Origin of the sequence: Burkholderia sp. BCC0398 (genome assembly GCF_902833245.1) — a bacterium.
GTDB lineage: Bacteria > Pseudomonadota > Gammaproteobacteria > Burkholderiales > Burkholderiaceae > Burkholderia > Burkholderia sola.
This window is the reverse complement of the sequence record NZ_CADFEM010000007.1, coordinates 56,506-112,971: the sequence shown is the minus strand read 5'-3', so window position 1 is coordinate 112,971 and position 56,466 is coordinate 56,506. Positions and strand designations below refer to the sequence as shown.

Annotated in this window: 50 protein-coding genes, 1 other RNA gene and 1 riboswitch; of the genes, 25 read left to right on the top strand and 26 right to left on the bottom strand. The window is 69.3% G+C overall.

What is annotated here, in order from left to right; all coding sequences use genetic code 11:
- Position 1: 1 nt before the first annotated feature.
- Positions 2–418: a DNA polymerase III subunit chi gene (locus HWX76_RS17100; protein ID WP_176016075.1), complete on the top strand. Its 417-nt coding sequence runs from the start codon at positions 2–4 to the stop codon at positions 416–418.
- A 25-nt stretch (positions 419–443) separates the two neighbouring features.
- Positions 444–1,199 (top strand): DUF2486 family protein, encoded by a 756-nt coding sequence (locus HWX76_RS17095; RefSeq protein WP_176016074.1) that lies wholly within the window; start codon positions 444–446, stop codon positions 1,197–1,199.
- A gap of 145 nt (positions 1,200–1,344) precedes the next feature.
- Here HWX76_RS17095 and HWX76_RS17090 read toward each other — a convergent pair whose 3' ends face one another.
- Both HWX76_RS17090 and ilvD read right to left on the bottom strand, forming a co-directional pair.
- The gene (locus HWX76_RS17090) at positions 1,345–1,671 is read right to left on the bottom strand and encodes a c-type cytochrome (protein ID WP_050012068.1); all 327 of its coding nucleotides are present in this window, start codon (positions 1,669–1,671) and stop codon (positions 1,345–1,347) included.
- 125 nt (positions 1,672–1,796) lie between these two features.
- The gene (ilvD, locus tag HWX76_RS17085) at positions 1,797–3,470 is read right to left on the bottom strand and encodes a dihydroxy-acid dehydratase (RefSeq protein WP_050012067.1); all 1,674 of its coding nucleotides are present in this window, start codon (positions 3,468–3,470) and stop codon (positions 1,797–1,799) included.
- 136 nt (positions 3,471–3,606) lie between these two features.
- On the opposite strand from ilvD, the gene HWX76_RS17080 reads away from it, so the two are divergent.
- The gene (locus HWX76_RS17080) at positions 3,607–4,521 is read left to right on the top strand and encodes a LysR substrate-binding domain-containing protein (RefSeq protein ID WP_050012066.1); all 915 of its coding nucleotides are present in this window, start codon (positions 3,607–3,609) and stop codon (positions 4,519–4,521) included.
- An 89-nt stretch (positions 4,522–4,610) separates the two neighbouring features.
- Positions 4,611–5,507 (top strand): prolipoprotein diacylglyceryl transferase, encoded by an 897-nt coding sequence (gene lgt, locus HWX76_RS17075; protein WP_050012065.1) that lies wholly within the window; start codon positions 4,611–4,613, stop codon positions 5,505–5,507.
- A gap of 144 nt (positions 5,508–5,651) precedes the next feature.
- On the opposite strand, the gene HWX76_RS17070 is transcribed toward lgt, so the two are convergent.
- The 5 genes from HWX76_RS17070 to HWX76_RS17050 all read right to left on the bottom strand — a co-directional run bounded on the left by HWX76_RS17070 (position 5,652) and on the right by HWX76_RS17050 (position 8,212).
- Positions 5,652–6,392: an SIMPL domain-containing protein gene (locus tag HWX76_RS17070; RefSeq protein WP_050012064.1), complete on the bottom strand. Its 741-nt coding sequence runs from the start codon at positions 6,390–6,392 to the stop codon at positions 5,652–5,654.
- A 181-nt stretch (positions 6,393–6,573) separates the two neighbouring features.
- Positions 6,574–7,035, bottom strand: a complete 462-nt coding sequence (locus HWX76_RS17065; RefSeq protein ID WP_006478090.1) for an EVE domain-containing protein — start codon at positions 7,033–7,035, stop codon at positions 6,574–6,576.
- Between the two features lie 252 nt (positions 7,036–7,287).
- Positions 7,288–7,469, bottom strand: a non-coding RNA gene (gene ssrS / locus HWX76_RS17060) — 6S RNA.
- A gap of 81 nt (positions 7,470–7,550) precedes the next feature.
- Positions 7,551–7,865, bottom strand: coding sequence for a cell division protein ZapA (locus HWX76_RS17055; RefSeq protein ID WP_006478091.1), 315 nt, complete (start codon positions 7,863–7,865; stop codon positions 7,551–7,553).
- On the bottom strand, positions 7,862–8,212 hold the full coding sequence (locus tag HWX76_RS17050; protein WP_006478092.1) for an ATPase: 351 nt from the start codon (positions 8,210–8,212) through the stop codon (positions 7,862–7,864). Before HWX76_RS17050 ends, HWX76_RS17055 begins: the two co-directional genes overlap by 4 nt.
- 154 nt (positions 8,213–8,366) lie before the next feature.
- Positions 8,367–8,616: riboswitch (cobalamin riboswitch) on the top strand.
- Between the two features lie 41 nt (positions 8,617–8,657).
- Here HWX76_RS17050 and HWX76_RS17045 point away from each other — a divergent pair.
- From HWX76_RS17045 to cobC, 5 genes are all read left to right on the top strand, one after another.
- Entirely contained in the window at positions 8,658–9,773 is a 1,116-nt protein-coding gene (locus HWX76_RS17045) for an iron ABC transporter permease (protein WP_050012063.1), read from the top strand.
- The gene (locus HWX76_RS17040; protein ID WP_050012062.1) at positions 9,770–10,588 is read left to right on the top strand and encodes an ABC transporter ATP-binding protein; all 819 of its coding nucleotides are present in this window, start codon (positions 9,770–9,772) and stop codon (positions 10,586–10,588) included. Before HWX76_RS17045 ends, HWX76_RS17040 begins: the two co-directional genes overlap by 4 nt.
- Positions 10,589–10,649: 61 nt before the next feature.
- Positions 10,650–11,705, top strand: a complete 1,056-nt coding sequence (gene cobT, locus HWX76_RS17035; protein WP_050012061.1) for a nicotinate-nucleotide--dimethylbenzimidazole phosphoribosyltransferase — start codon at positions 10,650–10,652, stop codon at positions 11,703–11,705.
- A 13-nt stretch (positions 11,706–11,718) separates the two neighbouring features.
- Positions 11,719–12,471 carry an adenosylcobinamide-GDP ribazoletransferase gene (locus HWX76_RS17030; protein ID WP_050012060.1) on the top strand — a complete coding sequence of 251 codons (753 nt, stop codon included), beginning with the start codon at positions 11,719–11,721 and terminating at the stop codon, positions 12,469–12,471.
- Positions 12,456–13,040, top strand: a complete 585-nt coding sequence (cobC, locus tag HWX76_RS17025) for an alpha-ribazole phosphatase (RefSeq protein ID WP_050012059.1) — start codon at positions 12,456–12,458, stop codon at positions 13,038–13,040. Before HWX76_RS17030 ends, cobC begins: the two co-directional genes overlap by 16 nt.
- A 104-nt stretch (positions 13,041–13,144) precedes the next feature.
- Here the strand turns inward: cobC and HWX76_RS17020 are convergent, their stop codons facing one another.
- Genes HWX76_RS17020 through cobU form a run of 4 tightly spaced genes read right to left on the bottom strand, consistent with a single transcriptional unit; the run spans position 13,145 to position 16,563 of the window.
- Positions 13,145–14,062, bottom strand: a complete 918-nt coding sequence (locus tag HWX76_RS17020) for a cobalamin-binding protein (RefSeq protein ID WP_050012058.1) — start codon at positions 14,060–14,062, stop codon at positions 13,145–13,147.
- A complete protein-coding gene (gene cobD, locus HWX76_RS17015) occupies positions 14,059–15,078 on the bottom strand; it encodes a threonine-phosphate decarboxylase CobD (protein ID WP_089488734.1) in 1,020 nt (339 codons plus the stop codon). Before cobD ends, HWX76_RS17020 begins: the two co-directional genes overlap by 4 nt.
- Positions 15,071–16,015, bottom strand: a complete 945-nt coding sequence (cbiB, locus tag HWX76_RS17010) for an adenosylcobinamide-phosphate synthase CbiB (protein WP_050012056.1) — start codon at positions 16,013–16,015, stop codon at positions 15,071–15,073. Before cbiB ends, cobD begins: the two co-directional genes overlap by 8 nt.
- Positions 16,009–16,563 (bottom strand): bifunctional adenosylcobinamide kinase/adenosylcobinamide-phosphate guanylyltransferase, encoded by a 555-nt coding sequence (cobU, locus tag HWX76_RS17005; protein ID WP_050012055.1) that lies wholly within the window; start codon positions 16,561–16,563, stop codon positions 16,009–16,011. Before cobU ends, cbiB begins: the two co-directional genes overlap by 7 nt.
- A 74-nt stretch (positions 16,564–16,637) precedes the next feature.
- On the opposite strand from cobU, the gene HWX76_RS17000 reads away from it, so the two are divergent.
- From HWX76_RS17000 to HWX76_RS16985, 4 genes are all read left to right on the top strand, one after another.
- A complete protein-coding gene (locus HWX76_RS17000; protein WP_050012105.1) occupies positions 16,638–18,140 on the top strand; it encodes a cobyric acid synthase in 1,503 nt (500 codons plus the stop codon).
- A gap of 82 nt (positions 18,141–18,222) precedes the next feature.
- Positions 18,223–18,360 (top strand): hypothetical protein, encoded by a 138-nt coding sequence (locus tag HWX76_RS16995; protein ID WP_162838115.1) that lies wholly within the window; start codon positions 18,223–18,225, stop codon positions 18,358–18,360.
- 152 nt (positions 18,361–18,512) lie between these two features.
- The gene (locus HWX76_RS16990) at positions 18,513–18,926 is read left to right on the top strand and encodes a DoxX family protein (RefSeq protein ID WP_050012054.1); all 414 of its coding nucleotides are present in this window, start codon (positions 18,513–18,515) and stop codon (positions 18,924–18,926) included.
- A gap of 146 nt (positions 18,927–19,072) precedes the next feature.
- Positions 19,073–19,735, top strand: a complete 663-nt coding sequence (locus tag HWX76_RS16985; RefSeq protein ID WP_050012053.1) for a ParA family protein — start codon at positions 19,073–19,075, stop codon at positions 19,733–19,735.
- A gap of 132 nt (positions 19,736–19,867) precedes the next feature.
- Here HWX76_RS16985 and panD read toward each other — a convergent pair whose 3' ends face one another.
- The 4 genes from panD to HWX76_RS16965 form a co-directional block, all read right to left on the bottom strand.
- The gene (gene panD, locus HWX76_RS16980; RefSeq protein WP_006484038.1) at positions 19,868–20,254 is read right to left on the bottom strand and encodes an aspartate 1-decarboxylase; all 387 of its coding nucleotides are present in this window, start codon (positions 20,252–20,254) and stop codon (positions 19,868–19,870) included.
- Positions 20,255–20,297: 43 nt separating this feature from the next.
- Positions 20,298–21,137, bottom strand: a complete 840-nt coding sequence (gene panC, locus HWX76_RS16975) for a pantoate--beta-alanine ligase (protein ID WP_089488927.1) — start codon at positions 21,135–21,137, stop codon at positions 20,298–20,300.
- A 259-nt stretch (positions 21,138–21,396) separates the two neighbouring features.
- Positions 21,397–22,269 carry a ScpA family protein gene (locus tag HWX76_RS16970; protein WP_021164248.1) on the bottom strand — a complete coding sequence of 291 codons (873 nt, stop codon included), beginning with the start codon at positions 22,267–22,269 and terminating at the stop codon, positions 21,397–21,399.
- Positions 22,270–22,273: 4 nt separating this feature from the next.
- Positions 22,274–22,462, bottom strand: coding sequence for a DUF3460 family protein (locus tag HWX76_RS16965; protein ID WP_006478107.1), 189 nt, complete (start codon positions 22,460–22,462; stop codon positions 22,274–22,276).
- Between the two features lie 249 nt (positions 22,463–22,711).
- On the opposite strand from HWX76_RS16965, the gene HWX76_RS16960 reads away from it, so the two are divergent.
- Positions 22,712–24,526, top strand: coding sequence for an autotransporter assembly complex family protein (locus tag HWX76_RS16960; protein ID WP_050012051.1), 1,815 nt, complete (start codon positions 22,712–22,714; stop codon positions 24,524–24,526).
- 39 nt (positions 24,527–24,565) lie between these two features.
- Positions 24,566–28,606 (top strand): translocation/assembly module TamB domain-containing protein, encoded by a 4,041-nt coding sequence (locus HWX76_RS16955; RefSeq protein ID WP_176016073.1) that lies wholly within the window; start codon positions 24,566–24,568, stop codon positions 28,604–28,606.
- Between the two features lie 90 nt (positions 28,607–28,696).
- Here HWX76_RS16955 and metG read toward each other — a convergent pair whose 3' ends face one another.
- Together metG and HWX76_RS16945 are read right to left on the bottom strand one after the other, a co-directional pair.
- On the bottom strand, positions 28,697–30,853 hold the full coding sequence (gene metG / locus HWX76_RS16950; RefSeq protein WP_050012049.1) for a methionine--tRNA ligase: 2,157 nt from the start codon (positions 30,851–30,853) through the stop codon (positions 28,697–28,699).
- A gap of 379 nt (positions 30,854–31,232) precedes the next feature.
- Positions 31,233–31,880, bottom strand: a complete 648-nt coding sequence (locus HWX76_RS16945) for an OmpA family protein (protein WP_050012048.1) — start codon at positions 31,878–31,880, stop codon at positions 31,233–31,235.
- Between the two features lie 353 nt (positions 31,881–32,233).
- On the opposite strand from HWX76_RS16945, the gene apbC reads away from it, so the two are divergent.
- The 5 genes from apbC (at position 32,234) to HWX76_RS16920 (ending at position 37,856) form a co-directional block, all read left to right on the top strand.
- Positions 32,234–33,325 (top strand): iron-sulfur cluster carrier protein ApbC, encoded by a 1,092-nt coding sequence (apbC, locus tag HWX76_RS16940; protein ID WP_050012047.1) that lies wholly within the window; start codon positions 32,234–32,236, stop codon positions 33,323–33,325.
- A 133-nt stretch (positions 33,326–33,458) separates the two neighbouring features.
- A complete protein-coding gene (sodC, locus tag HWX76_RS16935; protein ID WP_050012046.1) occupies positions 33,459–33,995 on the top strand; it encodes a superoxide dismutase [Cu-Zn] in 537 nt (178 codons plus the stop codon).
- A 112-nt stretch (positions 33,996–34,107) separates the two neighbouring features.
- Positions 34,108–34,677, top strand: a complete 570-nt coding sequence (dcd, locus tag HWX76_RS16930) for a dCTP deaminase (RefSeq protein WP_006398615.1) — start codon at positions 34,108–34,110, stop codon at positions 34,675–34,677.
- 81 nt (positions 34,678–34,758) lie between these two features.
- Positions 34,759–37,038, top strand: a complete 2,280-nt coding sequence (locus HWX76_RS16925) for an arginine/lysine/ornithine decarboxylase (protein ID WP_089488731.1) — start codon at positions 34,759–34,761, stop codon at positions 37,036–37,038.
- On the top strand, positions 37,038–37,856 hold the full coding sequence (locus tag HWX76_RS16920) for a lysozyme inhibitor LprI family protein (RefSeq protein WP_050012044.1): 819 nt from the start codon (positions 37,038–37,040) through the stop codon (positions 37,854–37,856). Before HWX76_RS16925 ends, HWX76_RS16920 begins: the two co-directional genes overlap by 1 nt.
- A gap of 80 nt (positions 37,857–37,936) precedes the next feature.
- Here the strand turns inward: HWX76_RS16920 and HWX76_RS16915 are convergent, their stop codons facing one another.
- From HWX76_RS16915 to HWX76_RS16895, 5 genes are all read right to left on the bottom strand, one after another.
- The gene (locus tag HWX76_RS16915) at positions 37,937–38,620 is read right to left on the bottom strand and encodes an HAD family phosphatase (protein ID WP_176016072.1); all 684 of its coding nucleotides are present in this window, start codon (positions 38,618–38,620) and stop codon (positions 37,937–37,939) included.
- A 103-nt stretch (positions 38,621–38,723) separates the two neighbouring features.
- The gene (gene argH, locus HWX76_RS16910; RefSeq protein WP_050012042.1) at positions 38,724–40,133 is read right to left on the bottom strand and encodes an argininosuccinate lyase; all 1,410 of its coding nucleotides are present in this window, start codon (positions 40,131–40,133) and stop codon (positions 38,724–38,726) included.
- Positions 40,134–40,222: 89 nt separating this feature from the next.
- Entirely contained in the window at positions 40,223–42,610 is a 2,388-nt protein-coding gene (locus HWX76_RS16905; RefSeq protein ID WP_050012041.1) for a fimbria/pilus outer membrane usher protein, read from the bottom strand.
- Between the two features lie 25 nt (positions 42,611–42,635).
- On the bottom strand, positions 42,636–43,346 hold the full coding sequence (locus tag HWX76_RS16900) for a molecular chaperone (protein ID WP_050012040.1): 711 nt from the start codon (positions 43,344–43,346) through the stop codon (positions 42,636–42,638).
- Positions 43,347–43,352: 6 nt separating this feature from the next.
- Positions 43,353–43,889 carry a spore coat U domain-containing protein gene (locus tag HWX76_RS16895; RefSeq protein WP_050012039.1) on the bottom strand — a complete coding sequence of 179 codons (537 nt, stop codon included), beginning with the start codon at positions 43,887–43,889 and terminating at the stop codon, positions 43,353–43,355.
- 297 nt (positions 43,890–44,186) lie between these two features.
- On the opposite strand from HWX76_RS16895, the gene HWX76_RS16890 reads away from it, so the two are divergent.
- A complete protein-coding gene (locus tag HWX76_RS16890) occupies positions 44,187–45,182 on the top strand; it encodes a spore coat protein U domain-containing protein (RefSeq protein ID WP_050012037.1) in 996 nt (331 codons plus the stop codon).
- Positions 45,183–45,189: 7 nt separating this feature from the next.
- Here the strand turns inward: HWX76_RS16890 and HWX76_RS16885 are convergent, their stop codons facing one another.
- A complete protein-coding gene (locus HWX76_RS16885) occupies positions 45,190–45,999 on the bottom strand; it encodes a helix-turn-helix transcriptional regulator (protein ID WP_124554781.1) in 810 nt (269 codons plus the stop codon).
- Between the two features lie 224 nt (positions 46,000–46,223).
- Here HWX76_RS16885 and HWX76_RS16880 point away from each other — a divergent pair, with 224 nt between their 5' ends.
- The gene (locus HWX76_RS16880; protein ID WP_050012035.1) at positions 46,224–46,976 is read left to right on the top strand and encodes a class I SAM-dependent methyltransferase; all 753 of its coding nucleotides are present in this window, start codon (positions 46,224–46,226) and stop codon (positions 46,974–46,976) included.
- 133 nt (positions 46,977–47,109) lie between these two features.
- On the opposite strand, the gene ppc is transcribed toward HWX76_RS16880, so the two are convergent.
- Complete coding sequence (gene ppc / locus HWX76_RS16875; RefSeq protein ID WP_176016071.1) at positions 47,110–50,139, bottom strand: phosphoenolpyruvate carboxylase; 3,030 nt, start codon at positions 50,137–50,139, stop codon at positions 47,110–47,112.
- A gap of 208 nt (positions 50,140–50,347) precedes the next feature.
- On the opposite strand from ppc, the gene hemC reads away from it, so the two are divergent.
- The 3 genes from hemC to HWX76_RS16860 are packed head-to-tail and all read left to right on the top strand — an operon-like array spanning position 50,348 to position 54,512.
- Positions 50,348–51,352, top strand: coding sequence for a hydroxymethylbilane synthase (gene hemC / locus HWX76_RS16870; RefSeq protein WP_050012033.1), 1,005 nt, complete (start codon positions 50,348–50,350; stop codon positions 51,350–51,352).
- Positions 51,352–53,322 (top strand): fused uroporphyrinogen-III synthase HemD/membrane protein HemX, encoded by a 1,971-nt coding sequence (hemDX, locus tag HWX76_RS16865; RefSeq protein WP_050012032.1) that lies wholly within the window; start codon positions 51,352–51,354, stop codon positions 53,320–53,322. Before hemC ends, hemDX begins: the two co-directional genes overlap by 1 nt.
- 2 nt (positions 53,323–53,324) lie before the next feature.
- On the top strand, positions 53,325–54,512 hold the full coding sequence (locus tag HWX76_RS16860; RefSeq protein ID WP_089488729.1) for a heme biosynthesis protein HemY: 1,188 nt from the start codon (positions 53,325–53,327) through the stop codon (positions 54,510–54,512).
- Between the two features lie 97 nt (positions 54,513–54,609).
- Here the strand turns inward: HWX76_RS16860 and HWX76_RS16855 are convergent, their stop codons facing one another.
- Together HWX76_RS16855 and HWX76_RS16850 are read right to left on the bottom strand one after the other, a co-directional pair.
- Positions 54,610–55,836, bottom strand: a complete 1,227-nt coding sequence (locus tag HWX76_RS16855) for an alpha/beta fold hydrolase (RefSeq protein WP_050012030.1) — start codon at positions 55,834–55,836, stop codon at positions 54,610–54,612.
- The gene (locus tag HWX76_RS16850) at positions 55,833–56,246 is read right to left on the bottom strand and encodes a helix-turn-helix domain-containing protein (RefSeq protein WP_050012029.1); all 414 of its coding nucleotides are present in this window, start codon (positions 56,244–56,246) and stop codon (positions 55,833–55,835) included. The genes HWX76_RS16855 and HWX76_RS16850 overlap by 4 nt, the downstream gene beginning before the upstream one ends.
- Positions 56,247–56,466: the final 220 nt, after the last annotated feature.

Sequence of the window (56,466 nt, the reverse complement as noted above, 5' to 3'; positions counted from 1 at the left end):
AATGACGCGGATCGATTTCCACTCGAACGTCGGCGATTCGCTCGCGTACGCGTGCCGGCTGCTGCGCAAGGCCTATCTGGCCGGGCAGCCAGTCGTCGTGCTCGCCGAGCCCGCGCGCCTGCGCGTGCTCGACGAGCGGCTCTGGACGTTCTCGCCGCTCGATTTCATCCCGCATTGCGGCGTCGACAGCGAGCACGCAGCCGGTACGCCGATCGTGCTGGCCGCCGATCTCGACCGCGCGCCGCATCATCACGTGCTGCTGAACCTCGGCGCGACCGTGCCCGCGCAGTTCGCCCGCTTCGAGCGCCTGCTCGAAGTGGTCGGCAACGCGCCGGACGAGCTGGCCGCGGGCCGCGACCGCTACCGGTTCTACCGCGACCGCGGCTACGCGCTGAACAACTACAAGCAGGGCGGCTAGCCGCAACCGTCGACGGAGTGTTCCCGTGACAGAAGACGATTCATCCTCGATCCCGACGCTGACCGACGTGCTGGTGCCCGGCAAGCCGGCGCCGGCGCGCTCGCCCGCGTCTGCCGCACCCGGGCCGCACGGAAGCGCGGCGATTCCGGTGCTCACCGACGTGATCGCACCGGGCGCCGCCGCGGCCGCGCCGGCCGAATCCCGTCAAACCGAAGCCGACCCCGATTCCGTCGTGGTCGAACCCGTGCCGACACCGCACGTGCCGACCGTCGAGTTGCCGGGCGACGTGGCGATGGCCGCCGCTGCGGGCGACACCGATGCGCCGGCCGGACCCGGCGCATCGGAGCACGTGGTTGCCGAAGAGGTGGCGGTGATGACGGCGCCGCTGCGCTCGTCGCTGGTCGATGACGGTCTGCCGCAGCACACGTTCGCCCCGATTGCGCACGAAGCGGCCGGGCACGCGCCGGACGCGGCAATGCCGGAGGCGGTCCTGCCGAGCGCAGCGCTGCAACCGGAAGCATCGGACGCCGCCGCGCTGACGCCGGAAGATGCGCAGCACATCGCCGAACGGCTTCGCAATCGCCTGACGAACTATCTGACCGGGCCGGGGCGCGAGGCCATCGAAGCGCGTTGTCGCGATGCGCTGCACGAGCATTCGGCCTGGCTGGTCGGCCAGGTCACGCGCGAAGTCGCCCTCGCGCTGGAAACCGAGGTGATGGACTGGGTACGCGATGCGGTCGATGAAGAGATCGCCCGCCGCCGCGCCGGTCACTCCGGCTGAACGGCAATCGCTCGCGGCGGTGAAAAGGGGGCGGTCCAGTAAGGGCCTGCGAAGCCGGCGGTGATGTGCCGCCGGTCGGGCGGTACGCGGTTGCCTGCCTGCCACGCCCTGCACACCGCGTCGGTGCGTCGCGCGGATATCCGATTCAGCGAACCGACAGCACCCACTGGGCGAGCGTGCGGGCTTCGGTGCCCGTCAGTTGCGTGTTGGCGGGCATCGGCACGCTGCCCCATACGCCGACGCTGCCTTTCACTATCGATTGCGCAAGATAATCGGCGGCGTCGTTGCGCGTCGCGTACTTGCCGGCGATGTCGTGGAACGACGGACCCATCAGCGGCTTGCCGATCGCATGGCAGGCCATGCAGTTCTTGCGCTGCGCGAGCGCGAGCCCGTCGGCCTGGTCGGCGCGCGCCGCCGCCGCGCCGCCGGTCAGCAGCGTCGCGAGCAGCACGCGCAATATCGTCTGTTTCATGCGGTTCTCCGCCGGCGGGGATGGCCGGCTTCATGGTCCGCGCATTATAGAAGCAAAGGGGAAGCACGTTTTGCGCGTTCCCCCGGTGGCCCGTTTATCGGGGTCGCATGAGATGGTGCCCTGCCTCAACCCGTGACCGCCCCTTGGTTCGCCGGCCGGGCAAGCGCCGCGAATTTCGCGAGCACGCCGCGCGTATAGCGCGGCGCGGGCTGCCGCCACGCGGCGCGGCGGCGTGCGAGTTCCGCATCGTCGACGTTCAGTTGCAGCAGCAGCCGGTGCGCGTCGATCGTGATCGAATCGCCTTCCTGCACGAGTGCGATCGTGCCGCCGACGAACGCCTCCGGCGCGACGTGGCCGACCACCATGCCCCAGGTGCCGCCCGAGAAGCGGCCGTCCGTGATGAAGCCGACCGATTCGCCAAGCCCCTTGCCGATGATCGCGGACGTCGGTGCGAGCATTTCCGGCATGCCGGGGCCGCCCTGCGGGCCGAGGTAGCGCAGCACGAGGATGTCGCCCGCCCGGATCCGGTCGCCGAGGATCGCATCCATCGCGCTCTGCTCGTCGTCGAACACGCGCGCCGGGCCCGTGATCACCGGGTTTTTCAGGCCGGTGATTTTCGCGACCGCGCCGTCTTCCGCGAGATTGCCCTTCAGGATCGCCAGATGGCCTTCCTTGTACAGCGCGCGGTCGATCGGAAAGATCACGTCCTGATCCGCGCGCGGCGCGGCCGGCACGTCCTTCAGCTCGTCGGCGATCGTGCGGCCGGTGATCGTCATGCAGTCGCCGTGCAGCAGCCCCGCATCGAGCAGGATCTTCAGCACCTGCGGAATCCCGCCGGCCCGGTGCAGGTCGGTCGCGACGTACTGTCCCGACGGCTTCAGGTCGCAGATCACCGGTACCCGCTTGCGGATGCGTTCGAAGTCGTCGATCGTCCAGTCGACCTCGGCCGCGTGCGCGATCGCGAGATAGTGCAGCACCGCATTGGTCGAGCCGCCGGTGGCCATGATCACCGACACCGCGTTCTCGATCGATTTCTTCGTGATGATGTCGCGCGGCTTCAGGTCGCGTTTCACGGCCTCGACCAGCACGCGCGCCGATTCGGCGGCCGAATCGACTTTCTCCTGGTCGGGATTCGCCATCGTCGACGAATACAGCAGCGACATCCCGAGCGCCTCGAACGACGAGCTCATCGTGTTCGCGGTGTACATCCCGCCGCACGAACCCGACGTCGGGCACGCGTTCTTCTCGACGCCTTCGAAATCCTCCTGCGACATCCGGCCCGCGGTGAATTCGCCGACAGCCTCGAACGACGACACGATCGTCAGGTCGCGACCTTTCCAGTTGCCCGGGCGGATCGTGCCGCCGTACACGTAGATGCCCGGCACGTTCAGGCGCGCGAGCGCGATCATGCCGCCCGGCATGTTCTTGTCGCAGCCGCCGACGACCACCACGCCGTCCATCCACTGGCCCTGCACGCAGGTTTCGATGCAGTCGGCGATCACTTCGCGCGACACGAGCGAGTACTTCATCCCTTCGGTGCCCATCGACATGCCGTCCGAAATCGTCGGCGTGCCGAAGATCTGCGGGTTCGCGCCGGCCGCCTTCACGGCGTCGACCGCCGCGTCCGACAGCCGCTGCAGGCCGGAATTGCACGGCGTGATCGTCGAATGGCCGTTCGCGATGCCGATCATCGGCTTGTCGAAATCGTCCTTCTGGTAGCCGAGCGCGTAGTACATCGAGCGGTTCGGCGAACGGGCCACGCCTTGCGTGATGTTTTTAGAGCGGCGGTTGTACGACATGGGGAGCTCCATCGTTGTTTTGGCGACGCCGGCGCGAACAGTGCGCCGGGTGGGTCGATCAAGCATGGAGTTTCCGTTCTGGGATGTCCAATATATTATTTGTCACCTATTAAGTCGTTTTACGAATGAGTCGAGCATGGCCGATCCGATCCCCGACCTGCGCCAGTGGCGCTATTTCGCGACCGTCGCCGACGAGCGCCATTTCGGCCGCGCGGCCGAGCGGCTGTCGATGACGCAGCCGCCGTTGTCGCAGGCGATCCGCGCGCTCGAGGACGCGCTCGGCGTCGCGCTGTTCGTGCGCACCAAGCGCTCGGTCGCGCTGACGGCGGTCGGCGCGGCGCTGCTGCCGGAGGTGCGCCGGCTGCTCGCGTCGGCCGATGCGCTGCCGCCGATGGCGCGGCGGCTCGCGCGCGGCGAGGCCGGCTCGCTGTCGCTCGCGTTCGTGTCGACCGCCGATTACGGGCTGCTGCCGTCGTTGCTGCGCGCGTTCGGCGCGCGCTATCCGCAGGTGCGGCTGCAGCTCACGGAAGCGACGAGCGACGTGCAGATCGACGAACTCGTCGCCGGGCGCATCGACGCCGGGCTTATCATTCCGCCCGTGCCGCCGCGCCACGCGGCCGGGCTGTCGTACCTGCCCGTCGTGCGCGAGCCGCTGGTGGTCGCGATGCCGGCCGGGGCGTCCGACGCGCCCGAGGACGAGCCCGTGCAGCTCGCCGACGTCGCCGCGTTTCCGCTCGTGATCTTTCCGCGCCGTTTGGCGCCCGGCTTTTATGACATCATTACGGGCTGCTACGGCGCGGCGGGGGAAACTCCGCGCATCGGCCAGGAGGCGATCCAGATGCAGACGATCGTCAGCCTCGTGTCGGCCGGCATGGGCGTCGCACTGGTGCCGCAATCGCTGCGTAACCTGCGGCGCACCGGCGTGGTCTACCGGCCGCTCGCCGGTCACGCGCCGGTCGTCGAGACGGGCCTCGTGTGGCGCACCGGCGACGTGAGCCCCGTGCTCGCCGGCTTCATCGACGTCGTGCGCGCGCAGGGTCCGGCCGCGTGACGTGAACGATGGCGCGCGGGCGCCGTCCAACGCGCGGTCCTGCACGTGTGCGACGGCCGTACCGTATTCGAAAACTTCTTCGCTAACCCATGATCATTCACCCGAATTTCGACCCCGTTGCGATCCATCTCGGGCCGCTGGCCGTGCGCTGGTACGGCCTCATGTATCTCGTCGGCTTCATCGCGGCGATCGTCGTCGGCCGGATCCGCCTGAAGCTGCCGTATGTCGCCGCGCAGGGCTGGACCGCGAAGGACATCGACGACATGATGTTCTACGGCGTGCTCGGCACCGTGCTCGGCGGCCGGCTCGGCTACGTGCTGTTCTACAAGGCCGATTTCTACTTCTCGCATCCGCTCGACGTGTTCAAGGTGTGGGAAGGCGGCATGTCGTTTCACGGCGGCTTCCTCGGCGTGACGCTCGCGATGATGCTGTTCGCGTGGCAGCGCAAGCGGCACTGGCTGCAGGTCACCGATTTCGTCGCGCCGATGGTGCCGTTGGGGCTGGCAGCGGGGCGGCTCGGCAATTTCATCAACGGCGAGCTGTGGGGCCGCGTGACCGATCCGACGGCGCCGTGGGCGATGCTGTTCCCGGGGGCGATGCGCGACGACGCGGCATGGCTGCCGAAACATCCGGCACTCGTCGAGAAGTGGCATCTCGCCGACGTGTTCATGCAATACCAGATGCTGCCGCGCCATCCTTCGCAGCTCTATGAAATCGCGCTCGAGGGCATCGCGCTGTTCTTCGTGCTGTTCCTGTTCGCGCGCAAGCCGCGGCCGATGGGCGCGATATCCGCGCTGTTCCTGATCGGTTATGGCCTCGCACGTTTCACGGTCGAGTTCGCGCGCGAGCCCGACGACTTCCTCGGCCTGCTCGCGCTCGGCCTGTCGATGGGGCAGTGGCTGTCGCTGCCGATGATCCTCGCGGGTATCGCGATGATGGTCTGGGCGTATCGCCGTCGCGCGGCGAACGCGAATGCGGCTGCTTGAAGTGGCTGCGTGAGGTCGCTGCATGACGCGGTATCGATGTACGCGCGATCGGCGTGCGCATCGGTTACCCGGATGCACATGAAAAACGCCGGCCCTCGGGCCGGCGTTTTCGTTTCCGACAACGGCGCGATGCGCGTTACTGCGTTACTTCATCTGCACGGAGCCGTTGACGGTGACCGACACGGTGGCCTTGCCGCCTTCGACCGCGATCGGCGCACTCATCTTCGCGCTGTCCATCGGCGCCGCGGCCATCGCCATCATGCGCGGGTACGGCTGCACGTTGCGGCCGCTGCCGACGTTCACGTCGCGGATCGTGTAGCTGTTGTAGCCGAACGCCTTCGCGGCTTCGTCCGCGCGGGCGCGGAACGACTTGATCGCTTCGGTCGTGAGCTTCTGCTCGGCCGTGCGCTGCGCTTCCGGCGACAGCGAGAACTCGACGTTCGCAACCTGCATCAGGTTCGACAACTGGCCTGCCAGCTTCGACGCCGCGGCGAAATCGCGCGATTCGAGCGCGACCTCGGTGCGGCCGCGCCATGCGGAGATCTTGCCGTCGCGATCGGTGCTCGGATACACGGAGAACGCGCCCGTGTGCGCGGTGACGCCCGACACGCCCTTCGCCTGCGACAGCGCCGCATCCGCGCGCTGGTTCAGCTGCGCGGTGAGGCTGCCCGGGTCCTTGGCCTGCTGCTCGTAGAACAGCGTGATGTGGATGATGTCCTGCGGCACGTCGGCGCTGGCCTGCGACGAAAGCGACAGCACGCCGGCCGGCTCGGGAAAGTGCGGGTTCGCCGTCTGGGCGTGCGCGGCGGGCGACGCGAGCGTCAGCGCGACGGGAACGGCGGCGGCGAGAGCGAGCGACAGCGCGAGTGCGGATTTCTTGGTCATTGTTGGACTCCTTGTGCGAGGGCGCGCACGCGGATCACGCGTGCGCGACGCGGGCGTACCGCGCGACGAAAAAAACGACGGCCGGCCGATCGGCCGACAGCGGTTGCTTAGGCTGCGCGAAAGCGCCGCGAGTTCCGTTGCGGCAGTGCGTACTGAACAGATTTGACCTTTTGGCCGGTGCCTACTTCATCAACTTTTCGGTGATGAACCGCCATTCCGCGCGCGTGACGGGCGTGATCGACAGCCGGTTGCCGCGGGCGAGCACGCGCATGTCGGCGAGCTCGTCGTGCTCGCGCAGCGCGGCGAGCGGCACGAGCGGCGACTTCTTCACGAAGCGCACGTCGACGAGCAGCCAGCGTGGCGCTTCCTGCGTCGATTTCGGGTCGTAATAGGGGCTTTTCGGATCGAACTGTGTGGGATCGGGGTAGGGCGTGGACGATACTTCGGCGAGGCCCGCGATGCCCGGCTCGGGGCAGCTCGAGTGATAGAACAGCACGCCGTCGCCGATCTTCATCGTGTCGCGCATGAAATTACGCGCTTGATAATTGCGCACGCCGGTCCACGGCAGCGAGCGCTGCGGTGCGTTGGCGAGATCGTCGATGCTTGCTTCGTCCGGTTCGGACTTCATCAGCCAATATTGCATGGATCGTAATCGACGCAGAAGGGGCATGAGGGTCTGTTTGCATGCGGAACGCGCACCCCAAACGAAAAATACAATTCACGGGAATGCCCGAAATCGCCCGCATGGCGGCGTCGCTCGTCACTTGTTTGGCTCGGCCAAACGGCGCTCCTCACTTCTTGCCCTGCGAGCGATTTCGGGCATTCGCATGCGCGTTCCGCATGCAAACAGCCCCTCAAAAAGGAAACGGCATCGGGAGTTCCCGATGCCGTTGGATAGGCCCCCGCCTTGGCCGCTAGGCCGGCATCCTGAACCTGAGGTTCAGAATTGGTCGCAGTTAGCAGCACTTCGGGTACATCAGACAGAGTGACGCGCGCGCCCGTGCTACAAATTTCCGCAACCGTGCACATGGCATTGGTTCAAGGAATATATGACCTTGGCGAACCAGGCAGGGAAGCTGACTGAACTGTGTTTCGATGCGCCAATTTGACCACCGTTGACCGTCGAGATCAAGCGGAATCGACGCATCGTTTCAAACGTTACTGCGTCTCGTGCTGTGCGAGCACCGCGCCGAGCTGTTCGTTCATCTGGTGCATTGTACGACGGATTTCTTCCGCCGGAAATGCTTCACCGTGCCGCACGCTCGTTTGCAGCCGCAGCAATTCCGACGCAAGCGACAGCGCCGCCATCACCGCGATGCGATCGGTGCCGCGCACCGAGCTGTTCGAGCGGATTTTCGACATTTCGGCATCGACGCGCGCGACCGCTTCGAGCAGCGCCGCTTCGGTCTCGGCCGAACAGGCGAGCCGATAGGGCTGACCGAGAATCGAGACTTCGATCTGCTTGGTGCTCATGCATGTTCTCCGTGGCTGGCCGCGTCATCGCCATCCGTGCGCGCCTGCGCATCCAGCAGGTCGAGCTGGTTGTCGGCTTGCTCCGCGCTCTTCGAGCGCGGCAGCTTTTCGAGAATCGCGTTCAGTTTCACCTGGGCGTCGTCGATCTTCGCCGACAGCGTGTCGCGCTCGGCCGCGAGCGCATTGCGTTCGTCGCGCAGCTGCGCGAGTTCCGCGCGGACCGTATCCGCTTCCGCGCGCAATTGCGCGACCTGCTCCTCGAGCGCGAGCCGTTCCGAGTGATAGCGCTTGTTCAGCGAAATCAGACGGCCAATATTTTGAGACAGGGTTTCGAGTTCGTTGAGCATTTGCTGCGTCCTCTAAAGACCCAGCATTTTAGCGCGGAATACCGCGCAATCCGACATCTGTAACGTTTCCAGTCGTAACACCCCTGCTTCTTGCCGCGAATAGGCATGTCCGACGCCGGTCCGGACGCTTCCTTGACGCTCGCGCGACCGGCTCCTAAACTGGCGCCGCCTCGGTGCTCGCGCGCAGGATGCGCGGTTAAACGGGAAGCAGGGTGCGGGCTCCGCGAGCGCGCCAACCTGCGCTGCCCCCGCAACGGTAAGCGGCCGCGTCGCGTGACGCAGGCCGGCTCTGGCGCGTTTCGCGTGCAGGTCGCACGCAGGCGCGGGCCACTGCGCGTCATCGCGCGGGAAGGCGAGCCGGACCGCCGCCAGCCCGGATACCGGCCGAGACGGGGAGCCCGCAAGGGCTCCATGACGCGCGGCCTGCGGGGAAGCGGGGCGCGCAATGCTTCACGGAACGTTCTTCGATGCCGACCCCAATCGTTCGCCACGCGCCCCTGTCGCGCCCGGCCGGCCACCGCAAGCGGATGCACCGCGCGTCGGGCGCGCGGCCGTGCGCCGCATGAGCGCCGCGCGCGCCACCGTCATCTGGGCCGCGCTGGCCGCCGTGGTCGCGCTGCTGTTCGTCGCGTCGCTGTCGATCGGCAGCGTGCCGATGTCGCCGTGGCAGGCGCTCGCGTCGCTCGTGCCGCACGGCGGCGATACCTTGTTTGCCGATATCGTCCGGACGCTGCGCCTGCCGCGCGCGCTCGCGGGTTTCGCGTGCGGCGCGCTGCTCGCGCTGGCCGGCGCGTTGTTGCAGGTGCTGCTGCGCAATCCGCTCGCGGAGCCGTACGTGCTGGGCGTGTCCGGCGGCGCGGCCGGCTTCGCGCTCGTCGCGATGATCGCGGGCGGCGCATGGTGGCTCGTCGACGCATCGGCGTTCGCCGGTTCGCTCGTCTCGGTCGCGCTCGTGCTCGGTCTCGCGAGGCGCGAGCTGTGGCGCGGCGAATCGCGCGACGCATCGCCGCGGCTGCTGCTCACGGGCGTCGTGATCGCGGCGGGGTGGGGCGCGCTCGTCACGCTGTTGCTGTCGCTCGCGCCCGATGCACGGCTGCGCGGCATCATCTTCTGGCTGACCGGCGACCTGAACGGCGCGACGGCGCCGTGGTTCGCGTGGGGCGCGCTGTTGCTGAGCGCATGCGCCGCGCTGCCGGCCGCGCCGCAACTGAACGTGCTGCTGCGCGGCGACGCGACCGCGCAGGCGCTCGGCGTGCCGGTCGCGCGGCTGCGCGTGCGGATCTATCTCGTCGCGTCGCTGGCCGCCGCGGCCGCGGTCACGACGGCCGGTACGATCGGCTTCGTCGGCCTCGTCGTGCCGCACGCGTTGCGGCTCGCGTTCGGCAACGACCAGCGGATGCTGCTGCCGGCCGCGATGCTCGCGGGCGGTGGCGGCGTGATGGCGGCCGACCTGCTCGCGCGCACCGCGATCGCGCCCGCACAATTGCCGGTGGGCGTGATGACCGCGTTGATCGGCGTGCCCGTGTTCCTGTGGATGTTGCTGAGGAGGCCGATGCGATGACAGGCACCGCAGCACCGCACGCCGCTGCCGGCGACATGCGCTACATGGCCGTCGACCTGACGCTGAAGGCCGGCGCGCGCACGCTGCTCGACCGCTTCACGCACGCGTTCCGCCCCGGCGAGATCTGGTGCGTCGCCGGGCCGAACGGCGCGGGCAAGACGACGCTGCTCGCCACGCTCGCGGGACTGCAGCCGCCCGCCGGCGGACACGTCGAGATCGACGGTCGGCCGCTTGCCGCATGGCGTCCCGAGCAACTCGCGCAGCGCCGCGCGCTGATGCCGCAGCAACTGCACGATGCGTTCAGCGCGACCGTGTTCGACACGGTGCTGCTCAACCGCTTTCCATATCTCGGCGGCTGGGGTTGGGAGCGCGACGGCGACCGCGCGGCCGCGCGCGAGGCGCTCGCGACATTCGACCTGAACCCGCTCGCGTCGCGCGACGTGATGTCGCTGTCGGGCGGCGAGCGGCAGCGGGTCGCGCTGGCCGCGACGCTGTGCCAGGATGCGCCGCTGATGTTGCTGGACGAACCGCTCGCGCATCTCGACCTGCATCACCAGATCGACTGCCTGACCGCGCTGGCCGCCTGGCTCGCGGCGGGCCCGCGCACGGTGATGTTTTCGTGTCACGACCTGAATCTCGCGCGGCGTTTCGCGACGCATGCGCTGTTGCTCGACGGCCGCGGGCATGCGTGGGCCGGCCGCGTGCATGATGTGCTGACACCGGAGCGCGCGAGCGACGCGTTCGGCTATCCGCTCGTGCTGATCCGCGAGAACGGCCGCGATGCGCTGTTGCCGGCGTGGCCCGCGCGACAATGATCTTTCCCGTTCCGAATTTTCCGATGCGCGGCGCATGCCGCGCCCACCATACGGCCCCTCGATGACCACTTCGACCCAATTCCCGCCCGCGATCGCGCCGCTAGACGACGCGCTGCGCACGCGCCTGCAGCATGTGATCGACCACAAGACCAAGCCGCCCGGCAGCCTCGGCCAGCTCGAGGCGCTCGCGCTGCAGATCGGCCTGATCCAGCGCACCGAGCGGCCGGTCGTGCAGCGTCCGGTGACGATCGTGTTCGCGGGCGACCACGGGATCGCGGCCGAGGGCGTCAGCCCTTATCCGCAGGCGGTGACCGCGCAGATGGTCGCGAACTTCCTCGCCGGCGGCGCGGCGATCAACGCGTTCTCGGGCGTCGCGCAGAGCACGCTCGAGATCGTCGATGCGGGCGTCGCGTCGCCGCTGCCGCTGTCGGACCGGCTGGTGTCGGTTCCGGTCGCGCGCGGCACGCGCAACTTCGCGGCGGAACCCGCGATGACGCGTGAAGAAGCGATGACGGCGCTGGCCGCGGGCGCGGCGCGCGTGCGCCTGCACGCGTCGCTCGGCACGAACGTGATCGGCTTCGGCGAGATGGGGATCGCGAATACGTCGTCGGCCGCGTGCCTGATGAGCCGCCTGCTCGACGTGCCGATCGACGCCTGCGTCGGCCGCGGCACGGGCCTCGACGATCAGGGCCTCGCGCACAAGCGTGCGGTGCTCGGTCGCGCGCTCGTCAAGCACTCGCATGCGATCGCGCCGCTCGACGTGCTCGCGACGTTCGGCGGCTTCGAGATCGCGATGATGACCGGCGCGTACCTCGCGGCCGCGAGCGAGCGGATGACGATCCTCGTCGACGGCTTCATCGCGACCGCCGCGCTGCTCGTCGCCGAGCGCATCGCGCCCGGCGTGCGCGACTACTGCGTGTTCTCGCATACGTCGCACGAGGCCGGCCACCGGCGCATGCTCGAGCATTTCGGCGCGAAGCCGCTGCTCGCGCTCGACCTGCGGCTCGGCGAAGGCACGGGCGCCGCGCTCGCGCTGCCGCTGGTGCGCGCGGCGGCCGCGTTCCTCAGCGAGATGGCGAGCTTCGAATCCGCCGGCGTCGACGATCGTGACGCCTGAGCGCGTGCGCGGCATGCGCGCCGAGCTGCGCTACTTCTTCGTCGCGCTCGGCTATTTCACGCGCGTACCCGTGCCGCGCTCGATCGGCTACGCGGCCGGCGATCTCGACCAGGCCGCGCGCTATTTCCCGCTCGTCGGCGCGTGCGTCGGCGCGTGGGGCGCGCTCGTCTATCTCGTCGCGCTGCGCGTGCTGCCGCCATCGATCGCGGTCGGGCTGTCGATGGCCGCGACGCTGCTCGCGACCGGCGCGTTCCACGAAGACGGCCTCGCCGACAGTTGCGATGCGTTTGGCGGCGGTTACACGCGCGACGACGTGCTGCGCATCATGCACGATTCGCGGATCGGCACGTTCGGCGCCGTTGCGCTCGTGATCGCGCTCGGCCTGAAATGGCAGGCGCTGGCGTCGATGCTGCCGCTGCGCGCCGCATGGACGATGATCGCCGCGCACGCGGCGAGCCGCGCGATGGCCGTGAGCCTGCTGATGACGCTCGACTACGTGCGGCCCGAAGGCAAGGCGAAGCCGGTCGCGCAACGAATGGACGCACGTGCGGCGTGCGTCGCGGCGGTGTTCGGACTGCCGTGGCTGTTCTGGCCGGACTGGCGCATGGGCGTTGCCGCCTGCGTGGCGCTCGTGCTCGTGCGCGCGTGGGCGGCCCGCTATTTCGTGAAGCGGATCGGCGGTTATACGGGCGACTGTCTCGGCTTCGCGCAGCAACTGGGCGAACTGGCGATCTATCTGGTGGTGCTCGGATGGACGTCGTCCTGATCCGTCATCCGGCCGTCGGCATCGAGCCGGGCGTCTGCTATGGGCGCAGCGACGTGCCGCTCGCCGAATCGGCCGATGGCGGCGCGCAGGCCGTGCGCATGCATCTGGCGGAACTAAGTGCGCCGTCGCCCGAACAGGTGCGGACGAGCCCGCTGACGCGCTGCGCGTCGGTTGCCGAACGGCTCGCGCGGGCATTCGACGTACCGCTGCTGGGCGATGACGACTGGCAGGAAATGGATTTCGGCGCGTGGGAAATGCAGCGCTGGGACGATATCGATCGCGCAGCGCTCGATGCGTGGGCGGCCGACCTGATGCATGCGTGCGCGCACGGCGGAGAAAGCGTCGCGCGATTCGTCGCGCGGGTGGCGCGGCAGGCCGATGCGCTTGCGGCGTTCGACGGACCGCAATGGGTCGTCACGCATGCGGGCGTGATCCGCGCATTCGCGTCGCATGTGTTGCGCGTGCCGCTCGACACGTTGCTGTCGCGGCCGGTGCCGACGGGCGGGGCGGTGTGGCTGCGCAGGGAGGGCGCCGCGCGAACGTGGGAAGTCGTGCACTGGGATGCATAGGCGCACTTGCGTCTGCATGTGAACTGCGCTGCGCACGGAGCGATCTGTTTCGAGCACCGCACGCATCCGGCACCGGTGCACGATGCACCGCAACCCGCCGGAAATCAGCGCGCCGGCCGCCGCGCACGCGCGGCCTCCAGATCCTCGCACAGCGCGGCCGCACCCTGCGCGATCCGCGGCGCCGGCCGCGTCAGCAGATCGCCGTCGATTGCGAACAGGTTGTTGCGCGCCACGGCCGTCAGCGCGGGCCACGCGCGCCAGCGCGCGAGGCTCGGCAGCGGTTCGTTCGAACGGGTCGCGCCGGCACTCGTCGTCACGATCGCTTCCGGATTCGCCGCGAGCACCGCCTCGTCGGTCACGGTCGGCGCAAGCGGCTTGAGCGACGCGAACACGTTGCGGCCGCCGCAAAGTTCGAATACTTCGTTGATCAGGTGCGTGCCGTTGAGCGTCGTCAGCGGGCGGTCCCACACCTGGAAGAACATCGCGACGGGCGGGCGTGCCGCGTAGCGTGCGCGCAGTGTCGCGATGTCCCGCGTAAAGGCGGCCGCGGCGGCATCGGCGGCCGGTTGCGTGCCGAGCAGCGTGCCGAGCCGGCGCAACGACGACGACACGTCGTCGAGATGCTTCGGTTCGCTGAAGAACAGCGGGATGTGCAGCGCGCGCAGCGCGTCGGTCTGCCGCTCGGCGTTGCCGTGCCGCCAGACGACGATCAGGTCGGGCTTCAGCGCGGCGATGCGTTCGAGATCGAGCGCCTTGTTGTCGCCGACGCGCGGCACCGCTTGCGCGGCGGCCGGATAGTCGCTGTACGTGACGGTGCCGACGAGCTTCGCACCGCCGCCGGCCGCGTAGACGAGCTCGGTCGCGTGCGGCGCGAGGCTGATCACGCGCTGCGCGGGCGCGGGCAGCGTGACCGTATTGCCGGCGTCGTCGCGGGTCGTGACGTTGGCGTGGACGAGCGGCGCGTGAGCGAGCGCGACCAGCAGCGCGGCTGGCGTCAGCCGACGGAACACGCGTGAACTCATGCGGAGGCCCGCTGCAGCAGCGGTGCGCAATGTGCGAGCGCATCGCAGAGGCGCCGCCATTCGGCTTCGCTGCCCGGCAGGCCGATGCGCACGCTCGACGGCGTCGGGAAGTACCGCGTCCAGATCCCGCGCGCCGCGAGCGCCGCATGCAGCGCCGCGGCGCGCGGATCGTCGGTCCAGCTGAACAGCGGCGTCGCGCGCACCGCGAAGCCGTGCGCGCGCAGCAACGCGGCCAGTCGTTCGCCGTCGGCCCCGAGCCGCTCGCGCGAGGCGGCCTGCCATGCGCGGTCGGCGAATGCCGCGGCGACCGCATGGCGTGCGGGGCCGCTGACGGTCCACGCGCCGAGCACGTCGCGCAGCGCGGCGATCAGCAAGGGATCCGCGAGCACGAAGCCCGCGCGGATCCCGGCCAGCCCGAAGAACTTGCCGACCGAGCGCAGCACGACGAGCCCTGGACGATCGACCTGCGGCGCGAGCGATGGCGTCGCGCCCGTATCGGCGAACGCTTCGTCGACGATCAACGCGCCGCCGCGTGCCGCCAGTTGCGCGTGCCAGCCGAGCAAGCGCGCGGTCGGCATGAATTCGGCGGTCGGATTATTCGGATTCCCGACGATGACGTGGCGCAGCGTCGCGGGCAGCGTATCCGCGCGGATGTCGAGCGCGACGACGCGATGGCCGTGGCGCGCGAACGCGGGCGCGTATTCGCCGTACGCGAGCGCCGCGACGCCTGCGTCGCCGGCCGACAGCAACGCCGGCAACGCGCGGATCGCGGCCTGGCTGCCGGCAACCGGTAGCACGTGCGCGGCGTCGGGCGCGTGGTAGTACCGCGCGGCGCAGGCCGCGAGGCCGTCGCCGTCGTCGGGCAGCCGGCGCCACGCGTCGGCCGGCACGGGCGGAACCGGGTAGCCGACCGGATTGATGCCGGTCGACAGGTCGAGCCACGCGTCGTACGGAATGCCGTGGCGGCGGGCGGCTTCGTGCAGGTTGCCGCCGTGCGCGATGGATGAATCAGACATGATGGGAGGCCATGACGAGTGCGCCGCTCGCGACCAGCAGCGCGAGCCACAGCGCGAGCGTGCGCGTGACGAGCGACAGCGCGGCGACGATGTGAAGGGCGGTGGCCGTGGCGCCGGTGCCGAGCGCCGGCCGATCCTCGATCTCGCCGTGATAGACGGCCGGGCCGCCGAGCTGCACGTTCAGGCTGCCGGCGCCCGCGGCCATCACGGGGCCCGCGTTCGGGCTGTCCCAGTGGCGCGCCTGCGTGCGCCAGCAGCGCCACGCGGCGGCCGTGTCGCCGAGCAGCGCGTAGCTCGCGGCGGTGAGGCGCGCGGGAATCCAGTTCAGCGCATCGTCGAGGCGCGCGGCGGCCCAGCCGAAGGTCAGGAAGCGCGGCGTGCGGTAGCCCCACATCGCGTCGAGCGTGTTCGCGAGCCGGAACAGCAACGCGCCGGGGCCGCCCGCGACGACGAACCAGAAGAGCGCGCCGAAGATCGCGTCGTTGCCGTTTTCGAGCGCCGATTCGACGGCCGCGCGCGACAGCGCACCTTCGTCCGCGTTGCTCGTGTCCCGCGACACGATGCGCGCGGTCAGCGTGCGCGCCGCGTCGAGGTCGTGCCGCAGCAGCGCGGCGGCGATCGGCGCGACGTGGTCGGCGAGGCTCTTCGCGCCGAGCGCGAACCACAGCAGCGCGACGTGCAGCGCCGCCGCGAACGGCCAGGGCAGCACGGCGACGAGCCATGCCGCGACGGCCACCGGCGGCACGACCGCCGCGAGCCACGCGGCGACGCCGACTACGCGGCCGCGCCGGCCCGTGTTCAGCGCGGCTTCGATGCGCGCGGCGACGCGGCCGAACGCGACGAGCGGATGCCAGCCGGCCGGCTCGCCGATGGCGCGGTCGACGATCGCGGCCGCGACCGCCAGCATCGCGACGACGGGCAGCGACAGCATCAGCATGACGGCGCGCCCGCCTTGAGGTCGAGCGGCAGCCCGGCAACCAGCAGCGTGACGCGCGTCGCGAGCGCGGCGACGCGCTGGTTCAGGCGGCCGAGCTCGTCGACGTAGCGGCGCGTGACCGACCCGAGCGGCACGACGCCGAGCCCGATCTCGTTGCTGACGACGATCACCTTCGCGTGCGCGCCGCGCAGCGCGTGCTCGAGCCGCTCGACCTGGGCCGCGTACTGCGCGTCGTCGAGCGGTGCGCCGTCGGCGGGGCACAGCAGGTTCGTGAGCCACAGCGTCAGGCAGTCGACGAGCAGGCACGCGTGCGGATCGTCGAGCCGCGCGAGCGTGCCGGCGAGATCGACGCTCGCGTCGGCGAACCCCCAGTCGGCCGGCCGGCGCGCGCGGTGATGCGCGATGCGCTGCGCGAATTCGGGATCGGCGGCGGTCGCGGTCGCGATGTAGGTGACGGGGCGGCCGCTATCGGCGGCGAGCCGCTCGGCATGCGCGCTCTTGCCCGAGCGCGCGCCGCCGAGGACGAAGGTGAGGTCGTGCGGAATCATCGCGTGATTGTAACGGCGCGGGCGACCCGGCGCGGGCGATAATGCCGCCTTTGCTTCGCGACACCTTTCACACGATGAATGCACCCGAGCCGCGGCCGCGCGGCACGCTGATGATCCAGGGCACGACGTCCGACGCGGGCAAGAGCACGCTCGTCGCGGGCCTGTGCCGCCTCGCGCGACGCGGCGGCGTGCGCGTCGCGCCGTTCAAGCCGCAGAACATGGCGCTCAACAGCGCGGTGACGGTCGACGGCGGCGAGATCGGCCGCGCGCAAGCGTTGCAGGCGCTGGCCGCCGGCGTCGCGCCGCATACGGATTTCAATCCGGTGCTGCTGAAGCCGACGAGCGACCGCGGCGCGCAGGTGATCATTCACGGCAAGGCGCGCATGAACCTCGACGCGCGGGCGTATCACGACTACAAGCCGGTCGCGTTCGATGCGGTGCTCGAGTCGTATGCGCGCCTGCGCGCCGGTTACGACACGGTGATCGTCGAAGGCGCCGGCAGCCCGGCCGAGATCAACCTGCGCGACGGCGACATCGCGAACATGGGCTTTGCCGAGCGCGTCGACTGCCCGGTCGTGCTCGTCGCCGACATCGATCGCGGCGGCGTGTTCGCGCATCTGGTCGGCACGCTCGCCTGCCTGTCGGACAGCGAGCGCGCGCGCGTGCGCGGCTTCGTGATCAACCGTTTCCGCGGCGACCTCAAGCTGCTCGAACCGGGGCTCGACTGGCTGCGCGCGCAGACGGGCAAGCCGGTGTTCGGCGTGCTGCCGTATCTGCACGGGCTGCTGCTCGACGCCGAGGACATGCTGCCCGCGCAGGCGCGCAGTGCCGCCGCCCGCGGCGATGCCGGCGTGTTGCGCGTCGTCGTGCCCGCGCTGCCGCGCATCAGCAACCACACCGATTTCGATCCGCTGCGCGCGCATCCGCAGGTCGAATTCACGTACTGGAAGAGCGGCCCCGTGCCCGACGCCGACCTGCTGATCCTGCCCGGTTCGAAGAGCGTGCAGCGCGATCTCGCGTGGCTGCGCGATGCGGGCTGGGACGCGCTGATCCGGCGCCATCTCCGCTACGGCGGCAAGGTGATCGGCATCTGCGGCGGCATGCAGATGCTCGGCGGCACGCTCGACGATCCGCTCGGCCTCGAAGGCGCGCCCGGCAGCGTGCCAGGGCTCGGGCTGCTCGAGTTCGACACGACGCTGCAGCCCGACAAGACGCTGAAGAACGTGACCGGTCGACTCGCGCTGCCGGGCGCGGCGGCCGTGCGCGGCTACGAGATTCACATGGGCGACACGCGCGGGCCGGCGCTCGCGACGCCCGCGCTGACGCTGGCCGCCGATGCCGCGCAGGACGGCATGCGTCCCGACGGCGCGAGATCGGCCGACGGCCAGATCCTCGCGACCTACGTGCACGGGCTGTTCGACGCGCCCGACGCCTGCGCGGCGCTGCTCGCGTGGGCGGGGCTCGACGGCGCGGCCCGCATCGACTACCCGGCGCTGCGCGAGGCGTCGCTCGAGCGGCTGGCCGACACGTTCGCCGAGCACCTCGACCTCGACGCGCTGTACGCCGAGTTTCGTTGAAACCGCGCCGGTCGACTCTCGCTTTTTCCGCGCGATCGCGTACAACAGAGGAGGGCGGAGGTCCGCCCGAAGGAGGGCGACGATGAGGGCTCGATGGTGGTGGAGCGTCCTGCTCGCGGCGCTGCTGGGCGCGTCCGCGGCCGCGCATGCCTGCGATTCGTATGCGCCGGGCGGCGGCCAGTCCGGCGGTGACGCCACGCAAGGCAAGAGCGGTTACTGAGCAGGAAGGACGCAGGGCATGATCGGTCATGCCCTTTTTTTTGCGTCGATTCATTCCTGAATGGATGTAATTTAAGCGGGCTGGTGCGTTTATCGGCCGAATGGATTCGAATAGAGTGCGATCCATTCCATCCACTCACCAAGGAATCCGTCATGAACGCCAACCGCCTGAACGATTTCGCCGCGACGCTGCTGCGCGTCGCCCTCGGCGTGCTGTACCTCGCGCACGTCGCACAGAAAATATTCGTCTTCACGCTGCCGGGCACCGCGCAGTTTTTCACGTCGATCGGCCTGCCGGGCTGGCTCGCGTACCTGACCACGTTCGTCGAACTGGCGGGCGGCCTCGCGCTGCTCGCGGGGTTCCGCGTGCGCATCGCCGCGCTGGTGCTGCTGCCGTTCATGCTCGGCGCGGTCGCCGCGCATCTGCCGAACGGCTGGGGCTTCTCGTCGCCGCACGGCGGCTGGGAATATCCGGCGTTCTGGGCCGTCACGCTGGCCGTGCAGGCCCTGCTGGGCGGCGGCGCGTTCGCGCTCGGCGCGCGGGAGGCCGCGGTCCAGCGCGCGTGACGTGAAGGAAAGCAGACGAAAGGGGCACAGGTTCGGTGCGACCGGTTCCGGTGACCCCCCGTTTGCCGATATCATCGCTCCCTGTATCCGCAATCGAGCGGCGCCTGCCATGCGGCCGGCGCCGCGCGGCTTTTTCGGGGGAATTCATGACGGTCATCGTGGTGGCGAATCCGAAGGGCGGCGTGGGCAAGAGCACGCTGTCCACCAATCTAGCCGGCTATTTCGCGGCGCAGGGCGCATGGGTCGCGCTGGCCGACCTGGACCGGCAGCAGTCCGCGCATGCGTGGCTCGACCTGCGGCCGGCCGGCTTGCCGGCGATCGAGGCGTGGGCGCTCGATCCGGAGGCGCCGTCGAAGCCGCCGCGCGGCCTCGAATACGCGGTGATCGATACGCCGGCCGGCCTGCACGGCACGCGGCTCAACGTCGCGCTGCAACTGGCCGACAAGGTGATCGTGCCGCTGCAGCCGTCGATGTTCGATATTCTCGCGACCCAGCAGTTTCTGGAACGCCTTGCCGGCGAGAAGGCCGTGCGCAAGGGCAGCGTCGAGGTCGGGATCGTCGGGATGCGGGTCGACGCGCGCACGCGCTCGTCCGACCAGCTGCACCGGTTCGTCGAAGGGCTCGGCCTGCCGGTGCTCGGCTACGTGCGCGACACGCAGAACTACGTGCAGATCGCCGCGCACGGCCTGACGCTGTGGGATGTCGCGAAAAGCCGCGTCGAGAAGGATCTCGAACAGTGGCGGCCGATCGTCGAATGGGCCGAGCGCCGCGCGCCGAAGGCCGAGAAGGCCGTCAAGGCCGCGTCCTGAACGCCCGGCCGTCCGGCCGGCGCGACATCCAATGAGAAGGGCCGGATCCCGTCGCGTACGGTGTCCGGCCCTTCGGTCGCACGCGGCATCGCTGCACCGCATGCCGCGGCATGCGGGCGTGCCCCGCTCAGGTCACGTCCAGTTCTGCGTCGGCACGTGATCGCGGTGGCCCTTGATCTTGTTGCCTTCGTCGATGAACACGAGCTTCGGCTTCCAGCCGGCCTGCAGTTCCGCTTCGTCAACCATCGCGAATGCCGCGATGATCACGAGGTCGCCGAGCTGCGCGCGGCGTGCGGCCGAGCCGTTCAGCGAGATCATCCCGCTGCCGCGCTCGCCCTTGATCGCGTAGGTCGAGAAGCGCTCGCCGTTGTTGATGTTCCAGATGTCGATCCGTTCGTTTTCGATGAGGCCCGCCGCTTCGAGCAGGTCTTCGTCGATCGCGCACGAACCTTCATAGTGCAGTTCGCAGTGCGTGACCGCCGCACGGTGGATCTTCGATTTGAGCATGTGGCGCTGCATGGTGTCTCCGTGATGCGTCGTGAGAGGCGCGGCGGGCCGCGCGTCAGATTTCCAGGTTGTCGATGAGGCGCGTCGCGCCGAGCTTCGCGGCCGCGAGCACGACGAGCGGTTCGCCGGCTTCGAGTTCGGCTGCGCTCGGGGCGATCAGGTTCGCGCGGCGGCGGATCGCGATGTAGTCGGGCACCCAGCCGCGTTCGGCCAGGTGCGCGTGCGCATGCTGCTCGAGCTTGCCGAGATCGCGTTCGCCGCCGAGCACGCTGTCGCGCACGCGCTGCAGCGTTTTCGCCAGTTCGGGCGCTTCGTTGCGCTCGTCGGTCGTCAGGTAGCGGTTGCGCGACGACAGCGCGAGGCCGTCGTCGTCGCGCACGGTTTCGGCGGCGATGATGTCGACCGGCAGCGCGAGCTGCTGGCACATCCGGCGCACGATCATCAACTGCTGGTAGTCCTTCTTGCCGAACACGGCGACGCGCGGCTGCACGCAGGACATCAGCTTCGTGACGACCGTGCACACGCCGGCGAAGAAGCCGGGCCGGAACTCGCCCTCGAGGATCCCGCCGAGATCGTCCGGCGGCAGCACGCGGTATTCCTGCGGCTCAGGGTACATGTCGCGCTCGGTCGGCGCGAACAGCACGTACACGTTTTCCTGCTGCAGCTTCTCGATATCGTCCTGGAGCGTGCGCGGGTACTTGTCGAAATCCTCGTTCGGGCCGAATTGCAGCCGGTTGACGAAGATGCTCGCCACGACCGGGTCGCCGTGCTGGCGCGCGAGGCGCATCAGCGACAGGTGCCCTTCGTGCAGGTTGCCCATCGTCGGCACGAACGCCGTGCGGTTCTGTCCGCGCAGCTGGTCGCGCAGTTCCTGGATCGAGCTGATGACTTTCATGATCGGGTAGCGGGTTCCTCGCGCAGGCGCGCGTTGACGCCGCGGCAGCGGCATCGGGGTCGAAGCGGAGAACGCCGGCGCGCGGGCGGCGCATCGGGTGTCGGCGGATTGTAGAGGATTTGGCCGCGCGACGCATCGATAAAAGAACGATCGTTCACTTTATAGTGGGACGTGCCGGATACCCGCCGGACGGCCATTCGCGGCGGCGAAGCGTCGAGCGTCGGGATACACCGGGGAACGGGGAGCGGCGGGGCGGCCCTTACGCGGGCAGGTAAGCGAGACGCACGTAGATCGGCGCGAACGGTTCGGCCTGCGTGATCTCGAGCAGCGATTCGCGCGCGAGTTCGAGCATCGCGATGAAGTTCACGACGACGACCGGCACGCCGCGCGACGTGTCGAACAGCTCGGCGAATTCCATGAAGCGCGCGTTCTGCAGCCGGCGCAGGATCAGGCTCATGTGTTCGCGCACCGACAGCTCCTCGCGGGAGATCTTGTGGTGCTGGACGAGCTTCGCGCGCTTGAGCACGTCGGCCCACGCGGCGCGCAGGTCGTCCGAATTCACGTCGGGAAAGCGCGGCGTGACGCTCTGCTCGATGTAGACCTCGGCGCGCAGGAAATCGCGGCCAAGCTGCGGCAACTGGTCGAGCCGCTGCGCGGCGAGCTTCATCTGCTCGTACTCGAGCAGCCGGCGCACGAGTTCGGCGCGCGGATCCTCGGCTTCCTCGCCGGTGTCGGCCTTCTTGACCGGCAGCAGCATCCGCGACTTGATCTCGATCAGCATCGCGGCCATCAGCAGGTACTCGGCCGCGAGCTCGAGGTTCGACGTGCGGATCTGGTCGACGTAGCCCAGATATTGCGCGGTGACCTGCGCCATCGGGATGTCGAGCACGTTGAAGTTCTGCTTGCGGATCAGGTACAGCAGCAGGTCGAGCGGGCCTTCGAACGTCTCGAGGAACACCTCGAGCGCGTCGGGCGGGATGTACAGATCCTGCGGCAGCTTGAACAGCGGCTCGCCGTACAGGCGAGCGAACGCCGCGACACCGTCGACCGTGTCGGGCGTCGAATCGGCGCCCGCGGGCGCGGCGATCGCGTCGTCCTGCCGGGCGGCGCTGGCCTCGTCGGCGGCGCTCACGTCGTCAGAAGTTCTGGTAGTAGACGTACGACGTTTGCTTCACGCGCGATTCCTGCTGCTCGGCGCGCTCTTCGAGATCGATCGGCTGCTTGTCCCACAGCAGGGAACGGCCCTTGCGTTGCTCTTCCTCGAGCGTCGGCTTCTGCTGCTTGAGCTGGTTCAGGAACTGCGTGACGTCGGACTGGTACGGCATGGCTGGATCTTCCGTTTCGGGCGGCGCACGATGCGCCGGATTCTCGATGGCGGGATTTTACCGCATCGCGGGGAACAGCCGGCGCCAATCGAGCGTCGAATCCGCGGGCCGGCGCTGGCGGGCGTCGTGCGGTGGCCCTGCCGCGGCCTTGGCACTCTTTCACAATCGTTTGGCCGTGACGTCGGCGCCCTGTGGTCAAATACAGGGTTTTCCACGAAACCGTAACACACCAGGACGGCGAGGTCATATTTGGCGGGGCAGTCGAACCAGCAAGCACACACGGCGCATCACGCGGGCCGGCGCGCGGCACGCGATCGCGCCGACGCCGCGGCCCGCGTCGCGCGGGCGGCCCTCGCGGGTTGCCTGGCCGCGTGCTTCGCGCTGCCGGCCCACGCGAAGTACGACGTCGACATCGACGCGCCGCGCTCGATCCGCAAGCTCCTGAAGACGCATCTCGACATCGCCCGCTTCGCGAAGCGCGACGACATCAGCGACGACCAGTTCGACTTCCTCGTGACCGCCACGCCGCAGCAGGTGCGCGACCTGGCCGCGACGGCCGGCTATTTCTCGCCGGTCGTGCGCACCGACGTGCGCACCCGCGACGGCAAGCGCGACGTGCGCATCGCGGTCGATCCGGGCAAGCAGACCGTCGTGTCGACGGTCGACCTGACGTTCAAGGGGCCGGTGGAAACCGAGGATCCGAAGCAGGAGACCGCGACGCGGTTCGCGTTCTCGATGAAGCCGGGCGACCCGTTCACGCAGTCCGACTGGGACGACGCGAAGGGTGCGGCGCTCCGGCAACTGCAGTCGCGCCGCTATCTCGGCGCGAAGATCGCGTCGTCCGAGGCGCGCATCGATCCGCGCACGCAGCGCGCGACGCTCGCGGTCGCGTTCGACAGCGGTCCGACGTTCACGATCGGCAAGGTCGACGTCGACGGCGTGCGCCGTTATCCGGAAAGGATCGTCACGAACGTCAATCCGCTGTCGGAAGGCGAGATCTACGACGTGCGGCGGATCACCGAACTGCAGCGGCAGCTGCAGAACACGCCGTACTACGCGAGCGTCGCGATCGACGTCGGCGACGATACGTCGAAACCCGATCGCACGCCCGTGCACGTGAAGGTCAGCGAGTTTCCGTACAACAACATCCGCGGCGGCGTCGGCTTCGCGACCGACACCGGGCCGCACGTGCAGGGTTCCTATACGTATCTCGACACGTTCGGCGCCGCGTGGCCGCTGACCGTGTCGGGCCGGGTCGACCAGATCCAGCAGTACGGGCAGGTCCAGCTGTCGATGCCGCCGGGCGAGAAGGGCTGGACCAACAGCGTGCTCGCGTCGTACACGAACACCAACGTGTCGGACACGCGCATCTACAGCGCGCGGGTCGGCGTGCAGCGCACGCGCACCGGCCAGTTCATCGATTATGCGTATTCGCTGATGTACTACCAGGACCGGCTCGACCAGAACGGCGCGGGGCCGACCACGAGCCGCGCGCTGGTGCCGCAGTGGGCGTGGACCCGCCGCAACGTCGACGATCCGCTGTTTCCGCGCTCGGGCAACCTGATTCACGCGGAGGCCGGCTTCGCGGTCAAGCACGTGCTGGCCGACGAAACCTTCATCCGCGGCTACGCGCGCGGGCAGCAGTATTTGCCGATCGGCAAGCGCGACCTGTTCGTGTTCCGCGCGGAGCTCGGCGGCGTGTTCACGAGCGGCAGTTCGACCGGCGTGCCGGCGTCGCTGCTGTTCCGCGCCGGCGGCTCGAATTCGGTGCGCGGTTACGGCTACCAGAGCATCGGCAACAGCGTCGACGGCTCCGTCTTGCCGACCAAGTACCTGATGACGGGGACGGCCGAATACCAGCACTGGTTCAACCGCGACTGGGGCGCCGCGACGTTCTTCGACATCGGCACCGCGACCGATGCGTGGGGCGAGCGCGTGTTCTACCCGGGCGTGGGCGTCGGTGCGCGCTGGCGCAGCCCGGTCGGCCCGATCAACGTCGACGTCGCGTACGGGTTGCGCAACCACAGCGTGCGCCCGTACCTGACGCTCGGCATCGCTTTCTGAACCTGCCGCCCTATTGACGACGACCGCACGACGAACCGCATGACGAAGGACCCGAACGACACGCCGCCGCCTCACGATCCGGATTCGCCCGACGGCGCGCCCGGCACGCCGCCGCGCGTGCCGCGCCGCGGCCGCGCGTGGCGGGTCGTCGCGTGGACGCTCGCGACGGTCGTGCTGCTCGTCGTGCTGGCGGCGGGGCTCGTGCTGGGCGCGGTGACGACCGAGCGCGGCACGCGGCTCGCGTGGCAGGTAGCCGGCAAGGTGCTGGGCACGCGGCTCGCGGGCACGCTCGAAGGCGGCTCGCTCGCGACCGGCGTGCGCTTGCGCGGGTTCGCATGGACCAGCCCCGACGGCACCGGCACCGAGGTCCGCATCGACCGGCTCGACGGCCGCTGGGCACTGACGCGCGCGCCGTGGCGGCTGTCCGTCGCCTATCTGCGCGCCGGCACGATCGACGTGCGGATCGTGCCGGGGCCGTCGACGCCGAGTACGACGCCGCAGAATCTGAGCCTGCCGCTGCAGGTGCGGATCGACGACCTGCGCGTCGCTCGCCTCGCCATTCACGAAGGCACGTCGACGACGCAGCTCGACCATCTCGCGCTGAACGGCCGCAGCGACGGCCGCCACCATGAACTCGTGCTCGACGGCGTCGATACGCCGTACGGCGCGCTGACCGCGCGCGCGAAGCTCGACGGCGTGAAGCCGTTCGCGCTGACGGGCGACGCCACCTACGTGGGCAAACTCGCCGATGAACCGGTCAACGCGAGCGCGAACGTGTCGGGGTCGCTCGAAGCGCTCGTCGCCGACGTCTCCGCGAGCGGGATGAAGCTGAACGGGCGCGCGCACGTCGAGGCCGCGCCGTTCGGCACGGTGCCGCTCACGCGTGCGTCGCTCGCGTTCGACCACGTGAACCCGCAGGCGCTGTCGCCCGGCGCGCCTGCGGCCGATCTCGCGGTGCGCGCGGAACTCGCGCCGGTGAGCGCGCCGGCCGGCGCGGCGCCCGCGAAGGGCTTCGCGGTGACGGGCCCGGTGTCGATCGTCAACGCGAAACCCGGCACGCTCGGCGACCATCTGCTGCCGGTGATCGACGCGCACGCGAGCGTGCATCTCGACGCGCACGCGCAGCGCATCGACGGTCTCGCGCTGAAACTGATCCGCGACGGCAGCGTGACCGGCGGCGGCATGCTCGCGGGCGGCAAGGGCCGCTTCGACCTGAAGGTCGCGAACCTCGACCTGAACGCGTTCGTCGCCGAGCTGCGACCGATGCGCCTCGGCGGCCCGCTCGGCGTCACGCTCGCGGGCGACGTGACGACCGTCGATTTCAACCTGAACGACCCGAAGCTCGCGCTCGGCGCGCGGGCCAAGGTCGCGCTGACGCAGCAGCAGACCGTGCTGACCGATACGCGCGTGACTGCGGGCAAGGGCCGCATCGACCTGACGGGCGTGTTCCGCCACGACGCGCATTCGACCTATGACGCGAAGGCGACACTGACCGCGTTCGATCCGCTGCTGCTCGCCGCGATGAGCGCGCCGAAGGCGGGCGGCAAGGCGCCTGCGAAAGCGGCCAAGGCGCCGGCCAAGCGCGGCGAGACGCGCGTGTCCGGCACGCTGACCGCGTCGGGCGCGTTCGCGCCGCAGGTATCGACGAAGGCGACCTTCAAGCTCGCCGACAGCCTGTACGACGGCGTGCCGCTGACCGGCGCCGGCGTCGTGCAGCTCGCCGGCTCACGAATTCTGCCGAGCAACGCGAACCTGTCGATCGCCGGCAACCACGTCGACCTGCGCGGCAGCTTCGGCGCACCCGGCGACCGGCTGCGCTTCGTCGTCGACGCGCCGCAGCTCGACCGGCTCGGCTTCGGCGTCGAAGGGCTCGTGCAGGCGCAGGGCGACCTGACCGGCAGCTTCGCGCATCCGAACGTGACAGCCGCCTACAAGGCCGAGCACGTCGTCGTCGGTTCGAACCGGATCGGCACCGCCCAGGGCCGCGCCGACATCCGCGACGGCGCGCACGGCGCGCTCGTGTTCACGGCCGACGCGGCCGACATCGCGCTCGGCTCGTTCAAGCTGAAGTCGTTGCGCGCGAACCTCGACGGCACGCGCGCGAAGCACACGCTCGACGCGTCGGCGCTCGGAATGGCCGGCGGCCGCGTGATCGACCTGACGCTGGCGGCGAACGGCGGCGTGGTCGAGAACCGCGACGGCATGCGCTGGGACGGCACCGTCACGCGGCTCGCGAATCGCGGCACGCCGGCGCTTGCGCTGCAGGCGCCGCTGACGATATCGGCCGGCGCCGGCCGCGTGACGCTCGGCGCGACGCGGCTCACGCTCGAAGGCGCGGCGATCGACCTGAAATCGTTCGTATTCGATCGCGGCCAGATGCGCTCGGCCGGTTCGGTGACCGGCGCATCGGTCGCGCGTTTCCTCGAGGTTCGCCAGGTGCTGACCGGCCAGCGGCCGCCGATGCGCACCGACGTCGTGCTCGATGCCGACTGGGATTTCTCGCTCGGCGCGAACGCGACGGGCTACGTGCAGGTGAAGCGTCGTGGCGGCGACGTGACGATCGAGACCGGGCGCGGCATCGCGTCGCTCGGCCTGACCGACCTGTCCGCCCGCGCGAGCTTCGCGCCCGGCAACCGGCTCAACGTGACCGGGCTCGCGAAGGCGAGCCGGATCGGCACGCTGGACGCGAACGTCACGGTGCCGTTCGCGCTGCGCGACGGCGTGTTCGGCATCGTCGACGACGGTCCGCTGTCGGGCCGCATCGATGCCGACATCCCGGCGCTGAAGACCACCGGCAACCTGTTCGGCCCGAGCTACCTGCTCGGCGGACGCGCGGCGCTGAAGCTGACGGTGTCCGGCACGCCGGTGAAACCGAACTTGTCGGGGACGCTGACGGGCGACGAGCTGTCCGCGACGTTGATCGACCAGGGCGTGCAGTTGAAGGACGGCATCGTGCGCGTGAAGCTGTCGGACAACCTCGTCGAATTCCAGCAGGTCGAGTTTCACGGCGGCGACGGCACGCTGCGCGCGCTCGGCCGCGTGCGCCTCGACGGCGAGGCGCCGGACCTGACCGCGAGCATCGTCGCGGACAAGCTCGAACTGTTCGCGGCGCCGGATCGCAAGCTGTCGCTGTCGGGCAAGGCTACCGTCGCGAACGACGGGCCGCGCGGCGCGCTGGCGATCGACGGCAAGTTCGTCGTCGATCGCGCGCTGTTCGACCTGCCCGAGCAATCGGCGCCGCATCTGTCGGACGACGTCGTGATCGTGCAGCCGGACGGCACGGTGCGCGGCGAGACGCCCACCGGCACCGCGGCCGCGAAGCCGAAGCCGGTCGAGAACAAGCCGGCGCCGTCGCTGGCGCCGCGCGCGAACATCGACGTCGGGCTCGGCAACAACTTCCGCTTCAAGGGCCACGGTGCGGATCTCGGGCTGCGCGGCACGATCACCGTGATGAGCGCGCCGGGCGTGCCGCTGCGCGCGATCGGCAACGTGCGCGTGACCGAGGGCTCGACGTACACGACGTTCGGCCGCAAGCTCGCGGTCGAGAACGGCTTCTTCACGTTCAACGGCCCGGTGGCGAACCCCGGCGTCAACATCCTCGCGATGCGGCGCAACCAGGAGGTCGAGGCCGGCGTGCAGGTGACGGGGACGATCCAGTCGCCGACGGTCAAGCTCGTGTCGGAGCCGAACGTGACGGACAACGAAAAGCTGTCGTGGCTGCTGTTCGGGCACGGCACCGACCAGGGCAACAACGTCGGTCAGCAGGGGGCGATGACGGCGGCGCTCGGGCTGCTCGGCAGCGTGACCGGCAAGCGGGTCGCGCAGACCTTCGGTCTCGACGAGGTGTCGGTCGGCCGCAGCGAAGTCGGACTGACCGATCCGCAGGTCGTGCTGGTGTCGAAGGCGATCAACGAGCGGTTCGTGCTCGGCTTCGAGCAGGGGCTGCAATCGGCGAGCAACGCGTTCAAGGCGACGATCAACCTGACGCGCTTCTGGTCGGTGTCCGCGTACGGCGGCACGTTCCAGGGCGTCGACTTGAACTACACGCGGCGCTTCGACCGGTGGTTCGGGCAGCGGTGACGGAGGGCCGGCGTACCGGACAGCGATAAAAAAGCCCCGCACGATTCAAACCGTGCGGGGCTTTTTTGCGCCAGCAGCAGCGCGTTTCGCTTACTTCACGCGCATGCCCGGCTTCGCGCCGCTATGCGGCTCGAGGATGTAGAGGCCCGGTTCCGCCTTCTCGTCGGTGGCCGACGCGGCGAGCACCATCCCTTCGGACAGGCCGAACTTCATCTTGCGCGGCGCGAGGTTCGCGACCATCACCGTCAGCTTGCCGACGAGCTGCTCGGGCTGGTACGCGGACTTGATGCCTGAGAACACGTTGCGGGTCTTTTCCTCGCCGACGTCGAGCGTGAGCTGCAGCAGCTTGTCCGAGCCCTCGACGGCCTGGCACGCGACGATCTTCGCGATGCGCAGGTCGATCTTCGCGAAATCGTCGATCGAGATCGGTGCATCGTCGGCGCCGTTCGCGGCGGCCGGCTTCGCGTTCGCCTTCGCGTTGTTTTTCGCATCCTTCGCGGCGTTCGCGCTCGCGGCGGCCGCACCCGTTGCCTCGGCCTGCAGCGAATCGCGGTTCGCGGCGAGCAGCGCTTCGAGCTGCTTCGCGTCGACACGCGTCATCAGGTGCTGGTACGCCTTGATCGGCTGCGCCGACGACAGCGGCTTTGCGGCATCGGCCCACGCGAGCGGCGCGATCCCGAAGAACGCCTCGACCGCTTCGGCGACGCGCGGCAGCACCGGCTTCAGCGCGAGCGACAGCAGGCGGAACGCCTCGAGGCTCACGCTGCAGGTTTCGTGCAGCGCGACCGCGTTGGCCGGATCCTTCGCGAGATCCCACGGTTTCGCGCCGTCGACGTACGCGTTCACTTCGTCAGCGAGCTCCATCGTGTGGCGCAGCGCGCGGCCGTATTCGCGTGCTTCGTAGCTCGCGGCGATTTGCGGAATCGCATCGCGCAGCTTCGCGACGAGCGGATGATTCATCGCGCTGTCCTGCACGCGGCCGTCGAAGCGCTTGATCAGGAAGCCGGCTGCGCGGCTCGCGATGTTCACGTACTTGCCGACGAGATCGCTGTTCACGCGCGCCTGGAAGTCGTCGAGGTTCAGGTCGATGTCTTCCATCGTCGCGTTCAGCTTCGCCGCGAAGTAGTAGCGCAGCCACTCGGGGTTCAGGCCCGTGTCGATGTAGCTCTGCGCGGTGATGAACGTACCGCGCGACTTCGACATCTTCGCGCCGTCGACGGTCAGGAAGCCGTGCGCGAACACGTTGGTCGGCGTGCGATGGCCCGAGAACTCGAGCATCGCGGGCCAGAACAGCGTGTGGAAGTACAGGATGTCCTTGCCGATGAAGTGATACTGCTCGGCCGTCGAGCCCGGGCGGATCCACGCGTCGAAATCGATGCCGTTACGGTCGCACAGGTTCTTGAAGCTCGCGTAGTAGCCGACCGGCGCGTCGAGCCACACGTAGAAATACTTGCCGGGCGCGCCCGGGATCTCGAAGCCGAAGTACGGCGCGTCGCGCGAGATGTCCCAGTCGGCGAGCTTGGCTTCGCCGGCGTCGCCGAGCCATTCGCGCATCTTGTTGGTCGCTTCGGGCTGCGCGAGGCCGCTCACCCATTCGCGCAGGAACGATTCGCAACGCGGGTCGGACAGGCGGAAGAAGTAGTGCTTCGAGGTCTTGCGCACCGGCGTCGCGCCCGACACGACCGAATACGGGTTCAGCAGTTCGGTCGGCAGGTACGTCGAGCCGCACACTTCGCAGCTGTCGCCGTACTGGTCCTTCGCGTGGCACTTCGGGCACTCGCCCTTGATGAAGCGGTCCGGCAGGAACATTTCCTTGACCGGATCGTAGGCCTGCTCGATTTCGCGTTCGGCGATCAGGCCGGCTTCCTGCAGCGCGAGATAGATCTTCTCGCTCAGCACGCGGTTCTCGTCCGAATCGGTCGAGTAGAAGTTGTCGAACGACACGCCGAAGCTGTCGAAGTCGCGCTTGTGCTCGGTCCACACGCGGTCGATCAGCTGCTTCGGCGTCACGCCTTCCTTCTCCGCGCGCAGCATGACCGGCGTGCCGTGCGTATCGTCGGCGCCGATGTAGTAGACCTCATGGCCATGCATTCGCAGCGTCCGCACCCAGATGTCGGTCTGGATGTACTCGACCAGGTGGCCGATGTGGATCTGCCCGTTGGCATAGGGCAGTGCGGACGTAACGAGGATCTGGCGGCTGCCTTGCGGCGCCGCAGCCTGCACGGAGGTGAGGTCGGATGCGGACATAGTGTCTGGAGAAGAACAGCGGGAAAAACGACGGGAAACCGCGATTCTAGCAGGGGCGCGGGCCAGCGCGGCGGGCGGGCGCCGCGGACCGGGCGCCGGAACGGGCAGGGGCGCCCGCGCGGCGTGCCGGGGGGTGTTGTGCTGCAGCGCAACACGAATTCTGCGGGCAAAAAAAACCGGGGCGGATACGGCCCCGGAGCAACAACGACAAGAGGAGAATGGTGACGCGCCGGCAACACCAGCCGCGTACCGTAAATACTGACCACGGCCTGCGACAGAAGTTCGAAAATTTTTTCGATTTGTTACCGGCCCCGCCCAACGCCTTGTCAGGCGGGGCAGTGCGGGCGCGGCGCCCGCACATTTCCTCTCGTGGTCGCGCTTATTGATGCTGTTGCGGCGCGCGCAGGTAGATCTCGACGCGGCGGTTCTGCGCGCGGCCGGCTTCGGTCGCGTTGTCCGCGATCGGGTTCGACGGGCCCATGCCTTGCGCGGACAGACGGCCGCCGTTCACGCCGCGCTGCACGAGCGCGTTCACGACGCTTTGCGCGCGATTCTGCGACAGCGTCTGGTTCAGCTGCGCCGAGCCCGTGCTGTCCGTGTAGCCGACGATCGACGCCGTCACTTGCGGGTTCTGGTTCAGCGTGGTCGCCAGGTCGTTCAGCAGCGGCGTGAACGCCGGCGTGATCGCGTACTGGTTCGTCGCGAACGTGACCGAGCTCGGCACGTTCAGCTTCAGCGAGCCGTCCGGCTGCTCGGTGACCTGCGTGCCCGTCTGCGCTGCCGAAGGCGCGAGCTTGTTCTTGATCGCTTGCCAGTTGTAACCCGTCACGCCGCCGACCAGTGCGCCGACGCCCGCGCCGATCGCCGCGCCCTTGCCGCCACCGGCCAGTGCACCGATGCCCGCGCCCAGCGCCGCACCCGTGCCGGTACCGACGGCCGTGTTGTTACCTTGCTGCGTGGCGCAGCCTGCCAGCAGCGCGCCGGCGAGTGCGAAGACGGACAGGCGAGTCGCGATTTTCATGTTCATCTTGGATTCCTCTCTTGGTTGAACGAGTCGACAACGACGACAAACAACAGTGATGGCTCCCTGCGCGGGCCGTCCGAAAAAGGAAGGCCGGCCGGCGCTCGCGGCAGCCGCCGAGGCGCTCGCATGCCCTGTCCGTCAGCGTGGCTGTTCGGGCAGTGCGACGCGTCAGCCTCTACAATATAGGCGGTGAGTGGCCGATTTGGCCCTATAGCATGCCGCACGCGAAGAGTGCGCCGGGTCGCGCGTTCGCGCAATGGCGTGCAACAGATTCTTTCACTTTTCCCGAATTTCGCCGCGGAATTTGATATTTTTTGACGTTTTGCGCGCGAGAAAAACGTTTTCACGGAGTTTCGATGAGCATTGACCGGGCCCAAGTCGACGCCGCGCTGGCGGCAGTCGTCGACCCCAATACCGGCCGCCCGTACGCGGCGAACAAGGGCGTGCGCAACGTCGCGATCGACGGCGATGTCGTGGCGCTCGACGTGGTGCTCGGTTATCCGGCGCGCAGCCAGCACGACGACGTGCGCGCGCGCGTCGCCGCAGCGCTCCAGGCCGTGCCGGGCGTGCGCGACGCGCGCGTCGCCGTGTCGCAGGAGATCGTCGCGCATACGGTACAGCGCGGCGTGAAGCTGTTGCCGAATGTGAAGAACATCGTCGCGGTCGCGTCGGGCAAGGGCGGGGTCGGGAAGAGCACGACGGCCGTCAATCTCGCGCTCGCGCTCGCCGCGGAAGGCGCGTCGGTCGGCATTCTCGACGCCGACATCTACGGCCCGTCGCTGCCGACGATGCTCGGCATCCACGGCCAGCGCCCCGAGTCGCCGGACAACCAGTCGATGAACCCGCTGGTCGGCCACGGGCTGCAGGCGAACTCGATCGGCTTCCTGATCGAGGAAGACAACCCGATGGTGTGGCGCGGCCCGATGGCCACGTCCGCGCTCGAGCAGCTGCTGCGCCAGACCAACTGGCGCGAGCTCGACTACCTGATCGTCGACATGCCGCCGGGCACGGGCGACATCCAGCTCACGCTCGCGCAGCGCGTGCCCGTCACCGGCGCGGTGATCGTCACGACGCCGCAGGACATCGCGCTGCTGGACGCGAAGAAGGGGCTGAAGATGTTCGAGAAGGTCGGGATCCCGATCCTCGGCATCGTCGAGAACATGAGCATCCACGTCTGCTCGAACTGCGGCCACGAGGAGCACATCTTCGGCGCCGGCGGGGCGGAGCGGATGGCGAAGGATTACGACGTGACCGTGCTCGGCAGCCTGCCGCTCGACATCGCGATCCGCGAGCGCGCCGACAGCGGCACGCCGACGGTCGCGGCCGATCCCGAAGGCGCGCTCGCGCGTCGTTACCGCGACATCGCGCGTGGGGTCGCGCTGGCGATTGCCGAGCGATCGCGCGACATGACGTCGAAGTTCCCGTCGATCGTTGTTCAAAATACGTAAAACCCTTGCGGGGCGGGGCCTCACGCTGTTTGCTGCGCCGCGAGGCGCGGTATCATGGCGACTTTTCCCGGGTCCCTTTACCCGCCCGGCGCGGCCGTCGTCTCGAACGGTCGCCAGCCGGCATGAGGATCGAATGAAACAACGACATCACGGCGTGCGCGCCGGCCGCGCGCGGCGCGCGCTGCTGGCCGCCGCCGCGCTGGGCCTGCTGGCCGGCTGTACCTCCTTTTCCTCGTCGCACGAAAAACGGGCCGACGCGCAACTGCAGCCGACGGTCGGCTCGCAGGCGCGTGGCGCGGTGACGTTCGTCGAGCGCCCGGACGGCGTGCAGGTCACCTACAACCTGGTCGGCCTGCCGCCGAACAGCGATCACGCGCTGCAGGTGCACGAACGCGGCGACTGCAACGCGGGCGACGGCTCGAGCGCCGGCCAGGTGTTCGCGCCGGCCGCCGACCGGTTGCGCGCGGGCGCGCGCGTCGCCGGCGATCTCGGCAACATCCACGCGGATGCGAACGGCGTCGCGGCCGGCTTCATCGTCGCGCCCGATCTGGCCCTCGATGGCGTGCGCTCGGCGATGAACCGCGCGGCGCTGGTGCACCGCGACGCGAGCGACCCCGCGTTTTCGCAGCATGGCGCGGGGCCTGCGCTGGCTTGCGGCGTGATCCGTTGACGGCCGCCGCGTGCGTGGGCCGATGATCGCGTAAAATGTCCGCCTTTCCCGGCCGCCGCCTCGCGCGAGCGGCCCTCCCTGATTGTCACGCAGCGTTTCCAGGCGCCCAGATATGAGCATCAAGTCCGACAAATGGATTCGGCGCATGGCCGAAGAGCACAAGATGATCGAGCCGTTCGTGCCCGATCAGGTCCGCGCGTCCGAGGACGGCCGCCGGATCGTCAGCTACGGCACGTCGAGCTACGGCTACGACATCCGCTGCGCGGACGAATTCAAGATCTTCACGAACATCAACTCGACGATCGTCGATCCGAAGAACTTCGACGAGGGTTCGTTTGTCGATTTCAAGGGCGATGTGTGCATCATCCCGCCGAATTCGTTCGCGCTGGCCCGCACCGTCGAATATTTCCGCATCCCGCGCACCGTGCTGACCGTCTGCCTCGGCAAGTCGACCTATGCGCGCTGCGGGATCATCGTCAACGTGACGCCGTTCGAACCCGAATGGGAAGGCTACGTCACGCTGGAATTCTCGAATACCACGCCGTTGCCCGCGAAGATCTACGCGAACGAAGGCGTCGCGCAGGTGCTCTTCTTCGAAAGCGACGAGGTGTGCGACGTGTCGTACGCCGATCGCGGCGGCAAGTATCAGGGGCAGCGCGGTGTCACGCTGCCGAAAACCTGATCTGGTTGCATAACGTCTCACCAGTTTCCGGGTGACCGCTGCGCGTGACGCGCCGCGGTCGTTCTTTTTGGAGAATCGCCCATGAAGTTTCGTTTCCCCGTCGTCATCATCGACGAAGATTTCCGCTCCGAGAACATCTCGGGCTCCGGCATCCGGGCGTTGGCCGAAGCGATCGAGAAGGAGGGCGTCGAAGTCCTCGGCCTCACGAGCTACGGCGATCTGACGTCGTTCGCGCAGCAATCGAGCCGCGCGTCGTGCTTCATCCTGTCGATCGACGACGACGAACTCATGCTCGGCGAAACCGGCCCGGACGGCGAGCTGCCGGAGCTCGCGACCGCGATCATCGAGCTGCGCGCGTTCGTCACCGAAGTGCGCCGCCGCAACGCGGACATCCCGATCTTCCTGTACGGCGAGACGCGCACGTCGCGCCATCTGCCGAACGACATCCTGCGCGAACTGCACGGCTTCATCCACATGTTCGAGGACACGCCGGAGTTCGTCGCGCGCCACATCATCCGCGAGGCGAAGGTCTATCTCGATTCGCTCGCGCCGCCGTTCTTCAAGGAACTGGTGAAGTACGCGGACGAAGGCTCGTACTCGTGGCACTGCCCCGGGCACTCGGGCGGCGTCGCGTTCCTGAAGAACCCGCTCGGCCAGATGTTCCACCAGTTCTTCGGCGAGAACATGCTGCGCGCGGACGTCTGCAACGCGGTGGACGAACTCGGTCAGCTGCTCGACCACACCGGCCCGGTCGCGGCGTCCGAGCGCAACGCGGCGCGCATCTTCAGCGCCGATCACCTGTTCTTCGTGACCAACGGCACGTCGACGTCGAACAAGATCGTCTGGCACGCGACGGTCGCACCGGGCGACATCGTGCTGGTCGACCGCAACTGCCACAAGTCGATCCTGCACGCGATCACGATGACGGGCGCGATCCCCGTGTTCCTCACGCCGACGCGCAACCATTTCGGCATCATCGGGCCGATCCCGCGCGACGAATTCAAGCCGGAGAACATCCGCCGGAAGATCGAGGCGAACCCGTTCGCGCGCGAGGCGCTGCGCCAGAACCCGGACATGAAGCCGCGGATCCTGACGATCACGCAGAGCACGTACGACGGCGTCGTCTACAACGTCGAGATGATCAAGGACCTGCTCGGCGACCTGCTCGACACGCTGCACTTCGACGAAGCGTGGCTGCCGCACGCGACGTTCCACGATTTCTACCGCGACATGCACGCGATCGGCGACGGCCGTCCGCGCACCGGCGCGCTCGTGTTCGCGACGCACTCGACGCACAAGCTGCTCGCGGGCATTTCGCAGGCGTCGCAGATCGTCGTGCAGGATTCGGAGAACCGCACCTTCGACAAGCACCGCTTCAACGAGGCGTACCTGATGCACACGTCGACGAGCCCGCAGTACGCGATCATCGCGTCGTGCGACGTCGCGGCCGCGATGATGGAGCCGCCGGGCGGCACCGCGCTCGTCGAGGAATCGATCGCCGAGGCGATCGACTTCCGCCGCGCGATGCGCAAGGTCGACGCCGAATACGGCGACGACTGGTTCTTCAGCGTGTGGGGGCCGGACAACCTGTCCGAGGAAGGTATCGGGTCGCGCGAAGACTGGATGCTGAAGCCGAACGACCACTGGCACGGCTTCGGCCCGCTCGCGGAAGGCTTCAACATGCTCGACCCGATCAAGGCGACGATCATCACGCCGGGGCTCGACGTCGACGGCGAGTTCGGCGAGACCGGCATTCCGGCCGCGATCGTCACGAAGTACCTGGCCGAGCACGGGATCATCGTCGAGAAGACCGGCCTGTACTCGTTCTTCATCATGTTCACGATCGGCATCACGAAGGGTCGCTGGAACTCGATGGTGACCGAGCTGCAGCAGTTCAAGGACGACTACGACAACAACCAGCCGCTGTGGCGCGTGCTGCCGGAATTCGTCGCGCAGCATCCGCGCTACGAGCGCGTCGGCCTGCGCGACCTGTGCACGCAGATCCACGACGTGTACCGCGCGAACGACATCGCCCGCCTGACGACGGAGATGTACCTGTCGGACATGGAACCGGCGATGAAGCCGTCGGACGCGTTCGCGAAGCTCGCGCACCGCAAGATCGACCGCGTGCCGCTCGACGAGCTCGAGGGCCGCGTGACGAGCATCCTGCTCACGCCGTACCCGCCGGGCATTCCGCTGCTGATCCCGGGCGAGCGCTTCAACAAGACGATCGTGAACTACCTGCGGTTCGCGCGCGACTTCAACGAGCGCTTCCCGGGCTTCCACACCGACATCCACGGCCTCGTCGCGGAAGAGGTGAACGGCCGCGTCGAGTACTTCGTCGACTGCGTGCGCGACTGATGGCGGCGCACGGACGAATCCGGACGATGCGCGCGGCGCTGGCCGCGCTCGTCGTCTGGGCGGCAGGATTGGCGGCGCTCGCGGGCGCGAGTGTCGCCCATGCGGAAGTCGCGGCGGCCGACCCGATCGACGTCGCGATGCGGCAATGCCTCGCGCGGCGCGATCGGTCGTCGCCGGCCGGGCAGATCCAGTGCATGGGCGAAGCGCAGCAGCAGTGGCAGGCCGTGATGGACGGCGCGTACCAGCGCCTGTTGAAGGATGCGCCGGCCGACGCGAAGCGCGGCTGGCAGGACAGCCAGCGCCGCTGGCTCACGTGGCGCAAGGACGAAGTGCTGCTGCTGAAGGCCGTGTACGACACGACGCGCGGCACCGCGTATGCGATGTCGAGCGCCGACCTGCAGTTGCAGCCGGTGCGCGATCGCGCGCTGGCGCTGCGCGGCGCGGCCGATCGCTATGCGCCGCCGCCCGCCGCCGTGCCGGTCGCGGCGACGAGCGGTGCGCAGGGCGGTGCCGGTGGGGTCGCGCCGGCCGGCGCCAAGCCGGCGAATGCGCCGCGCGATCCGGCGATCCGCCGCGTGCGGCCGTGCGCGCAGGACGCCGCATGCGAACACGCGTTATTCGACTTGAACCGCTATTACCAGAAGCTGCACCGCAAGATGCCCGCGCATTCGGCCGCGACGCTCGTGCGCGCGCAGCGCGCGTGGGTGGCGTTCCGCGATGCGACGGCGCCGCTCGTCGGCGAGGACGGACGCGTCGACCTGATCGGCGCGCGCATCGCGACGATGAAGCGGCTGTCGGAGACGGCCGGCAATCGGTAAAGGCGCGCCGCTTTTGACTGCGGCGACATGATGAAACGGGCACCCTCGGGTGCCCGTTTTGCGTTGGAGCGGTGTATCGCCTACGCGGGCTGCGACATGCCCTGCAGCCCGAACCACGACGGCACGAGCGCGACCGCGTCGTCGAGCGACGCGAGCACGTGCAGGCTCAGCGCGACGATGTCGGGCGTCGGCGCTTTCAGGTCGGGCACGGTGACGACCGCGGCGCCGGCGCCGGCGGCCGACTGCGCGCCGAAGTCGCTGTCCTCGAACGCGACGCACGCGTGCGCCGGCACGCCGAGACGCTCGGCCGCGAGCCGGTAGACGGCCGGGTCGGGCTTGCCGCGCGTGACTTCGTCGCCGCCCGCGATCGCGCGGAAGAACGGCAGCACGCCGACCGCGTCGAGCCGCGCACGGATCACGTCGCGCGCGGACGACGACGCGACCGCGCACGGAATGCCGGCCTGCGCGAGCGTTTCGAGCAGCGCGAGCGCGCCCGACTTCAGCGGAAACTTCGGATGGGGTTCGGGTGCGGCGAGTTGCTCGCGCACGCGGATGCGCACCGCGTCGAACGTGTCGGCGTCGCCGATCAGCCGCGCGAGGATCACCTGGCCTTCGGCGAACGAGCGGCCGACGATCTGCAGGTAATCGATCTCGGTCAGCACGACGCCGTGCGCGTTCGACACGTCGATCCACGTGTTCATGATGGTCCGCTCGGAATCGACGAGCAGGCCGTCCATGTCGAAGAGCGCGGCGGAGAAGGTCATCGTGGGCGTCCGTGAAGCGGTGAAGCGGGGAAGCGACGGGCGGCGCAACGGCCGCCCGAATGAAAAACGGACGCCGAAGGCGTCCGTCCGGGACGGCGGGTCGTTACTTGCCGATCGCGGCGCGGGCAGCCTTGACGGCCGCGCGCACCTGGTCGGGCGCGGTGCCGCCCGGATGGTTGCGGCTCGCGACCGACCCTTCGAGCGTCAGGTAGCCGAACACGTCGTCGCCGATCAGGTGCGCAACGTTCGGCAGCTCCTGCTTCATTTCGTCGAGCGTCAGGTCGGCGAGGTCGATCCCGCGGTCGTCGCAGATCTTCACCGCGTGCGCGACGGCTTCGTGCGCGTCGCGGAACGGCAGGCCGCGCTTGACCAGGTAGTCGGCGAGGTCGGTGGCCGTCGAGAAGCCCTGCAGCGCGGCCGCGCGCATCGCGTCCGGCTTCACGGTGATGCCGGCGACCATCTCGGCGAAGATCCGCAGCGTGTCGGCGACGGTGTCGACCGTGTCGAACAGCGGTTCCTTGTCTTCCTGGTTGTCCTTGTTGTACGCGAGCGGCTGGCCCTTCATCAGCGTGAGCAGCGCCATCAGATGGCCGTTCACGCGGCCGGTCTTGCCGCGCGCGAGTTCGGGCACGTCCGGGTTCTTCTTCTGCGGCATGATCGAGCTGCCGGTGCAGAAGCGGTCGGCGATGTCGATGAAGCCGACGCGCGGGCTCATCCACAGCACGAGTTCTTCGGAGAAGCGCGACACGTGCGTCATCACGAGCGCCGACGCCGCGGTGAATTCGATCGCGAAGTCGCGATCGGACACCGCGTCGAGCGAGTTCGCGCAGATGCCGTCGAAGCCGAGCGTTTTCGCCACTGCATGACGGTCGATCGGGTAGCTGGTGCCCGCGAGCGCGGCCGCGCCGAGCGGCAGGCGGTTCACGCGGGTGCGGCAGTCGCGCATGCGTTCCGCGTCGCGCGAGAACATCTCGACGTACGCGAGCAGGTGGTGGCCGAACGTGACCGGCTGCGCGACCTGCAGGTGCGTGAAGCCCGGCATGATCGTGTCGGCGTTCTGTTCCGCGAGGTCGATCAGCGCGCCGCGCAGGTCGTTCAGCAGGCCGCCGATGCGGTCGATCTCGCCGCGCAGCCACAGGCGGATGTCGGTCGCGACCTGGTCGTTGCGCGAGCGGCCCGTGTGCAGGCGCTTGCCGGCATCGCCGATCAGCGCGGTCAGGCGCGCCTCGATGTTCAGGTGGACGTCTTCCAGGTCGAGCTGCCATTCGAATTCGCCACGCTCGATCTCGCCTTTGATCTGCGCCATCCCGCGTTCGATCGCGGCCAGGTCGTCGGCGCTGATGATCTTCTGCGCGGCGAGCATGTTCGCGTGCGCGAGCGAGCCGGCGATGTCGACGAGCGCGAGGCGCTTGTCGAAAAACACCGACGACGTGTAGCGCTTGACCAGCTCCGACATCGGTTCCGAGAAGCGGGCCGACCAGGCCTCGCCCTTTTTGTGCAGTTGGGACGTCATGGCGATTCTTCGAAGGGGAGTTGGGCGGCCGTGGGCCGCCGAGGGAATCCCGCGATTCTAACATTCGCGAAGCGGGCGGCCGGCGCGCGCTACCGCGGGCCGCAGGTCAGCGGGCCGATGCGCGGCAGCGTGCCGTCGTCCGGCCGCCGGTACGCGAATTCGACGGTGCAGTCGCGGCCGCTGCCGGAGATCTCCAGGTGGTTGGTCTCGACGAGGCCGTCGACGAAGGTCAGGCCGTCGTAGCCGACGATCGTGCGCTGGCCGCTTTCGACGTGGCGGACCGCGAGTCCCGGCGGAAGCGGCGTGCCGTCCGGCGCGTGCAGCGCGATCGACGCGGCGCTGTAGCGCGTGATGGCGAAGTGCGCGAGCACGCCGGAGCGGGCCTGCGGCACGACGTCGAGCGTCGTGTCGGCGATCCGCGCGTCGGCCGGCAGCGCGCTGCCGTCGATCGCGACGCGATTGTTCTGGTACGCATTCAGGTCGGGCACCAGCAGGTAGCCGGCCCGGTCCGTCGCGCCGATCGGCCGGTTCTGGTGCAGCACGGGCACGCGCCCCGTGTCGGTCGAGACGAGCGCGAAGCCGTCGTCGACGCGGCGCGCCGTCATCACCCGGCCGTCCATCAGCACGAACGCGCCCGTGATGTCGGCCGCCGCGTTGCCGCGCCCGTCGAACGATTGCGCGAGCAGCGTGAGCTGGCCGGCGCGGCCGAGATACTGCAGCTGGCCCTGCCCGTAGCGCGTGCCCGCGTTGGCGCCGGCCTGCACGTTCCAGCCGAAGCCGCCGCCGTAGTCGGGCGGCCGCGATGCGTTGAGCGTGTAGGTCGATTCGCCGTTCTGCCGCCCGGCGTTCGCGGAGACGGACGTGTTGCCGCCGAGCCCGATGCTCAGGCTCACGAAGAAGCCGCGCGCGTCGCGTTGCCGGAAGTCCTGGAAGCCGCTGAACGTGATCGAGGTCAGGCCGCCGAGGTTGACGAGGTAAGCGAGCGAGCCGATCCGCGACGCGGCGACGCCCGGATACTTGAGGGCCAGATAGCTGAACGACAGCGTTTGCGCGCGCAGGAACGGGAACGACACCGTCACGCGATCGGTGGCGCGCGAGACCGGCACGCCTTCGCGGCTGCCCAGGTCGACGTAGTCGCCGAATGCGCGCAGCGTCTGTGCGTCGATCGAGAAGCGCGACGTCACGTACTGGTAGCCGATGCCGGCCTGCACGCCGGTCCTGCCCGGCGCGCTGAGCGCCAGGGACGCGTTCGCCACGCCCCGCTCGCCGAGGCGCGCGAGCACGCCGGCGCCGGCGTTGTAGACGCCGGCCGTCGCTTCCCCGTGCGCTTCGACGGTCAGCCGCTCGCTGATCCCGTAGCGCAGCGAGGCGCTCGCCGCCGGCGTGCGCGCGTAGTCGAACGAATCGGTGCCGTACGCGCGGCGCAGGAAACCGGCTTCGACCGAATAGCTGGCGAGGCCGGGCGCGAGCAGGCGCGTATCGACGTACAGCGGAATCGACGTCGCGATCGCGCGGCCGAGCGCGTCGCGCGTGACGACCGTCGCGTTGCCCGCGCCGGTGATGCCCGGCACGCTGTTGATCACGAACGGCCCGCTCGGCACGTTGCCGCTGAACTGGCGCACGTTGTTCACGTACAGGTCGACCGACGTCGGCACGACCGCGCTGCCGGACAGTGCAGGCACCGGAAACGTGACGAGGTCGGGGCGCAGGCCGAAATTGCTGCGCCACTGCACGCCGCCCAGGCGCAGCGAGCGCGTCCAGGACAGCGACGACGAAATCGTGTCGCCGACCTGGGTCGTCGTGAGCGTGCCGGGATTCGAGCGGGTCCAGGACGTGTCGTAGCGTACGTAGCGCCGGCGATCGTCGTACAGGTACGCGATGCCGGTGCTGCTGAGTACGCCGGCCGGATCGAAATAGCGCGCCTCGCTCCAGACCGCGAGCGGTGCGCGCGCGACGGTTTGCGCGTACGCATCGTAGTTCAGCACGAAGCCGCGGCCGGACGTGGCCGGCGGCGCGGCGGCGAGCGCGCGCGTATCGAACGTGTGCGGAATCCGCAGTGCATCGGGCACGCGCAGGTCGAGCGTCTGCCGGCCGGCGTCGTAGTCGTAGTGCAGCCCCGCGAGCGTATCGAGCGCGACGAGCGTGTTCGACGGCGCGTTCGCGGGGCCACCGGTCGCGATGCCCAGGTCGTTCAGGTCGGTGGACGCCGCATACAGCCGCCCGTCGATCTGCCGGAACCGGGCAATCCGGTGCGTCGGTTCGCCATTGAGCGACACGTCGAGATACAGCCCGTCGGCTTGCGCCGCGGCTTCGGACGCGGCGGCGGGCGGCACCGGCGCCGGCTGCGCGCATACGGCGAGCGCGCGCAGCGCCAGTATCAGCGCCAGCGCGAGCGGCGCGGCGGTGGGCCGGCCGGGCCCGGCGTGTCGTACGGGGCAGTCGGGCCGGAGGGTCTTGCTCGGCGTCGGCACGGGCACCGTCGTGCGATCCTGCTCGGGTGGCTCAGGGCGCCGTCAGCCGGGCTTCGACCGGCTGCGCGTTGACGGTCGCCTGGATCTTGACGAACGGCGTGCCGGCGTCGAGCTTGAGCGGCCAGCGTCGCGTACTGCCCGCGAGCGCATAACCGAGCAGCCCGCGCGTGACCTCGTGGACACCGCCTCGCGCATCGACCAGCCGGACCGCGGAAATCTGCGCCCGCCGTCCGCCGCGATTGTCGACCGTGAGCCGCATGCCGGTCCCGTCGGGTTCGACGCGCCAGTCGAGGCGCGGGGACGCTGGCGCGGCATCGGGCTCGACGAATACGGGCACGGAATAGCGCAGCCGGATCGTCACGCCGTTGTCGACCGGCGTGCCCGGTGCGGGCAGTTCGTCGATCAGCACGCGATAGCTCTCCTCGGCGGCCGGCGTGCCGCGGCTCGTGCGTACGAGCCGGATCAACTGCTCGGCGTTCGCGTCGATCTGCAGCAGCGGCGGCGACGCGGCGAGCGCGTCGGTCGGCGTCATCACGTCGGTGCCGTTTTCCTGCGTCCAGCGATAGGTGCGGACCTGGCCGTAGATCGGCCGTCCGCCCGGGTTGCTGAGCGTCATGCTCGCGGCGGCCGCCGATGGCGGCAGCTCGATCGTCACGGGCGTGATCTGCAGCGTGGCGGCATGCGAGACCGCCGCCGCCCATCCGACGTACAGCGCGGCCAACGCGCGCGGGAACAATCGCACGGCCCGTTAGAAATAGACGGTGGCGGTGACCGAGGCCTGGTAGGTGTCGGGCTTCGGCGTCGCCTGCGCGGGCACCTGGCCGTACACGTTCAGCACCTGCGCGGAACCGGTGCCGGTGCCGCCCACCGTGTCGGTGCCTTGCGTATTGCCCCAGATCGTCGAGTGGCCCGAGTCCTGATAGAGCTGGTAGCCGACCGTCGTGCCGGTATTGCCGGTCGTGGTGCCGCCCATCAGCCGGCTGGCGACGGTCGAGCCGCTCACCGTGCCGGCGTCGAGCCCGACGTTGTAGGGCGTCGAGTTCGTGCAGGTGACGGAGACCGTCGTCTGCTGGTTGAGCGTCGACGCGAGCACGCCGGTCGTGCCGAATGCAAGCGGGTTCGCGGCGATCGTGCAGTTCGCCTGAATCGTGAGCGTGACGTTGAATTGTGCGGTGGCCGTGCCGTTCGAATAGACTGCGGCAACGGTGACGGGCTGCAGCACCGGCGCGAACGCGAACGTGGCTGCGAGCATGACTGAAAAAACACGACGTCGGGAATCTATCATTATGATTGTCTCCTGCCGTTCAAGGGGTCGCCCGGCCGCGGAGTGCCTGCCGCGTGGTCTGTTGCCGGTCGCCGTTACCGCTCTGTCGTTGGAGGAAGACTACTCCACCGCTTCGGTCGCGCGCAATGGAGAAAACGCCGACCTGGCGGGCATTGTCCGGGGGGGGCGGACGGATTCCATCGGCCTATTGATATGGATCAAGTAACAGTGCGAACGATCGATGCGCGGACCGATACGATGACGGCGCGACCCGGTCCGCGAACCCGATCGGGCGGACGGTTTTTTTCGGGGAGATGCATGGCGGATGACGGCTTCGACGTGGCGCGCCGCTGGATGCGCGCGCTCGCGTACCTGCTGCTGGCCGCGCTGCTCGGCATGCCGTGGATGCCCGCGCGTGCGGATACGTGCACGGTGACGCCGCCGGCGCCGAGCTTCGGCTCGGTCAGCCCGATCACGCAACAGGCGTACACGACGACGGCCACGATGACCGTGAACTGCACGTGGGACGTGCTGAGCCTGAACACCGGCGTGCTGGTGTGCGTGAACCTCGGCGGCACGAGTCCGCGCTACCTGAGCAACGGGACGAACCAGATGCAGTACGACCTGTATCAGGATGCGGGCTATTCGCAGCCCTGGGGCGCCGTGAGCAGCGGCACGACGCCGATCTCGCTGACGTTGACGAAACCGGCGCTCGGCACGTCCGCGAGTGCGAACGTGACCATCTACGGCCGCATCGCGCCGAACCAGCCGACCGTGCCGACCGTGAACAACGACAGCACCGTCTATACGCAGAGTTTCAGCGGCAACCAGGCCGCATACAGCTACAGTTTTTCGTTGCTCGGCGTGCTGCCGACACCGTGCGTGTCGCAGTCGACGGCCGGCACGATGACGGTTACGACGACCGCCACCGTCGTCAACAACTGCATCATCAGCGCGACCGGCGTCGCGTTTCCGCCGGCAGGCGTGCTGGCGTCGGCGCTGACCGCGAGCGGCTCGATCAGCGCGCGCTGCACGAACGGCGACGCATTCCGGATCGCGTTGAACGGCGGCGGCAGCGGCAACGTCGCCGCACGCACGATGCAGCGCGCGGGCGGCGGGTCGGTCAGCTACCAGCTCTATCAGGACAGCGGCTTCACGCAGCCATGGGGCGACGGCACCGCCGGCACGTCGATGGCGACCGGCACCGGCAGCGGGTTCGCGCAGGCGATCACCGTGTACGGCCGCGTGCCCGCGCAAGCGACGCCGGCGCCCGGCAACTACAGCGACACGATTACCGCGACGATCAGCTTCTGAGCCGCGCTCAGTCGCGCACCAGCACGACGAGCTTCAGGTCCTCGCGGTGCGCGGGCTTCAGCGTGATCTGCTGATACACGACGCGGCCGTCGGCCGAATGGTCGAATTCGCGCAGCCCGCCTTCGCGCTCGAACACGTCCTGCGACGCCCAGTACTGCGCGAACGCGTCGCTGCCGGCCGTCAGCGCGTCGATCAGCGCGCGCGTCGGCGCATCGGTCAGGTGGCGGATCGCATCGGCGCGGAATTCGGCGGCGAGCCGCCGGGCGCGGGTTTCCCAGTCGACGATCAGCGTGCGGGCGGCCGGCGACATGAACGTGAAACGCAGCAGGTTGCGGTCGTGTTCGCCGTCGAGCCAGCCGGAAAAGAGCGCGGCAGCCGGCGCATTCCACGCGAGCGCGTTCCATTGTCGGTCGAGCACGTAGGCGGGCGTCGCGATCGCCGCGACGGTCGCGGCGAGCGTCGGCGGCAGGTCGCCGCCCGCGACGTCGGGCTCGGCCGGGTCGCGCTGCGCGGCGAGCTCGAACAGATACGCGCGCTCGGCCTTCGACAGCTGCAACGCGACCGCGATCCGGGCCAGCGCGTCGGCCGAGGCCGACACGGGCCGACCCTGTTCGATCCACGTGTACCAGGTCGGGCTGACGCCGCACAGTTGCGCGACTTCCTCGCGCCGCAGCCCCGGCGTGCGTCGGCGCGGGCCGGGCGGCAGGCCGACGGCCTGCGGCGACAGCCGCTCGCGGTGGGCGCGGATGAATTCGCCGAGCGCGCGGGCAGGCGTGGCGTCGAGCGGCGGGACGGGGGCGGAGGAGAGTTGGCTCATGCGGAAACGGCAAAGTGGAAGCGAAAACGCGGCAACGATCGAACGATCAGACAGGTGGATCGAATACCAGAATAACTGCTTAACTTGTACTGGTACACACGCCGGCCTATTGTAGCGGCTCGCGCGCTGGCAGGGCAGCGGGCGTCCCCCACAATACGTTGCACGGGGCCGGATCGCGCGCCGAAGCGTCGGTCGGCCGACTGCATCCAGGACAGGAGCGAACGATGAAACACCACGACCAGGTCGCCGACGCATTCGGCACGACGGCCGCCGCCTATCTGACCAGCACGGTTCATGCGACGGGCGCCGACCTGCAGACGCTCGCCGACGCGGTGCGTGCGACGCCCGATGCGGCGGTGCTCGACCTCGGTTGCGGCGCCGGCCACGCGAGCTTCGCGGTCGCGCCGCACGTGCGCGACGTGGTCGCGTACGACCTCGCCGCGCCGATGCTCGCGACCGTCGACGCGGCCGCGCGCGAGCGCGGGCTCGCGAACATCCGCACGCAGCAGGGTCCGGCCGAGCGGCTGCCGTTCGACACCGCGACGTTCGACTGGGTCGTGAGCCGGATGAGCGCGCATCACTGGCACGACGTTCGCGCGGCGCTCGCCGAGGTGCGCCGCGTGCTGAAGCCGGGCGGCCGCGTGCTGATGATCGACATCGCGGGCAACGACCATCCGTTGCTCGATACGTACCTGCAGGCCGCGGAAGTGCTGCGTGACGCGTCGCACGTGCGCGACTACCGTGCGGACGAATGGCTCGCGATGTTCCGCACCGCCGGTTTCGACGCGCAGGTGCACAGCCGCTGGCGGCTGCCGATCGATTTCGACACGTGGGTCGCGCGCATCCGCACGCCGGCCGACAGCGTCGCAGGCATTCGCGCGCTGTGGGCGCATGCGCCGGACGAGGTGCGCGGCTATTACGCGGTGCGGCCCGACGGTTCGTTCGAGCACGATGCGTTGCTGATCGACGCGCACTGAGCGTGCGGCGCGCGCTGCGCCGTTGCGCCATTTCGTCGCCGCATGAAAAAAGCCGCGATACGCATCGACGCGTATCGCGGCTTTCGTTATCCCGGCCGGCGCCGAACACGTCCGGCGCCGCGCGGCCCGCGGATCAGCCGGTGTTGCGCAGGCCGGCCGCGATCCCATTGATCGTCAGGTGAATCCCGCGGCGCAGCCGCGCGTTCGTGTCGCCCGCGCGGTGACGCTTGATCAGTTCGACCTGCAGGTGGTTCAGCGGATCGAGATACGGGAAGCGGTTCTTGATCGAGCGCGCGAGCAGCGGGTTGGTCGCGAGGCGGCCTTCCTGCCCGGTGATTTCCGCGAGCGCCTGCGACGTGCGCTCCCATTCCGCGACGATCCGCCCGAACACGTGCTTGCGCAGCTTGCGGTCGGACACGAGCTGCGCATAGCGCGACGCGACCGCGAGATCGGTCTTCGCGAGCACCATGTCCATGTTTGACAGCAGGTTCGCGAAGAACGGCCAGGTCTTGTTCATCTTCTTCAGCAGCGTCACGCGTTTCGCACGTTCGGCGTCGTCCTGCGCGCCGTCGAGATACGCGCTCACCGCGCTGCCGAAGCCGTACCAGCCGGTCAGCAGCAGCCGGCACTGGCCCCACGAGAAGCCCCACGGAATCGCGCGCAGATCCTCGATCTTGCGCTGCTTCGGATCCTGCAGCTTGCGCGACGCCGGGCGGCTGCCGATGTTCAGCTCGGCGATCTCGGTGATCGGCGTCGACGAGAAGAAGTAGTCGGTGAAGCCCGGGGTTTCGTAGACGAGCGCGCGGTACGCGGCCATCGCCGAATCGGACAGCGTCTGCATCGCGGCCTCGAACGCGGGCAACTGTGCCGGCGCGTTCGACTGCGGCAGCAGCGACGCCTCGAGCGTCGCGGCGACGACCGTCTCGAGGTTGCGCCGGCCGATCGACGGGTTCGCGAACTTGCTCGCGATCACCTCGCCCTGTTCGGTCAGGCGGATCTGGCCGTTCACCGTGCCCGGCGGCTGCGACAGGATCGCCTGGTAGGTCGGGCCGCCTCCGCGGCCGACCGTGCCGCCGCGGCCGTGGAACAGCCGCAGCGTGATCTTGCGTTCGCGGAACAGCTCGACGAGCGCGAGTTCCGCACGATACAGCTCCCAGTTCGACGTGAGGAAGCCGCCGTCCTTGTTGCTGTCCGAATAGCCGAGCATCACTTCCTGCTCGGCGCCCTGGTGCGCGATCAGCGCGTCGATGCCCGGCAGCGCGAAGTATTCGCGCATGATGCGCGACGCGTCGCGCAAGTCGGGAATCGTCTCGAACAGCGGGATCACCATCAGGCTGTTGCGCGCGTCGCTGCCCGGCACGCCGAGCGTGCCTTCGAGCAGGCCCGTCTCCTTCTGCAGCAGCAATACCTCGACGAGGTCGCTGACGGTTTCCGTGTGCGAAATGATGTAGTTGCGCACCGCACGCGCACCGAATTGCGCGCGGACCTCGCGCGCCTTCTCGAACACGCCGAGCTCGCTCTGCGCGAGCGCCGAGTAGTCGAGGTACGGCGAGCGCAGCGGGCGCGGATCGGCGAGCGCGGCGAGCAGCACGCGCAGCTTGTCTTCCTCGGCGAGCGCCGCATAGTCGGCCTCGACGCCCGCGCGCGCGAACAGCTCGGCGACCACCGCCTCGTGGATGTCGGAACTCTGGCGCAGGTCGATGCTTGCCAGATGGAAGCCGAACACTTCGGCCGCGCGCACGAGCGGCGCGAGGCGCGGCGCGGCGAGCGACGCGCCGTGGTGCTCGTCGAGCGACGCGGTCAGCACCTTCAGATCGGCGACGAATGCTTCGGAATCCTCGTACGGAATCGCGCGCACCGGCGGCGCGCCGCGGCCCGCGCTGCGCACGGGCACCGTGCCTTCGCCGACACGCACGCGCGCGCTCGCGGCGAGCCGCGTGTAGATCCCGATCAGCGCGCGGCGATACGGTTCGTCGACGCGATGCGGCGACTGGTCGGGCGATGCTGCCGCGAGGGCCTTCACTGCGTCGTTCGCGCCGACCAGCAGGTTCGACACCGATAGCTCGGCGCCGAGCTTGTGCACCTGTTCCAGATAGTGCTCGAGGATCACCGCGGCCTGGCGGTTGATCGCCTCGTCGAGCGTCGCGGCCGTCACGTTCGGGTTGCCGTCGCGATCGCCGCCGATCCAGCTGCCCATCTGGAAGAACGCGGGCACGCGGGCCGACAGGCCGTGCTCCGCGAGCGCGGCCTCGATGTCGCCGTACAGCGCGGGCAGTTCGTCGAGGAACGTCGCGCGGTAGTACGACAGCGCGTTCTCGATCTCGTCGCCAACCGTCAGGCGCGAGTCGCGCAGCATGCGCGTCTGCCACAGCGCGGTCACGCGTGCGCGCAGCATCGCTTCGTTGTACTGGCGCTCGCGAGCGGTCAGCTCCTGGTCGCGCTCGGCGAGCAGGCGCGCGATGTCGTGCTGCGCATCGAGGATGCTCTTGCGCTGCACTTCGGTCGGGTGCGCGGTCAGCACCGGCACGATCAGCGCATCGTCGAAGAAGCGCTGCAGCAGGCGCTTCGACGCGTTGCCGGTGGTTTTCAGCTGGTCGAGCGCATACGCGACCGTGCCGGGCTGCGGCGCGGAGCCGGCCAGCGCGTGGATGCGGCGGCGGCGGTTGTGGTGACGGTCTTCCGCGATGTTCGCGAGGTGCGAGAAATAGCTGAACGCGCGCACGACGCTCACCGTCTGCTCGGGCGTCAGCTTGCGCAGCTTCTTCTCGAGGGTCTGCGCGGCTTCGCTGTCGTCCTCGCGGCGGAACTTGACCGCGGTCTGGCGGATCGTCTCGACGACGTCGAACACCGTATCGCCTTCCTGTTCGCGCACGACGTCGCCGAGCAGGCGGCCGAGGAAGCGGATGTCCTCGAACAGCGGGCGGTCCTTGTCGTCGCGCGTGCGGGTGCCGGCCTTCGGCGCGACCGCCTGGCGGGCGGCGGGGCTGGAGGCTTTCGTCGCGCGTTTTGTCTGACGTATCGGGTCTTTCGGTTTCGTTGCCGTGGGTTTCGTTGCCGTTTTCGCACGGCCGTTCGCGGCGGTCGCGAGCGTGGCCGTCGGGGCGTCGGGGGAGGGCAAGGCAGCATTGCGGCGCGCCGTACGCGCCGATCCGGAAGACTTCACGATGGGTTTCCTTGGGAAAGCTCGAGTCAAAAGGAACTGCGGAAACTGCGGGAACTGCGGTCAAGCAACCAGCTACGTGCGACACATCCGCACAACGGCGCCGCGACCCGCGCGGAAGCAGGCCGGGCGCAGGCTTCGGGCCCGGGCGGGCCGGGGCGTGCGTGCTACCATTGTTCGATCTTCAATCCCGTCCTTCGATGTTCCAGCAATGAATTCCGAGACCCCCGCGGCCGGGCCGCAGCAGGCACAGCCGCCCGCGACGTTGACGATTGCTTCGCGCGAGAGCCGCCTGGCGATGTGGCAAGCCGAACATGTGCGTGATGCGCTGCGCAAATTATATCCAGCTTGTGACGTGAAAATCCTCGGGATGACGACGCGCGGCGATCAGATTCTCGATCGCACGCTGTCGAAGGTCGGCGGCAAGGGCCTGTTCGTGAAGGAACTGGAGGCCGCGCTGGCCGACGGCCGCGCCGATCTCGCCGTGCATTCGCTGAAGGACGTGCCGATGGCGCTGCCCGACGGCTTCTCGCTCGCCGCGATCATGGAACGCGAAGACCCGCGCGATGCGTTCGTGTCGAACGACTACGCGTCGCTCGACGCGCTGCCGGCCGGCGCGGTCGTCGGCACGTCGAGCCTGCGCCGCGAGGCGATGCTGCGTTCGCGCTATCCGCATCTCGAGGTCCTGCCGCTGCGCGGCAACCTCGACACGCGCCTCGCGAAGCTCGACCGCGGAGACTACGCGGCGATCATCCTCGCGGCCGCCGGCCTGAAGCGCCTCGGCCTCGAAACGCGGATCCGCGCGCTGCTCGATGTCGAGGCCAGCCCGCCTGCGGCCGGCCAGGGCGCGCTCGGCATCGAGATCGCCGCGCACCGCGACGACGTCGCCGCGTGGCTCGCGCCGCTGCACGACCCGCGGACCGCGCTCGCGGTCGAGGCCGAGCGGATGGTGTCGCGCGCGCTCGGCGGCAGCTGCGAGGTGCCGCTCGCCGCGCACGCGGTGTGGCGCGCGGGCGAGCTGTACCTGACGGGCCGCGTGTCGACCACCGACGGCAAGCGCGTGCTGACGGCCGACGCGTGCGGCGCGGTCGTGACCGTCGCCGATGCGCTCGCACTCGGCCGCGCGGTGTCCGACGAACTCGAGGCGCAAGGCGCGCTCGACATCGTCCAGGCGCTGCTCGCGAGCTCGCAGGCCGCGGGCAAGGGCGACGCCTGATGGCGGGCGGCGCGCGCGCGTTCACCGCTGTCCTGACGCGTCCGGACGGCCAGTCCGACGCGCTTGCGTCGCAACTGGCCGACGCCGGCTGCGACGTGCTCGAATTCCCGCTGATCGATATCGCGCCGGTCGACGATCCGGCGCCGCTCGACGCCGCGTTCGCGGCGCTGGCCGACTACGCGCTGGTGATCTTCGTGTCGCCGAACGCGATCGACCGCGCGCTCGCGCGCTACGGCGCGATCTGGCCGAACGCGCTGCCGGTCGGCGTGGTCGGGCCCGGCAGCGTCGCGGCGCTCGAGCGCCACGGCATCGCGGCGCCCGCGCATCGCGTGATCGCGCCGCAGGCGCCGGCCGACGGCGGCGTGCCCCATTACGATTCGGAAAGCCTGTTCGCGAGCATCGACGCCGCGTTCGGCGGCGCGCAGGCGCTGGCGGGCGAGCGCGTGCTGATCGTGCGCGGCGACGGCGGGCGCGAATGGCTCGCCGAGCGCCTGCGCGAGGCCGGTGCGGACGTCACGCTCGTCGCCGCGTACCGGCGCGTCGTGCCCGAGCCGCGCGTCGGCGCGTGGGAGCGCGTGCACGCGCTGCTCGACGGCCAGCCGCACGCGTGGCTCGTCACGAGCTCGGAAGGCGTGCGCAACCTGCACGCGCTCGCGCGGGCCCACCTGAACGATGCCGAGATCGACGCGCTGAAGCATGCGCCGCTCGTCACGCCGCACCCGCGGATCGAGCAGACCGCGCGCGCATTGGGTTTTGATAGGATTACGCTGACTGGCGCGGGCGATGAGCGCATCGTCCGCGCGTTTCGAACGATGGCCGACGAGGCCGTCCAACCGGCGACAGCCGCACCGGTGACTAAACGCATGACAGATACCAACGATTCCAAAAGCGTCGCTTCCCAGCCGGCCGCTGCCTCCGCGCCGCCGTCCAGCCCTCCTTATCGCGCGCCCGAACCGCGTGCGCGCCGCGGCGGCAGCGCGGTGCTGTGGTTCGTCGTCGTCGTGCTCGGCTGCGCGGCGGGTGTCGGCGGCTACGCGCTGAACCGCAAGATCGACCGGCTCGACGGCACGTTCGTCGCGCGCCAGAAGGCGCTCGACGCGCAAGCGGCCGAAACGCGGACGAAGACCGAGCAGGCGCTCGCCGGCACGCACCAGGTCGACACGCAGCTCGCGCAGCTCGACGGCAAGCTCGCCGATGCGCAGAGCGCGCAGCAGGCGCTGCAGCAGCAATACCAGGACCTGTCGCGCAACCGCGATGCGTGGATGCTCGAGGAAGTCGACCAGATGCTGTCCAGCGCGAGCCAGCAGCTTCAACTGACCGGCAACACGCAGCTCGCGCTGATCGCGCTGCAGAACGCCGACGCGCGTCTCGCGACGTCGCAGAGCGCGCAGGCCGTCACGGTGCGCAAGGCGCTCGCGCAGGACATCGAGAAGCTGAAGGCCGCGCCGGCAGCCGATCTCACCGGCCTCGCGATCAAGCTCGACGACGCGATCGCCAAGATCGACGCGCTGCCGCTGTCCGGCGAGGCGATCGTGCCGCACGCGGCGCCGAAGGCCGCGCCGGCCGACGCCGCGTCGTCGGTCGCCGCCGGCGAGCCGCGCTGGAAGGTGTGGTGGCACGCGTTCTCGGCCGGCCTCGGCCAGCAATTGAAAGGCCTCGTGCAGGTGCGCCGGATCGACAACGCGGACGCGATGCTCGCGTCGCCCGACCAGGGCTACTTCGTGCGCGAGAACGTGAAGCTGCGCCTGCTCACCGCACGGCTGTCGCTGCTGGCGCGCAACGACAGCGCGATGAAGGCCGACCTGCACGCCGCGCAGGCGTCGCTCGGCAAGTATTTCGATCAGGCGTCGAAGGACACGCAGACCGTCGAGGATCTGCTCAGGCAGGTTGACGGCGCATCGCTGACGGTCGCGGTGCCGAACCTGAACACGAGCCTGAACGCCGTTCAGCAGTTCAAGAGCCGGGGGTAACGATGACGCTTCGAGGAATCGTCTGGCTCGCGGTCCTGTTCGCGATCGCCGCGGCGCTCGCCACCGTCGGCCGTTTCGACGCGGGGCAGGTGCTGCTCGTCTATCCGCCGTACCGGATCGACGTGTCGCTGAACCTGTTCGTGATCGCCATCGTCGTGCTGTTCATCGTCGTGTACGCGCTGCTGCGCATCGTGCGCAACATCTGGCGCATGCCGCAGCGGGTCGCCGCGTATCGCGCGCGTTCGCGCAACGAGAAGGCGCAGGCGTCGCTGCGCGATGCGATCGCGAACCTGTACGCGGGCCGCTTCTCGCGTGCGGAGAAGGCCGCGCGTGAAGCGTTGTCGGTCGATGCGAACCTGGGCGCCGCGAGTCTCGTCGGCGCCACGGCCGCGCACCGGATGCACGAGTACACGCGCCGCGACGACTGGCTGTCGAAGGTCGACGCGCCCGAATGGCAGGATGCACGGCTGCTCGCCGCGGCCGACATGCGCGCGGACGCCCGCGACGCGGACGGCGCGCTTGCCGCGCTGGCCGACATGCAGGCCGGCGGCAAGCGCATCCATGCGCAGCAGGTCGCGCTGCGTGCGCAGCAGCAACTGAAGAACTGGGCCGAGGTGCTGAAGCTCGCGAAGGCGCTCGAAAAGCGCGAGGCGCTGCATCCGGCCGCGGCCGTGCGGCTGCGCCAGCAGGCGGCGGAAAACCTGCTGCGCGAACGCCGGCACGACCCCGAAGCGCTGCTCGAAGTGTGGCAGTCGCTGTCGCCGGTCGAGCGCCAGTCGCCGCGCCTGGCCGATCTCGCGGCCGAGCTGCTCGTGCCGCTCGAGCGCCGCAACGAAGCGCGCCGTATCGTCGAGGACGCGCTCGCGCACAACTGGGATGCGCGCCTGCTGCGCCGTTACCCGGATACGGCCGGCGCCGATGCGCTGCCGTTGATCCAGAAGGCCGAAGGCTGGAAGAAGGATCATCCGGAAGATGCCGACCTGCTGTTCGCACTCGGCCGCCTCTGCCAGCAGCAGCAGCTGTGGGGCAAGGCGCAGTCGTTCCTCGAATCGGCGCTGAAGCTGGCCGACAACGAGGCGCTGAAGGTGCGCGCGCATCGCGCGCTCGCCCGCCTGTTCGAGCAGCTCGGCGAAACCGACAAGGCCGCGAAGCACTACCGCGAAAGCGCGCTCGCGATCACCGTCGTGTGACGCGGCGCTGCGCTGCGCCGCGTAAAAAGCCCCGAACGCCGATCGGCCTTCGGGGCTTTTTTTCGCCTGTGGCGAGGCAGGAGCGGCCTGCGGCGCGTTACGCGCCGAGCCTGCGCAGCAGGTCGTCCTCGCTCGCGACGAACCAGACCGATTTTCCGCGATTGCACTCGCGAACGAGCGCGCGCAGCGCTTCGCTGCGCGCGAGCCGGCGGTCGATGTCGCCGACCACGCCGAGCCGGACGCCGTAGTTGGCCAGCTTTTGCAGCACGACGCCGGCCAGCCTGCTGTCGAGCCGGTAGAAGTCGTCATGCAGCGTGTCCGCCGCGACCGCGATCCAGTCGGCTTCATGCTCGTGCGCGAGCGCGACGAGATCGAGCGCGTCGCTTTCCCGTTGCACGAGGCCGGCGGAAGGATCGCGGACCAGCACGCGGCTGCCGGCGGCCTGAACGATTCGATGGGGCATGTCGAGCGTGTCCGTCGATGAGAGAAAAGTGCGCACGGTGTCGCGCTGTCCGCGGATGAAGTGAGGCTGCTCGGGAAGAAACCGCACCTGCGCGTGCGGCACGAGGCGCGTCAGGCGATCCTGCGTGTCGCGGGAATCGAGCATCACGTCGCGGCCTCCGACGATCGCCAGCACGGGCATCGATAACGTGCGGAGCATGGTGTCGTCGAATACCGGAATCGGCTCGATGCGCGGCCGAACGCCGCGATCGACGGCGCGCATCAGTGCGAGCGCGTCCCGTTCGGCCGGCGTCGATGCGGGTGGCAGGCGACCCAGCACGCGCCGCCGCACGCATGCGCGCCCGGCATCGCCAAGCAGCAACAGCGGCAGCGCCCACCACAGAAACGGCTTCTGCCTGCCGATGCCGGACGGGCAGAGCAGCGCGAGCCGGGTGACGCGCGGCGGCCGCCGCAACGCGAAGTCGAGCGCCGTTCGCGCGCCGAGCGAGATGCCGACGAACGCGGCGCGCGACACCTGCAGGCCGTCGAGCACGTCGTCGAGCCACTGCGCATAGGCGTCGCCCGCGAGCGGCGGGCGCGACGGCGCGCTCGGTCCCGCTTCGCCGATCACGTCGATCGCGTAGAGCCGGAAGTGCGTCGCCCAGTCGGTCGCGTGATGCTGCCAGCTTGCCGCCGTCGTCTGGGCGCCGTGGATCAGTACGACCGGCGGCGCGTGTTCGGGGCCGCAGGCGATGACGTGCGTCGCGCCATGACGCGTTTGCACGGTGACGCGCCGATGCCCGGCCGGCCAGTGCGACAGCGCGGCCGCGTACGCGGCGCGAATCGCGCGGGCATGGCGGGGTGACTTGAAGATTGCGCTCATGTCCCGCTTTGCTGGAGCAGCATGTCGAGCGACGACATCAGCGCGGCCGTGTCGGCCGGTGTCGCGGTCACGATGATCTTGACCATGCTCGAGGCGGGATCGAACGTGACGTCGATTCGCACGGGGTCGACGTACGATGTGCGGCCGGACGCCATCGCGTGCAGCGACCGCGACAGGTACTGGTGCAGCGACTGCGACGCATCGGGAACGTCGACGATGCTGGTGACGCGCACCGCACGCGGCGCGGGCGAGGCCGGCTCCGTCCGGGCGAACGCGGCGAGGTCGGCGTCGAGGATGCGGTAGGCACGGCCGACCCGCGTCGCGCGCAGCTTGCCGTCGCGAATGAACCGCAGGACGGTCTTCGGATGGACGCGCAGGCGGGCGGCGGTGTCTTCGACGGTGTGGAACATGAGATATCGATAATTCCTTAATTGTCTTTATTGTTCCATATATAAAGGAGCATAAGGGAATAATTTGAGTGATAAAGGGGCTGCCGTCGGATGGGCGAGACACTCGGCCGATCCGGGTTGTGCCCGTCCGGAATCGAAAACGCCCCGGCGGCCGGCCATGCCGGACGTCGGGGCGTATCGGGGAGAAACGGGCCGGCAATCGGCCGGCGTGTTCGATCGA

Coding starts and splice junctions, on each gene's coding strand:
- HWX76_RS17100 (WP_176016075.1), top strand. CDS start 2: ATGACGCGGATCGATTTCCACTCGAACGTCGGCGATTCGCTCGCGTAC.
- HWX76_RS17090 (WP_050012068.1), bottom strand. CDS start 1,671: ATGAAACAGACGATATTGCGCGTGCTGCTCGCGACGCTGCTGACCGGC.
- ilvD (WP_050012067.1), bottom strand. CDS start 3,470: ATGTCGTACAACCGCCGCTCTAAAAACATCACGCAAGGCGTGGCCCGT.
- HWX76_RS17080 (WP_050012066.1), top strand. CDS start 3,607: ATGGCCGATCCGATCCCCGACCTGCGCCAGTGGCGCTATTTCGCGACC.
- lgt (WP_050012065.1), top strand. CDS start 4,611: ATGATCATTCACCCGAATTTCGACCCCGTTGCGATCCATCTCGGGCCG.
- HWX76_RS17070 (WP_050012064.1), bottom strand. CDS start 6,392: ATGACCAAGAAATCCGCACTCGCGCTGTCGCTCGCTCTCGCCGCCGCC.
- HWX76_RS17065 (WP_006478090.1), bottom strand. CDS start 7,035: ATGCAATATTGGCTGATGAAGTCCGAACCGGACGAAGCAAGCATCGAC.
- HWX76_RS17055 (WP_006478091.1), bottom strand. CDS start 7,865: ATGAGCACCAAGCAGATCGAAGTCTCGATTCTCGGTCAGCCCTATCGG.
- HWX76_RS17050 (WP_006478092.1), bottom strand. CDS start 8,212: ATGCTCAACGAACTCGAAACCCTGTCTCAAAATATTGGCCGTCTGATT.
- HWX76_RS17045 (WP_050012063.1), top strand. CDS start 8,658: ATGCTTCACGGAACGTTCTTCGATGCCGACCCCAATCGTTCGCCACGC.
- HWX76_RS17040 (WP_050012062.1), top strand. CDS start 9,770: ATGACAGGCACCGCAGCACCGCACGCCGCTGCCGGCGACATGCGCTAC.
- cobT (WP_050012061.1), top strand. CDS start 10,650: ATGACCACTTCGACCCAATTCCCGCCCGCGATCGCGCCGCTAGACGAC.
- HWX76_RS17030 (WP_050012060.1), top strand. CDS start 11,719: ATGCGCGCCGAGCTGCGCTACTTCTTCGTCGCGCTCGGCTATTTCACG.
- cobC (WP_050012059.1), top strand. CDS start 12,456: ATGGACGTCGTCCTGATCCGTCATCCGGCCGTCGGCATCGAGCCGGGC.
- HWX76_RS17020 (WP_050012058.1), bottom strand. CDS start 14,062: ATGAGTTCACGCGTGTTCCGTCGGCTGACGCCAGCCGCGCTGCTGGTC.
- cobD (WP_089488734.1), bottom strand. CDS start 15,078: ATGTCTGATTCATCCATCGCGCACGGCGGCAACCTGCACGAAGCCGCC.
- cbiB (WP_050012056.1), bottom strand. CDS start 16,015: ATGCTGATGCTGTCGCTGCCCGTCGTCGCGATGCTGGCGGTCGCGGCC.
- cobU (WP_050012055.1), bottom strand. CDS start 16,563: ATGATTCCGCACGACCTCACCTTCGTCCTCGGCGGCGCGCGCTCGGGC.
- HWX76_RS17000 (WP_050012105.1), top strand. CDS start 16,638: ATGAATGCACCCGAGCCGCGGCCGCGCGGCACGCTGATGATCCAGGGC.
- HWX76_RS16995 (WP_162838115.1), top strand. CDS start 18,223: ATGAGGGCTCGATGGTGGTGGAGCGTCCTGCTCGCGGCGCTGCTGGGC.
- HWX76_RS16990 (WP_050012054.1), top strand. CDS start 18,513: ATGAACGCCAACCGCCTGAACGATTTCGCCGCGACGCTGCTGCGCGTC.
- HWX76_RS16985 (WP_050012053.1), top strand. CDS start 19,073: ATGACGGTCATCGTGGTGGCGAATCCGAAGGGCGGCGTGGGCAAGAGC.
- panD (WP_006484038.1), bottom strand. CDS start 20,254: ATGCAGCGCCACATGCTCAAATCGAAGATCCACCGTGCGGCGGTCACG.
- panC (WP_089488927.1), bottom strand. CDS start 21,137: ATGAAAGTCATCAGCTCGATCCAGGAACTGCGCGACCAGCTGCGCGGA.
- HWX76_RS16965 (WP_006478107.1), bottom strand. CDS start 22,462: ATGCCGTACCAGTCCGACGTCACGCAGTTCCTGAACCAGCTCAAGCAG.
- HWX76_RS16955 (WP_176016073.1), top strand. CDS start 24,566: ATGACGAAGGACCCGAACGACACGCCGCCGCCTCACGATCCGGATTCG.
- metG (WP_050012049.1), bottom strand. CDS start 30,853: ATGTCCGCATCCGACCTCACCTCCGTGCAGGCTGCGGCGCCGCAAGGC.
- HWX76_RS16945 (WP_050012048.1), bottom strand. CDS start 31,880: ATGAACATGAAAATCGCGACTCGCCTGTCCGTCTTCGCACTCGCCGGC.
- apbC (WP_050012047.1), top strand. CDS start 32,234: ATGAGCATTGACCGGGCCCAAGTCGACGCCGCGCTGGCGGCAGTCGTC.
- sodC (WP_050012046.1), top strand. CDS start 33,459: ATGAAACAACGACATCACGGCGTGCGCGCCGGCCGCGCGCGGCGCGCG.
- dcd (WP_006398615.1), top strand. CDS start 34,108: ATGAGCATCAAGTCCGACAAATGGATTCGGCGCATGGCCGAAGAGCAC.
- HWX76_RS16925 (WP_089488731.1), top strand. CDS start 34,759: ATGAAGTTTCGTTTCCCCGTCGTCATCATCGACGAAGATTTCCGCTCC.
- HWX76_RS16920 (WP_050012044.1), top strand. CDS start 37,038: ATGGCGGCGCACGGACGAATCCGGACGATGCGCGCGGCGCTGGCCGCG.
- HWX76_RS16915 (WP_176016072.1), bottom strand. CDS start 38,620: ATGACCTTCTCCGCCGCGCTCTTCGACATGGACGGCCTGCTCGTCGAT.
- argH (WP_050012042.1), bottom strand. CDS start 40,133: ATGACGTCCCAACTGCACAAAAAGGGCGAGGCCTGGTCGGCCCGCTTC.
- HWX76_RS16895 (WP_050012039.1), bottom strand. CDS start 43,889: ATGATAGATTCCCGACGTCGTGTTTTTTCAGTCATGCTCGCAGCCACG.
- HWX76_RS16890 (WP_050012037.1), top strand. CDS start 44,187: ATGGCGGATGACGGCTTCGACGTGGCGCGCCGCTGGATGCGCGCGCTC.
- HWX76_RS16885 (WP_124554781.1), bottom strand. CDS start 45,999: ATGAGCCAACTCTCCTCCGCCCCCGTCCCGCCGCTCGACGCCACGCCT.
- HWX76_RS16880 (WP_050012035.1), top strand. CDS start 46,224: ATGAAACACCACGACCAGGTCGCCGACGCATTCGGCACGACGGCCGCC.
- hemC (WP_050012033.1), top strand. CDS start 50,348: ATGAATTCCGAGACCCCCGCGGCCGGGCCGCAGCAGGCACAGCCGCCC.
- hemDX (WP_050012032.1), top strand. CDS start 51,352: ATGGCGGGCGGCGCGCGCGCGTTCACCGCTGTCCTGACGCGTCCGGAC.
- HWX76_RS16860 (WP_089488729.1), top strand. CDS start 53,325: ATGACGCTTCGAGGAATCGTCTGGCTCGCGGTCCTGTTCGCGATCGCC.
- HWX76_RS16855 (WP_050012030.1), bottom strand. CDS start 55,836: ATGAGCGCAATCTTCAAGTCACCCCGCCATGCCCGCGCGATTCGCGCC.
- HWX76_RS16850 (WP_050012029.1), bottom strand. CDS start 56,246: ATGTTCCACACCGTCGAAGACACCGCCGCCCGCCTGCGCGTCCATCCG.